The sequence below is a fragment of the Paenibacillus sp. TCA20 genome (genome assembly GCF_000732325.1).
Classification (GTDB): domain Bacteria; phylum Bacillota; class Bacilli; order Paenibacillales; family Paenibacillaceae; genus Paenibacillus; species Paenibacillus urinalis.
In genome coordinates, this window is sequence record NZ_BBIW01000014.1 from 57,672 (window position 1) to 115,342 (window position 57,671).

Here is a 57,671-nt window from a genome sequence, read left to right on the forward strand (position 1 = left end):
ATATCATGAGCTACAGCCGGATCTGATGATACTTGATATTCGAATGCCTGGAATGACAGGTCTTGAAGTGATAGAACTGCTGTTTAAGGAAGGGAAAAAAGGACATTTTCTCATCTTAAGCGGTCATGCGGATTTTGATTATGCCAAGAAGGCAATCAGCTTTGGTGTAGATGGCTATTTGCTTAAGCCAGTCGACGAAGAAGAAATGATGGAAGAACTGGAACGAATCAAGAAAATGCTGGACAAAGAGGAGAAGATCAAGCAGCGGAGCTCAAACGAAGAGCTGTTTTACAGAGAGCATCTCATCGAGTCCATTATCTTTGACGGACAGGTCTGGGAGGATGAGCAGCTGAAGGAATGGGGGCTATATTCTCCAAGCTATCAAGTACTTCTCCTCGAGCTATATGACGATTCCACTTTATTCCTAACCGAAGTGAAACGGGAAGTGGCAGAGATGCTGAATGCTTCACAGCGCGGAGTCGTATTTAATGCAGGAAAATATGTCGGGATATTGCTCCGGGAGCCGGTGTTGTCCAAAGAGGATGCCCGTCGTTTATATGAAGGGATCGTAACGGTACTCAAACGCTACGCTGCCATGATATATATTGCTGCAGGCCGTCCTGTCGAGCGTTCCCGGGAGCTTGAACATTCTTACCGTGAGGCATTAATTACTATAGAGCGGCGATTCTTCGCAAAGGATAGAAGTATATTGCTCGCCTCCGATGTGCATGAGCCGGATGATAAAGCTGAACAAGCAGTTACGATGAATGAACATGAATTGGCTGATAAGCTGTATTATGCACTGGACATTAGAAGTAAGGACCTACTTACGCGGGTATTGTCTGAGATAGAAGAGATCGTAACTAGGAACCGTTTCAGCGAAGGGGACATCAAAAAAGTAACGGCACAAATAGCTGCTTTGGCTCTAAATAAGTTGTCCTTGAATCATGAAGAAGCCAAAAGCATCGCGACGGAGCATACAGCCATGCTGGCGGCGTTATATCGGCTGCCAACGTTATACGATCTATTAGAGACTTTGAATATTCAATTTGTAAAAGTCATTTCCCAGCTGGGCGGCAACAGCAAGGATACCGTAATTAAGCAAATGATCGATTTTATTAAACGGAATCCTGGCAATCACCTCAAGCTCGAAGTGCTTGCCGAAGTCTTCAATTACAATAGCAGCTATCTAGGCAAGCTGTTCAAGAATTACACGGGGGAATCATTTAACGTATTTGTCGACAAAGTTCGCATGGAGCGGGCGAAGGAGCTGCTGTCAGAGGGTCTTAAGGTCCATCAAGTGTCTGCTACCATTGGATATGCGAACGTAGATTATTTTCATAGCAAATTTAAAAAGTATGTTGGTGTATCACCGTCTACTTACCGGGAGCAATCCAGGGATCAAAGCTAGACGGCTCTTTTCATGAAAACAGAAAACGTTTTTGCACAAAATACGGTAGTTCAAACAGCTCATTTGAATACCCTCATTTTTAGACATTTTATATGACCATTCGACGACACATCTCTAATTTTTATATGAAATTATATTAAATCCATTGGGTATTTCTCTTCAAAATGTTGGAGTATCATTAAGTTATCAAACAGAGGAGGGGTCATTTCATGGAAACGCTAACACAGCCCACTTCCACGGATTCCAAGGAGACACCCGCTACGAAAGCGAAGCGGAAAGGGCCTAATAACTTTTGGAAAACCGTGAAAGACCAAAAGTATTTGCTGCTGATGTCTATGCCTTTCGTTGCATGGGTGTTCGTATTCAACTACCTGCCGCTATGGGGATGGACCATGGCATTTCAAGACTTTAAGCCAGCAAGAGGCTTTTTTGAACAGGATTGGGTAGGCTTCAAACATTTCGTCGAGTTGTTCACTGACGATCGATTCTACCTTGTACTCAGAAATACATTGGCCATGAGTTTGATGGGACTAGTTGTCGGTTTCGTATTCCCGATCTTCTTCGCTATCCTACTCAATGAGCTGCGCGGCAAATTTTTCAAGAGAACCGTGCAAACGGTATCATACTTGCCTCACTTTGTATCCTGGGTTGTTGTAGCCGGGATTGTAACGAAAATGCTGTCCACAGACGGCGGTATTATCAATGATATCTTGGTCGCACTAAATATTGTTGATGAGCCGATTCAGTTTATGGCGCAAGGTAACCTATTTTGGTACATTGTAACCGCTTCCGACTTGTGGAAGGAAATGGGATGGAACGCGATCATTTATCTGGCAGCGATTACAGGTATCGATCAGGAGCTGTATGAAGCTTCCCGGGTCGATGGTGCAAGCCGCTGGAGACAAATGTGGCATATCACATTGCCGGGTATCCGTTCTACAATTTCTGTATTGTTCATCATGCAGATCGGTCACTTGATCAGTATTGGATACGAGAAACAATTCTTGCTAGGAAACAGCTTGGTAACGGACTACTCGGAAGTACTCGATCTCTATGCTCTGAATTACGGTTTGCAGATGGGCAGGTACTCATACGGTACGGCAATAGGTATATTCAACTCTGTGGTCAGCGTAATCCTGTTGTTCACTGCAAACGGTCTCTTCAAGAAATTCACTAAAGAGAGCATCATGTAGAAAGGGGGAAGGAAGTGTGTCTAAAGCTAACAAAGCATTTAACGCCACAACTTCTGAGAAGATTTTTGACGTAGCCAACTATGTTGTTATGGGTCTGATTCTTATAGTGACGCTGTATCCGTTCTTAAACGTACTGGCGATCTCACTCAATGAATCATCTGATACGGTTCGCGGCGGAATCTACTTGTGGCCACGTGAATTTACATTGGAGAATTACAAGACGATATTCCAATATGATGGTCTGATCCAAGGTGCTCAGGTATCCCTGGCAAGAACAATTGTCGGAACCGTGCTTGGGCTCGTGAGCTCATCCATGGTAGCGTACACACTCGCTCGCCCTGACTTTAGAGCGAAAAAATTCGTGTCTACGTTCCTGGCACTTACAATGTATTTCTCTGGTGGTTTGATTCCAGGATACATTTTGATGAGAGACCTTAACCTGATCGGTACGTTCTGGATTTACATTTTCCCAGCTCTGATCAGTGCATTTAATGTATTCGTTATTCGTTCCTTTATTGATGGTCTTCCATATGCGCTTCAAGAATCGGCCAAGCTCGATGGAGCCAATGACTTCAAAATCTATTACAAAATTATTCTTCCGCTCTGTAAGCCGGTACTTGCAACGATCGCATTGTTCCTGGCTGTTGGACAGTGGAACTCCTGGTTCGATACTTACTTGTACAATGGTTCGAAGCCGGAGCTCACGACGCTTCAATACGAGCTGATGAAGGTCCTTCAAAGTACGCAGCAAGGCAGCGGGGCAACAGTTAACGCGAATGACATGGCGCAGCAGATGGCCAATATTTCGCCGGAATCCATCCGGATGGCGATCACTATTGTCGTAACTGTTCCGATCCTCGTGGTCTATCCGTTCCTTCAAAAGTACTTCGTTGGCGGTATGACACTGGGTGCTGTTAAAGCTTAATACCATTCAATGTGGATAGATTGAAGTAAAGAAAAGAACAATATGAACTCTATGATCATCGGGATCTTAGCATTCAGTTCGTAAGTGATACCATTCGTGAATCAATTTCATAATTACCTTGAGTCGCTATGAAATTGATTCCGTTTTATCAAAAATTAGAGAAAATAGAGATAGAGATAGAGACAAATAAAACTTGTTGGATTGGATCAAAAAGATATTGCGTAATTCATTGGGGAGGAACTTTGATATGCCTAGCAAAACAACGAAATTTGCAATTGTACCTTTACTTGGAATGTCTCTTCTGGCGGCAGGATGCGGCGGCGGAAGCAACGGCAGTGGTGAATATGAGGATACAAGTAATGATACTTCACCAATTACATTTGATTTCTTTAGTGCAGATGCTTCACCAAACTGGAATCAAATGCAAGATGCGGTGGGTAAGAAAATTACAGAAGCTACAGGGGTAACGCTGAATGGTGAGTTTGCTGTAACCGGTGGAGGACAAGACCGGGTTGCACTTATGGCAGCAAGCGGTGAGTATCCAGACATCATTTCTGCCAAGGGTGAAGTCAATAAGCTTGTTGATGCAGGTGCCTTGATCGACCTGACAGATCTTATTGAGGAATATGCGCCTAACATTAAGGCATTGTATGGAGAGTACTGGGATCGTTTGAAGTATAGCACTGAAGATGAGTCCATTTATGTACTCCCAACCTATGCAGGTGTAGGACAACAGTATTTCGATGCAACAGGTGGATTCAAGCTGCAGCACCGTGTACTTGAAGAGCTGGGATACCCTGAAATCCGTACAACAGAAGATTTCGAGAAAGCTTTGAAGGACTACATGAAGCTTCATCCGACAACAGATGGACAACCTACGATTCCATTGACATTGGATGCAGACGACTGGAGAATTCAAATTACAGTAACAAACCCGGCTTTCTGGGCAACAGGCGCTCATGACGACGGTGAATATTTCATCAATCCAGACACTTTTGAAGCGATGCTGCACGTTAAACGTCCTGAGGAAAAAGAATACTTCCGTTGGCTGAACAAGCTGTATAACGAAGGTTTGATTGATAAAGAAAGCTTTGTACAAAAATCAGATCAATACAAATCCAAAATTGCAAGTGGCCGTGTGCTTGGTCTGATTGACCAAGAGTGGGGTTATGCGGATGCAGAGAACTCTCTCAAAACACAAGGCAAATACGATCAAACATATGCGACTTTCCCTGTAACCATGTCTGAGGACATCTTGGATCATACGTTCCAGGATACAGGATTCCAATCTGGATGGGGAGTAGGTATTTCTACAACGAACCCAGATCCAGTACGTACAATTAAATTCTTCGACTATCTGGCTTCTGAAGAAGGTCAAATTCTTATTAATTGGGGTATCGAAGGCGAGCACTACAACGTAGATGAGAATGGACAACGTGTTATTCCTGAAGAAGTGCTGAGTGAGAAGAACAACAATGCTGGACCATTTACGAAAGAAACGGGGATTAGCTTGTACGGAAATATTGCACCGCACTATGGTGACGGCGTGAAGGATTCTACAGATAACTATTATACAGCTAACTATCCAGAGCAAATCGTCGCTTCCTACTCTGAAGCAGACAAGAAAACGCTCGAGCAATACGGAGCTGAGACTTACAAAGATCTGTTCCCTAAAGAGGATGAGTTCCCTGTAAAACCATGGGGTGCTGCTTATAATATGGCCGTACCATCCGGATCCAGCTACAGCGTAGCGTTCCAGAAATCTCAGGATATTATTAGAAAACGTATCCCAGAAGCGATCTTGACTACACCAGACAAGTTTGATGCTGTGTACGAAACCATGCTGACTGAGCTGGACAAAGCTGGTGTAACTGAAATGGAAGCGGAGTATACTGAGCTGATTAAGCAAAGAGTAGAGCTGTGGAACGGAAGTAACGCAGCAGCAGAATAATCTGCTTAAATAGATGCACAGTTGTTAAGGATAAAGAGACTTTTATAGACCTATAAAAGTCTCTTTATCCTATTTTTATAAAAAATTTACATTATAGCCGATATTCTAATTTTATTTACATATAAAGTAATCGAATATTAATAAAATGAAGGAAGTATTAGCCGAAAACGTTTCATAAGCTGTGCCACTATAGAATAATGGTAGCTTATCGGCACATTTGGGTAGGATGCGTAGTTGAATTGACTAAAGAATGACGTTAAAATTCAAGTTTTTGATATGGATCCACTGAACAAAATTACATACAAATACCGTTCGAAAAAAGTTATTATTAATAGAAAAAAATAGATTGACTTATTGAAGGGAATTTCATACAATGAATATATTGAAAGCACTTACATTACCTAGTTTCGAAAACGTTCTCCTCAACTTAGACCAAACTCAATTATTAAACTTTTTTCCTCACTAGCTACACAATTATTAGCTTCTCAATCCTTTTTCGGTTTTACTTAAGCGCTTTATTTGTAATATTTAATAATTCATGTTATTTCGTTCTTTTTCATTATCGGTATATACAGGGTAACCTGTTATGCATATAAAAGATTTTTTAAGGGGGATTACAGCAAATGAAGCACAAAGCGCCAAAGACAATCGCTATGTTGCTGCTTGCAAGCACAATGTTGTTTACTGCTGCCTGCGGAAATACAAATGAGGGTTCAGGCACAGGATCAGAAGCTACTTCGGACTCAACTGAGCCAATTACATTAACTTTCTTCGGTGCGGATGCAAGTCCGAACTGGAACAAGATGCAGGATGCTGTTGGTCAGAAAATTATTGAAGAAACAGGCGTTACAATTAATGCGGAATATGATATTTCCAGCGGCGGCGGTAATGACAAGATCGCCCTTATGGCAGCGAGTGGAGATTATCCTGACCTGATTTTCCCTAAAGGTAACTTGTCTAAGCTGGTTGACGCAGGTGCAATGATTGACATGACCGATTTGATTGAGGAACATGCACCTAACTTGAAGAAGCTATACGAAGGTCAAATGGACCGACTGAAATACAGCAACGAAGACCCTGCTATTTACGCAATCCCAACGAATGCAGGTGTAGGTCAAACTTACTTTGATGCAGGCGGCGGCTTCAACCTTCAGCACAAAGTCGTTAAAGAGCTTGGATACCCAGAGATTAAGACACTCGAAGATTTCGAAAACGCGCTGCGCGAGTACTACGCGAAGCATCCAACAACCGAAGATGGACAGCCAACCATTCCACTTACACTTAGTGCAGACGGCTGGAGAATCATGATTACGGTTACAAACCCGGCATTTGCCGCAACAGGTGCTCCTGACGATGGCGAATACTACATCAACCCAGAAACTTATGAAGCCATGCTTCATTACAAACGCCCAGAAGAGAAAGAATATTTCCGCTGGTTGAATAAAATGTACAATGAAGGTCTTCTAGATAAAGACAGCTTCATTCAAAAAGATGACCAATACAAAGCAAAAATTGCGAGTGGTCGAGTACTTGGTCTGATTGATCAAGGATGGGCATATGGCGATGCGGAGAACGCTCTGAAATCTGCAGGTAAGTTCGATGAGACATACGGTCATTATCCTGTAAGTCTTGATGAGACTTACAAGCGTGCTGACTTCCAGGATATCGGTCTGGATGCATATGGTATCGGTATTACAGTAAGTAACGAAGAACCTGTACGCACAATCAAGTTCCTTGACTGGCTCGCTTCTGATGAAGCTCAAGTTCTCCTGAACTGGGGAATTGAAGGGGAACATTATGTTGTAGAAGACGGCATTCGTAAGATCCCAGAAGATGTTCAAGATCGTAAGAGCAATGACAATGCAAACTTTACAAAAGAAACAGGAATCAGCTTGTACACTGCATTCAGTGCACACTATGGTGACGGTGTGAAGGATCCTTCCGGCAACTACTACACAACAAACTTCCCTGAGGAGATTGTTAAGAACTACAACGAAGCTGAGAAGGAAACACTGGCTGGATATGGCGTAGACACTTGGAAGGATCTGTTCCCATCCGAAGAGGACTTCCCAGTTAAAGAGTGGGGCGCAGCTTATAATATGCCAGTACCATCTGGAACGGATTACGAAGTAACCTTCCAGAAGACACAAGACATTATTCAGAAACGTATTCCTGAAGCGATTGTATCTACTCCGGATAAATTCGACCAAATCTACGACACTATGCTGCAAGAGCTTGATAAAGCAGGTGCTGTAGAGATGGAACAACAGTATACAGAGTGGGTTAAGGCTCGTGTTGAATTGTGGACAGGGAAAGACCTGTAATCATAATTAAAAAATAATGTAGTACCTCGCGAAGAGGAGATTAGCTCATAATCTCCTCTTCTTTTTTTACTGTAATCAAGAGTTCTATCATTGACCTTCGGGTGAATATGGACTATAATTTTTATGAATATGTGTAAGCACTTTCATTTAAGGAGTTAATTGATAATTTGATCAGTTAGCTTTCATTTTTTGTTGTAATCGAAAACGTTTTAGTAATCTGAATTATTGGGGGAGCTCTAAATGACAATTTTTCAATTTCCTAAAGATTTCAAATGGGGTACGGCTACAGCTGCGTATCAGATCGAGGGAGCGGCTGCAGAAGACGGCAGAGGGCCGTCCATCTGGGATACCTTCGCTAAAACACCAGGTAAAGTATTTAATGGAGATAACGGCGATATCGCGTGCGACAGCTATCATCGTTATGAAGAAGATATTGAACTAATGAAGCAGCTTGGTATTCAGAGCTACCGGTTCTCGGTATCTTGGTCTCGTATTCTTCCAGATGGGGATGGGGAGATCAACCAAGCCGGTCTTGATTATTATCACCGCTTCGTAGACAAATTGCTTGAGAATGGCATTGAACCGTTCTGTACCTTGTATCACTGGGACTTGCCTCAAACCCTTCAAGATGCTGGGGGCTGGGAGAGCAGCAGAACGGTGGATGCTTTTGTGAAGTTCTCAGAGATCATATACCGTGAGTTTAATGGTAAGATCAAGAGCTGGCTTACATTTAATGAGCCATGGTGCATCGCCTTTCTGTCCAATCTGTTGGGTGCACATGCACCAGGCAATCGAGATCTGCAGACCGCGCTGAATGTGGGTCATGGTCTTCTGCTGGCACATGGCAAATCCGTTAAGAAGTTCCGTGAGCTGGGTATAGATGGCAAGATCGGTATCGCTCCAAATATGGAGTGGGCCGTTCCTTACAGCAAGTCTGATGCGGATAAAGCAGCAAGCGAACGCCATATTGCATGGTTTGCGGATTGGTTCCTTGATCCGGTCTTCAAGGGGGAATATCCTCCATTTATGGTTGACTGGTTTGAACAAGCAGGTGCTAAGGTAGACGTTAAACCAGGAGACATGGAGATGATATCTCAGCCGATTGATCACCTTGGAATCAACTACTATACAATGAGTGTTGATCGTTACAATCCGGATGCCGGTGTACTCGGATTTGAACAGGTCGATATGGGACTCGTCCAAACCGATATCGGCTGGCCGGTTGAATCCCGTGGGTTGTATGAAGCACTGCATCATTTGCAGAAGTACGGAAACATCGATATTTACATTACCGAAAATGGCGCATGCATCAATGACGAAGTGGAGAACGGACAGGTAAAAGACTTCCGCCGTATTTCATATTTGCAGCAGCATATCGCACAAATCCACCGCGCTATAACCGATGGCATACAAGTTAAAGGGTACATGGCTTGGTCCATGATGGATAATTTCGAGTGGGCAGAGGGTTATCGCATGAGATTCGGACTTGTTCATGTGGATTATCGCTCACTGGTAAGAACGCCTAAAGAGAGCTTCTACTGGTATCAGAATGTGATCAGAAACAACTGGCTCGAAACGAGACCTGTATAATAAAATAGTGCTGATCTAAGGTTGATTTTTCAGGTTAAACCGCCGCAGTTTTTAACTGTGGCGGTTTTTCTTTTTTCACGGTTTACGAGTCATCCAACATTACATAAGTAGATATGCAAATGAAGGTTAATTTTACTTGAGATAGGATGTACCTGCCAGCAAAACGGTCAGAAAATAAGTCAGAAATGTGAAGTGTCAATGAATAAATTCCAGTTATGGATTGTAAAAATAAGGTTAATGACCTTTAATTTCAAAAATAATGAAAAATTTTTGACTAAATTTTGAACAAATAGTGAACAATTCTTGTTGAAGTGTGATATATTAAATGTAGTAAGCACTTACAAAATTTAGAAGGAGTTGACTTACGATGATTGTGAACAAACCAGCACGTGTCAGCGCTGCCCGAGAGAAGGATGATCGAGCTGTACGCATGGTGTTCATGATGACAGTGATGGCCTGGGTAGCCTTAATTACGGGCGTAGTCATCTGTTTGTTTAATCTGCATGCACTGACGAACAGCAACATGGGAATTATGGTAGGCATAGGCTTTTTGGTGGGTAGTGTCTACATTTACTTTATAGGAAAAGCAATGGGTCTTCTCGATCTCCATAGAAAAGATCAAGAGACCGAAGATCAATAAAGTGAGACATACGAGGGAGAGGGAAATGACTGTTTCAAACAGCTGTATATTTGGTAAAGAGCCTTAGCCGACAAACCCAAATGGTTTGAGTGGCAAAGGCTCTTTTTGTTGCGGAATGCAAGGAAATAGATCATTTGTGAGAAAAAATTCACAAAATTTGTGATCAAATTCGACAAATTTGTTAACACCCGTTTTATTGTCATGAATTTCTGATATCTTTAGGGGGAAGATAATAGCATCGTTTGTAATTGCGCATTAAAGGAGAGGGGATCAAGATGGATAAAAAACCTAGATCGCTTTCCAAAATCATTCTTGCAGTAGTGATTACGCTCGTTACCTTGGGCGTTATGATATGGTCACTGTTTGCAGATGAGAACGGAAAATACGTTGTACTCGATCCAAGTGGACCGATCGGCGAGGCACAAAGGGATTTGATCATAATATCAACCATTTTGTGTGCGATCATCATTGTACCTACATTAATACTCGTCGGTGTTATTGTATGGAAATACCGTGACACACCTGGAAACAAAGCGAAATATTCACCGAACTGGGCGCACAGCACAGTTGCCGAGGCGATATGGTGGGGACTTCCTATTCTAATCATTATCGTACTTGGTGCAGTCACTGTGCGCTATACGTATGCAACAGAGCCTTCGAAACCGCTCGTGTCTGATAAGGAGCCGATTACGATTCAAGTAACCTCCCTGGACTGGAAATGGTTGTTTATGTACCCGGATTCGAATGTAGCGACTGTAAATACACTGACGATTCCTGAAGATACACCAATTCGTTTCGAGCTGACTTCGGATGCACCGATGAACTCGTTCTGGATTCCGGAACTTGGCGGACAAATGTACACGATGTCGGGTATGGCTATGGTGCTTCATCTTCAAGCCGATGACCAGGGAACCTTCATGGGTTCAGGGGCTAACTTCTCTGGAGAGCATTACACAGATATGAAATTTGATGTAAATGCGGTTTCCGAGGAAGACTACAACAACTGGATTAATGAAGTGAAGCTGAACTCTCAGCCGCTTACGGCTGAAGGCTATGATCAGCTCTCTGATCCAAGTGTTGAGGAAGTTCAATATTTCTCAGCATTCCCTGAAGGACTGTTTAACGATATCGTTACTAAATACGTAGTGGATAAAAAAGAATCTGCTGAAACAACGCACGAATAAACATTAGCTCGAAAGGAGGCCCTTCATTCATGTTAAGTGATTTGTGGGAGTTCCTGACGACAGAGTTTTTGGTAACAGGCGATCCCCTTATTTTAGGGGCACAGGTATCTATCGGCCTAGCATCACTTGCGATCGTCGTCGGACTCACTTATTTTAAAAAATGGGGCTGGCTCTGGAAAAACTGGTTGACGACCGTTGACCACAAAAAAATCGGTATCATGTACATCTTGGCCGCGATTCTAATGATGTTCCGCGGTGGCGTGGACGCGCTTATGATGAGATTCCAGCTGGCTTTACCAGGTATGGAATTCTTACATGCGGATCACTATAACCAAGTCTTTACTACGCACGGAACGATCATGATTTTGTTTATGGCAATGCCATTTATGTTCGGTCTGTTTAATGTGGTTGTACCTCTTCAGATCGGGGCGCGAGATGTCGCCTTCCCTTATCTGAATGCTGTCAGCTTCTGGCTGTTCTTCCTAGGTGCAATGCTGTTTAACCTTTCATTCGTAATCGGGGGTTCACCTGCAGCCGGATGGCTCAGTTATCCACCTTTATCAGGGCTTGAATTTAGCCCGGGGGTAGGACAGAACTTCTATATATGGGGGATACAGATATCCGGTATCGGTTCCCTCGCCACAGGGATTAACTTCCTTGTAACGATTATCAAGATGCGTGCTCCAGGTATGACTTGGATGAAAATGCCGATGTTTACCTGGTCCGTATTTGCTACCAACATTATTATTTTGTTTGCATTCCCGATCCTGACGGTTACTTTGTTCTTGCTCTTCATGGATCGTTTCGCAGGAACGCATTTCTTCACGCTGGATCTCGGGGGTAACCCGATGATGTATATCAACCTCATCTGGATGTGGGGTCACCCAGAGGTTTATATCGTTGTCTTGCCAGCTTTCGGTATCTTCTCCGAAATCGTGGCGACTTTCTCTAGAAAGAGATTGTTTGGATATAAATCGATGGTATTTGCAATGCTGATCATCAGCGTACTGTCCTTCTTCACTTGGGTCCATCACTTCTTCACGATGGGATCAGGCGCCGATGTCAATGCATTCTTCGCGATAACGACGATGTTGATTTCGATACCTACGGGTGTCAAGGTCTTCAACTGGCTGTTTACCATGTATCGCGGACGAATTCGTTTTACGCTTCCAATGATGTGGACCATTGCATTCCTGCCGTGCTTTATTATCGGGGGGATGACAGGTGTTATGCTGTCCGTTGCGCCGGCTGACTTCCAGTTTCATAACAGTTACTTCTTGATCGCTCACTTCCACCAGGTTCTGATCGGTGGTGTCGTATTCGGTTACTTTGCTGGTATGTACTACTGGTGGCCGAAGCTGTTCGGATTCAACTTGCCGAACCGCTGGGGACATTGGGCATTCTGGACATGGAACATTGGTTTCTATATCACATTTATGCCGCAATATGCACTTGGACTAATGGGTATGACTCGCCGTCTGTACACGTACGGATGGGATACAGGCTGGGCAACGCTGAACGTGGTATCTTCAGTCGGGGCATTCCTAATGGGTGCCGGCTTCCTGTTCCAGCTCTTGCAAATTGCAGATGGTATTCGAAAATACAAAGAAAACAAGGTCGGAGCGGATCCATGGGATGCTCGTACACTCGAATGGTCTATTCCTTCTCCGGTACCTGAATATAACTTTGCTTTCGTTCCAAAAGTCGATTCTGTCGATCAATTTTGGGAGGATAAACAACGTAAAGCTACGGGCGCTCATCAAACGCAAACAGCTGAGCCATCATATGAGCCAATTCATATGCCGAAAAACACAGGTGTTCCATTCGTGATGTCTGTCTTCTTCTTTATCGCAGGCTTTGGGTTTGTATGGGATTGGTGGTGGATGTATATCCCTGGACTGCTTGGCGTGGTTGCAACTCTGTTTGCACGCTCGTTCCAGTACGACACGGATTACTACATCCCGGCTGAAGAAGTTAGACGTACCGAAGCAGCCTTGAGGGGGTCGGTATAATGGCACACACAGCAGTAAATAATCATCATGATGATCACGGTCACGACCATGGTCATCATGATCCACAGGAACTAAAGACTTTAGGATTCTGGCTATTTCTAATCTCTGACTTGATTCTGTTTTCTGTATTCTTTGCAACCTATATCGTGTTGAAGGATAATACGGCAGGCGGACCAGAAGGGCCGGATCTGTTTAACATGACGATCATTATTATCAACACATTCGTCCTGTTGACGAGCAGCTTCACGAGCGGACTTGCTATTCTTGCAATGAACCGCGGAGATAAGAAGGGACTCACGATCTGGCTGATTGTTACAGCTGTACTGGGTCTGACATTCTTGGGTCTTGAAATTTACGAGTTCACTGAAATGGTTCACCACGGAGCTCTGATTACTACGAGTGCCTTCACCGGTGCCTTCTATACTTTGGTTGGTACTCACGGCGCTCACGTAACGTTTGGTCTGTTCTGGATGTTCGGTCTGCTTCTCCAATTGAAGAAGCGCGGAATTACTCCTGAGATTCGTGGTAAAGTAATGAACTTAAGCTTATTCTGGCACTTTTTGGACGTCGTTTGGATCTTCCTCCTTACGATCGTCTATCTGATGGGGGTGATGTAAGATGGCGGAACAGCATAATCATGCACATGAATCTCATGAGGAGCATGGATCACTTAAATCTTACACCATTGGATATGTCATCTCGATTATCCTGACCATCATTCCGCTTGTTGTCGTTCTGAATGACATGTTCAGTAGAACCGTAAACATGGTTATCATTTTGATCATGGCGGTACTGCAGTTTGGGGTACAGCTCCTATTCTTCATGCACATTCGTGATGGAGAAGCAGGTAAGCCGAAGTGGAACGTTATGGGTCTGATTCTGGGTATCCTGCTCGTGCTTACAATCGTTGTAGGCTCGATCTGGATCATGATGAACAACCAAGTGGCTCACTGATCCTGATAAGAAAACGTGTCTTAGCAAGCTAATCTATAATGAATGAGCACCTTGCCTTTCTAACCATCGAGCAAGGTGCTCTTTTTTGGTCATGCACATGAATAGATCTGGCCTGCCTTTGCAAACCTAATTAGTATTGGTATGATTAGATATGGAGCAACAGAATAAAACAAATAGTGAGGACGATAAAAATGAATCAAACAGCGATTTCTCCTTTGGTTGATCATACACTGCTTAAGGCGGATGCCCGCAAAGAGGATGTTATCAAACTGGCAGAGGAAGCGAAGACTTACGGGTTTGCATCCGTATGTGTCAATCCTGCATTTGTAGCGACTGCTTATGAAGTGCTGAAAGACACACCTGAGGTTAAAGTGTGCACGGTTATCGGTTTTCCTCTAGGCGCAACAACTTCTGCGGTAAAAGCTTACGAAACAACAGATGCTATTAACAATGGAGCTACCGAAGTGGACATGGTGATTAACATCAGTGCGCTTAAAGATGGCAATGATGATTACGTTCGCGAGGACATCGCGGCGGTCGTCAACGCAGCTAAAGGCAAAGCACTGACCAAAGTCATTATTGAGACCTGCCTCTTAACGGATGAAGAGAAGGTACGTGCGTGTGAGCTGGCTGTACAAGCTGGTGCTGACTATGTGAAGACTTCCACGGGCTTCTCTACAGGTGGAGCGACGAAGGAAGATATCGCTCTCATGCGCAAGACGGTGGGGCCTGACGTAGGCGTCAAAGCCTCTGGAGGGGTGCGCAGCAGCGAGGATGCATTAACGATGATTCAAGCGGGAGCTACCCGTATTGGAACTAGCGGCGGCGTTGCGATTGCAAAAGGCGAGCGTTCTGACAGCAGCTACTAATTAATTCAAAATTAGAATGGTAAGCGATCCTAAGTGGGGTCGCTTTTTTTATGTAGTTTTATTTTTTCATTGATAAAGGGTACACAAATCGACTTAAATAAACTAAAATAAACCTATATGAACTTTCTTCCAAATAAACTATGCATACGAAAGGATTGATATCAGATGCAAAACCGTTACGCTGCTCATCCCAATGAAGTGAAGAACTATGATACCAGCCGTCTACGTGAGGAATTTTTGATTGATCACTTATTTGCTAAAGATGAACTTGTTACCGTATATTCTCATGTGGATCGCTATATCGTAGGATCTGCGGTTCCAGAGTCCCAAGATATCAAGCTGGAAGTGAATTTGAAGGATATTGGGACGGACTTTTTCCTGGCTCGTCGTGAAATCGGTATCATTAACATCGGTGGTCATGGAACGGTATCTGCCGATGGGGTACGGTATGAGATTGGAAGTAAGGAATGTCTGTATATCGGCCTAGGTGTGAAGGAAGTGATCTTCCATTCAGGCTCAGGAGAAGCGCCGCAGTTTTATTTTGTATCCACCCCTGCCCATCATGCTTACCCGACGACGAAGGCAACACAGCAGGAAGCTACACCGGCTCACTTAGGCAGTATTCAAACCTCGAATGAAAGAACCATTTATAAATACATTCATGAAGGCGGAATCAAGAGCTGTCAGCTGGTTATGGGGATCACAGAGCTTGATCCGGGCAACATGTGGAATACGATGCCTGCGCATACGCACAATCGCCGTTCTGAAGTGTACTTGTACTTTAATCTTCCGGAGGATGGCGTTGTATTCCATATGATGGGTGAGCCTGAAGAAACGAGACATCTGGTTGTCCGTCAGGGTCAGGCTGTAATTTCGCCGAGCTGGTCGATTCATAGCGGTGTAGGAACGAGCAATTACACGTTCTGCTGGGCTATGGCAGGAGAGAATCAAACCTTTGATGATATGGACGGCGTGAAGATGACGGAGCTGAAATAACAGAGAAAGTTGAATGAAATATGAACTCAATGAAACGACATGAAAAAATAATGGAGCTGCTCATTGCCAAGCAGGAAGTGACAGTGAATGAGTTAAGTGAGCTCCTTGAAGTGACTGGAAAGACCATCAGGGAGGATCTGGACAAGCTGGAGAGCATGGGTCTCCTCGTGCGGGTGCATGGGGGAGCCATGCTGGCCCAGAATGATCAATATGGCATTCTGACCAGTATGGGTGCGCTGGAGAAGCACAATCCCGAGAAGATCGAAATTGCAGAGCGGGCCATGACTTACATTGAGCCGTATGATGTCATTGCCTTGGATGGAGGAAGCACGACACTTGAGATGGCACGACTGCTGGAGAATATTCCGCTGACGGTTATCACCAATGATCTGTTCATCATTTCCGAGCTGACCCGTAAGGATCAGATTCGGCTGGTGGTGCCAGGCGGGTCCAGGGTCAGAAATATGCTGGTTAGTGATGAGACGGAGCAGTTTATATCCAGCTTGAACATCCACAAGGCGTTTATTTCGACGACGGCTCTGCATCCTGAATTCGGTTTTTCTATATACACGGGTGATCTTGTTCCTCTCAAAAAGGCACTGATCCAAACGGCCCAGCATGTCTATGCTGTAGTGGATCATTACAAATTCGGTCGATTTGCGCTGCGTACTTTTGCAGCCTGCCAAGAGGTCGATGTGATTATCAGTGACAAAGCGCTTACGGATGAAATGAAGACTCCATATGAAAGCATGGGAGTAAAGATTGATAATTAGCGGGAGGCATAGAGGAGTATGAACAGTTTTGATCTCAGTGGTAAAGTAGCGCTGGTTACCGGTACCTCCGGTGGGTTAGGTCAAGGCATGGCCATCGGTCTTGCAGAAGCAGGTGCCGATATCATTGCCGTTTCTCATTCCATGCCAACAGAAACGGTGCAGGCGATTGAGCAGCTGGGCCGTAAGGCAGTGGGAATTCAGGCTGATCTGAGCAAAGAAGAAGAGCTTCCATCGATCTTCGAACAGGCACTTCAGTTTCGGGGAAGAATCGATGTCCTTGTCAATAATGCGGGCATTATCCGCCGTACGCCGGCAGCGGATCACGGAGCTTCGGACTGGCATGATGTCATCGACCTTAACCTGAACACTGTATTTTTCTTAAGCCAGCTGGCTGGAAGACATATGATTGAGCGCGGCAGCGGCAAGATTATCAGCATTGCTTCCATGCTGTCTTACCAAGGCGGTATTAATGTACCTGGGTATACAGCGAGCAAGCATGCGGTAGCAGGCTTAACCAAAGCCCTGGCGAACGAGTGGGCAGGCAAAGGAATACAGGTCAATGCGATCGCTCCAGGATACATGGTGACGAGCAACACTCAGCAGATCAGGGACGATGAGAACCGCTACAAGGATATTACAGCTCGGATTCCAGCTGGACGCTGGGGAACGCCGGAGGATCTAAAGGGTCCAGTGGTATTTTTGGCTTCCTCCGCTTCAGATTATTTGAATGGACACGTTCTGAATGTAGACGGAGGCTGGCTCGCTCGTTAATGCTCACTTAAGAAGGAGGTTACGAGAACATGAAACTGGGAGTTTTGGCACATACGTTTGGTAAACAGCCCACTTCAAGTCTGGCAGCTCGCATTGCAGGCAGCGGGTTTACATCGATTCAGCTCGCACTGGCCAAGGCACTGTCGGATATCGATTCTTCAAATGGTAAACTGAGCCCGGGTCTGGCCAATTGGGTAGGGGAGCAATTCCACAAGGAAGGCATACGGATAGCGGTGCTGGGCTGTTATATTAACCCGGTCCATCCGGATGCTGCGGTAAGAAAGTCTGAGCTGGCACGCTTCAAAGAGCATTTGCGTTATGCTCGTGATTTTGGCTGCAGTATCGTAGCCACAGAAACAGGAAGTGTAACCACGTACAAAGAGACTCATCCGACCTCCTACGAGGAGCAGGGATTTCAGGTGCTGCGTGAATCGGTGCTTGAGCTCGCTGAGGAAGCGGATAAATGGGGGGTTCACGTGGCCATCGAGCCTGTGTCTGTCCATACCTTACATACGAGAGAGCATATGCAGCGTTTGTTCGAGGAGGTTCCGTCATCAAGCGTCGGGCTGCTGTTTGACCCATGCAATCTCATCAAGGTAGAGCATGTCGTGGACCAGACGGAATTTTTGCGAGATGTGTTTGATCAGCTGTACGAGCGAATGATTGCCATCCATGCGAAGGATGTTGCTTTTGATGTGAGCGGCAAGAAGTACAATCCTGTACCCGGCGAAGGAATACTGGATTATCCTTTATTTTTTGAGCTTCTCAAAGTCTATAAGCCTCATATCGATATCTCTCTGGAAGGTGTAACCGCGGAGCAGGCAGATGATGCAGCAGCCTATCTACGTCGCTTATGGCATGCGGACAACTAGTTCATTAGCGGATAACAAAGTATTTCCCAATTCATAAAATCTCTTCTCATGTAACAAAATGAGAGGAGATTTTTTTGTGCGTTCCAAACTTTTTCTTGCACCATCTCGTTACAGCATCGAAACCGCGCGGAAATACCATAACGAATGGGGTACAACGAAACATATGATCACGACTCAGAATTTAACCAAATCATATAAAGGACATCTTGCTTTGGATGATGTGACCTTGACCTTCAACGAGGGCATGGTAGGCCTGCTAGGACCCAACGGTGCGGGCAAAACGACTTTTCTAAGAGTTATGGCTACATTACAGAAACCGACATCAGGAAGTGCAAGCATCTTCGGGGTACCGCTGTCACAGCCAGAGGAGGTACGCAGACAGATTGGATATCTTCCGCAGCATTTCAGTGTGTATCCACAGCTTACTGGCAGAGAGTTTCTTGATTATGTAGGTGTGATGAAAGGGATCCACGCTTCAAAGACCCGTCAGGAGGAGATTGAGTGCATACTTGATCAGGTGAATCTTACCGACAAGGCAGACAAGAAGGTACGGACCTATTCAGGCGGAATGAGGCAACGCCTTGGGATTGCGCAGGCACTGTTGGGTTCTCCTAAGATGCTGATCGTTGATGAACCAACCGCTGGTTTAGATCCAGAGGAAAGAGTTCGATTTCGCAATATACTCACCCGGTTCAGCGTTGGGAGAATCGTACTCTTGTCAACGCATATCGTTGCAGATATTGAGAGTAATTGCAGGCAGATCGCCGTACTGTCCAAAGGGCAGCTGGTTTTATCCGGCGAATTATCCGATCTGGCTGATGTTGGTGACGACAAGGTGTGGCAGGCGGTGCTGAACGATGAGGAATTGCGTCACATCGACCCCATGATGATCGTATCGACCCAAAGATTAGAAGAGGGAGTCTCCTGCCGCATCATTAGTGATGATGCTCCGCATCCAGCCGCAATGGCGGTTAAGCCGACACTAGAAGATGGCTACCTTGCTCTGCTTGGGAGAGAACGTCATGCATAAGTGGGCGAAGCAATATGAGATGGAATGCCGTTTATTGTCCCGAAGGGCCATGCTCATGTCTCTGCCAATGGTGTATGCTGCATTTTTTTGGCTGGTGATGTATTTCAACTTTAAAAATCCAATGCAAAATCTGTATTACAGCATAGATCGTATTCAATCGGTCGGGCATACGATGACGCTTGGTGTGGCGATCTTCCTAGGTATAACGCTTGCACGCCGGGATCTGGCAAAATCTGCATATGATTGGGTGAAGAGCTATCCGATATCATCTGGTGTCCAGCTCACAGCGAAGTATGCTGCCATTCTCAGCTACTTGACGATATTCACGATCCTTATTGCCGCAAGTATGCTCATCGCAGGGCAGATCAGTGGTCTGGAGGTGACGATCGTTTGGCCGCGCGTGCAGTATTTCGCTATACAGTACGAAGTGTCCTATGCCGTCACGGCCGCTCTCGGGATGCTGCTTGGTGTCATCATCAGTAACCGGGCTGTGTACTTGATCGGATTCTGTGCCTGGATATTCGGTACCTTTTTCATGGAGATCTTTGTACTGGAGCGCTATGGCTGGCATCTGCTGAAGACATTTCATCTGAGCCAACTGTTCATCGAAAGCGGGAAATGGTATCAGACCTGGAGTGTAGCATTGTTTGCCGATGAGAGGAATGCTTCGAGAGTGTTTGTTCTTATGTTCGCCATGCTCTTACTTGCGGTTTCCATTCTTGTTCTGAATTATAAGCGTCCGGTGCGAAGGACGTCCCATTCCTGGATTGCTGCTGTGTGCATACTTGCGGTGTGCGCTGGGACGTTCATTCCCTACTCGTCCATATGGGCGGAGAAGAATGACCAGATTCAGGCCATACTGCACGATCCTAATGTAAAAATGGAAGGTGAGTCAGGTGGTGAGCATCAGAATATCTTTGCCATTTCCTCATATGACCTCTCCATCACTCAGAAGGAACAGGACATCCTTGAAGGCTTCGCAGTGATGCGGCTGGAAGCAAAGGCAGTGGATAGAGAGGCTGATGCGCTGAAGTTTACACTGAATCGTGCTTTTGCGATCAAAGAGCTTCATATCAATGATGAGCCTGCTTCCTATGATCGCGAAGGGGATTGGATAACAGTTCGTGTCCCAGAATATGCGAACGAGCCGACTGACTATGAGATTGTGATTCGTTACCAAGGAAAGCTTGTAATCCCTTCAAATAGCAATTTTGACGTATACTACTCTTTCAGTTCGGGGGAAAATACGTATCTGGGCGGTATGATCGGCTGGTACCCTATACCGGGCACGCAAAGCATCTATGAATACCGAGTGGGTGCAGCGGAAGAAGATCGAACTTTACTCCTTGCCAATACGCTGCAGGTTGAACCTGTAGATATGCGGGTTACTTTCCGCAATTTTAAGAACGAGATGTATACGACACTGGACAAGATGGAATTAAAGAGCAGGGCAGAAGCAGGGGATCTGGCAGCGTCTGACGAGGATCAGGTATTTGCGGGGCGTGTGACGTCACCTCTGACAGCCATCGGAGCATCGTTTTCGGAGATGACAAGTGAGATCGTGCCTCTTAAAGTGTACTCAACCCCTTTTGCACAGCGCTCTGTACAGCATGTGATGTCCTTGGTGGAAGAACAGTTTGCCTATTTCAAATCATGGCTTCCCAGTCTTCAACCGCAATTCAAGCAGTTGTATATGTATGGTGATCCGCTCTACCTGAGCAGCTTATCTGATATTCACAATGCGAGCTATATTCATAATGATCTTAATTCTTCATATGACGCTTTTACGGCCAGAAATTGGATGAATGCTCTGATGTTTGGTGATCAAGCCGGTGCAGATATGCTCTTGGCTACCCTGAGCGAGCGCAATCAATTAACTGAGACGACTGCTGATATCAGACATCTGATTGGAATGATCTGCTGGTATGTCTATTACCTCGATTACGAGCATGAGCCGCAGCATGAGGCCATGAGTAACTCGATGCTGGCTTACTACTTGATGAGATATGACGCGCTGAGCAGTGACCTTCATCATATGGCAGCTCAAATCATTAGCCAAGTCGATCAAGCCATGCAAGCAGGACAGACTGACCAAGTGAAGCAGGTGCTTCATCATTTTTATAAACAGGATCTCAGTGTGCCGCCGGTGAAGCCGAATGAAGTTGATTTTATTACACCGCAGCAGTGGAATAAGGTCTGGGACCAGGTGATGTCTGATGAGTAATCGCTGTACATCTTGGCTGCGAATGGAGCTGAAGGGGATGCGCAGCGGATCATTCTGGCTGGTTGTCGCAATATATCTGCTGCTGCTCGGGACGATCCTGTTCCGAACCTTTGAGCATGAGGCTGCACCTAATCCAATGCAGTATAACGAGACGTTGTCTTTCTTATTATGCACGATGGTTGCGATGCTCTTCTTTCAGCGTGAATGGGGAGGCGGAAGTATGGAAACCATCGCTTCCTATCCGATGAGTCTGACTGCAATGACGATGAGAAAATGGGGCCTGGCCATCATTCTTATGCTGATTGCCCAAGCAGGCTGGATGACCTTGTATGTACTAAGATTCGGACAGATGACAGCTCTAACGTACCCTTGGGATGGAGGAGAAGCTATAACAGATACAGTTCAAAAGATCGAGCTGTTAATTCAGCCTCTGCCTGCGATGATGTTCATGATCTCCATAACGATCTTCGGGATGGTGCTGAGCCAAAAGCTATACGGTGGTCTGGCGCTAGGCTTTGCCTGGTGGCTGCTTGATACGATTACGACGGGTGCAATATTACGCTATTTTACGTTATATACAACCTATTTGGACATGCGAGAGGTACCTTTTGTGCTGAACCGCTTACTGCTCGTGGGTGTGTCGCTCATCCTGTTAATCGTAAGCTGCTATGTCGTTAATCGCCGACAACGATACACCAAAGATCAGGAGCTGGAGTAATTGTTAGAGACATGGAAGGAGGGATGCTGTGCTTACCGATGAGCAATTGGCACAAAAAATGAGCGAAGGAGATCAGGAGGCGTTTGAATTGTTGGTAGGCAGGTTTCATGGTCCTCTCCTTCTATACGCTGCAAGGCTGCTTGGTGACCGAGAGAAGGCTAAGGATCTGGTTCAGGAAACGTTCATTAAGCTGATTCGCCATCTGCGAGAACAAGACGGTCTTGATCATGTGAAAACCTGGCTATATCGTGTATTGATGAATCTTTGCCGGGATTACTGGAAGAGTGCTGCCGCAGTACGTGAACGAGCAGCAGGAGAGCAGATGCCTGACAAGGAGGACCCTCACATAAATGCGGAGGAACAATATCTCAAGGGAGAGACCGCTGACGAGATCCGAATGCTGCTCGGTGAACTGACAACGCTGCAGCAGCAGGTCATAACTCTGCGTTTCTATGAGGATATGAAGCTGCAGGATATTGCGGAGCTCCTGAATATTCCGCTAAGTACAGCAAAAAGCAGTCTATACGCAGGTCTACGTCGTCTAAAAGTAAAAATATTGGAAAAGCCAGAGCTTTATGCGTCGATGCCGAATCTGATGACGGATACGTTTACAGAAAACGAGGTGTATGCCCATGAATCAAAAAGCTGATACAGGTCTCGAAATGCTGGAAAAGGAGCTTCGTTCTGTGCTCCCGCGTAAGGATGTTGTGCCCCCTTCTCAAGAAGAGACCTTGATGCTTCTCTCTTCGCTGCAAGGAGAGTTTGAGCTTCTTAAAAATAACAAGGCCGACACAGCAGCAATTAGCAGTGACCCGGAAGTCCAACGAATGAATAACCAAAGTGAACAGTCCACTGGCGCTTGGGCAGAGGGTTCTATTCCTAAGCCTTCTCTGCAAAATCTGTTAAAAAGCCAGATGCGCAGAAATCAAGCAGCGATCTTCGGTACGGGGTCAGTTCTGTTTATGCTGCTCGCCGTCCTTATTGATCCCTATCGACCCAATCAACTTTATGGTAATTTAAGCTTGACGATATACTCCATAACGACACCGCTGCTGTTACTGGTCGCGCTGCTGTTTACACTGCGTTCAGGGGACCGGGGGCTAAGATCGGTGGAGAGAATTACGCCCTACCCACTGGCATTGATTGCATACAGCCGGGCTCTCTTGACATTTCTAACGGTGCTTGTGCTTGCACTTCTCAGTAATGGAATCGTGTATCTGAGAACGGCGACAGTGGGTGGCGATGTATCCCACTTCGGACATTTTGTCCTGGTGTGGTTGGGGGTAACACTGCTAACTGGCGGGTCGGCAATGTCACTTCTGTTCTACAGAGGAGTGAAGGCGGCCATGCTCGGTTCTTCTGTCGTCTATCTAATATGGCTGGTGGTTCAGCAGCAGCTGTCCATTACGGAGAGCCCAGGTTCCCCCATCTTGTTATGGATCGACAGCCTCGTATTCGTTGCCGGAGCTGCCTTGATCCTATTTGCACACTACAGAAGCCGGGCACTTATTGCTGGAGTGAGGAAGACATGATTACGCTAAGTCAAATTCGGCAGCAAATGGGCAGCTTTGTATTGGACATTGAATCTTTAACTCTGCATAATGGATTAACGATTCTTGTTGGAGAGAACGGAGCGGGAAAGACGACGCTGCTAGAGCTTCTCGCTACCGTGAGCGAAGTGCAGAATAATGGCGAGATCCGCTATGAAGGCAAGAGGGCAGCAGGCTATGATTTATTACTTGTGCGGAGCAGGATGGGATATGTCCCCTCTTCTATGGAGCTGTACGGGAGTCTGACGGTTTATAATCAGCTGCGTTATTTTGGTGAACTAAAGGGCATTTATGATGATGCAGTGTTTAGAAAGCTGCTGCTGGATTTTGACCTCGAGAAAGCTGCAGCTGTCAAGATTCGAAAACTATCAAGTGGCATTGTCCGCAGAATTCATATTGCGCAAGCGATGCTTACGAATCCACTATTCCTGCTGCTCGATGAGCCTATGAATGGACTTGATGCTGCTTTTCGTAGAAGTATCATTTCATATTTGTCCCAATCGGCTCAGCATCGCACCGTAGTAGCGGCTTCTCATGAGCTGCAGGAATGGGATCGAAGTGCGGATTATGTACTGTGGCTGGATCGGGGCAGGGTTGCTTTCTACGGCTCCACCTATGAATGGACTCAGCGGGTGACAAGTGAAGTGTATGAAGGAGAAGTCAGCGATAAGGAGCTGGCTCAAATCCCTGAGAGCTGTATCATTGCGCGAAGAGCAATACCAGATGGTCATGTGGTTCGGCTGTTCGAGGCAGGTCAGTTGAACTCATCTTTTCATAAAGTAACTCCAGGTATGGAGGATGCTTATTTTATCAGAAAAAGACTACAGTCCCCTCGTAATGATTAAAGCGAGGATTTGTGGTCTCTTTTTTTGGTGTTCGTTGTTAGCAAAATCAAAATAAATAATTATTATAGGAAAAGTAGGGATTGATCTTTTCAAAGTTAACAAATTATGAGAGAATATGGAAAAAAAGCAGCGAGCGTTTGCCCCGCTCAAGAGGAGGAAAACAGAAATATGTCTAATGAACAAAAAGATTACGCATTTGAGACTCTTGCTGTACATGCAGGTCAGAAAATTGATCCAACAACGTTATCGCGGGCTGTTCCTTTGTACCAGACAACTTCGTATGCTTTTCGTGACAGTGAGCATGCGGCCAATCTGTTCTCCCTTCAAGAATTTGGTAACATCTATACTCGGATTACCAACCCGACCACAGACGTATTCGAACAGCGAATGGCTGCGCTTGAGGGCGGGGTAGGGGCGCTCGCTACTGCCTCGGGTCAAGCAGCCATCACTTTTTCTATTCTGAATATTGCTGGTAGCGGCGACGAGATTGTGTCAGCTTCAAGTCTGTACGGAGGCACGTACAATTTATTCTCTACGACGCTCGCCAAGCTTGGGATTACAGTTAAATTCGTTGACTCGCAAGATCCGGCAAACTTTGAATCGGCTATTACAGACAAGACCAAAGCCATATATGCCGAGACGATCGGCAACCCACAAGGTAATGTGTTAGATATAGAAGCGGTAGCTGCAATTGCGCATAACCATGGCATTCCGCTAATTGTAGATAATACGTTTCCCAGTCCATATCTGCTGCGTCCGATTGAGCATGGTGCCGATATCGTTGTCCACTCAGCGACCAAGTTTATCGGCGGGCATGGAACCTCGATTGGCGGTGTGATTGTAGACAGCGGTAAGTTCGACTGGGAGGCAAGCGGGAGGTTTCCAGGATTAACAGAACCAGACCCAAGTTATCACGGGGTTGTATATACCGAGGCTGTTGGGCCGCAAGCCTATATAATTAAGGCCAGAGTCCAGCTGCTAAGGGATCTTGGATCAGCGATCTCACCATTTAATTCATGGCTGCTGCTGCAAGGACTTGAGACCCTTCATTTGAGACTTGAACGGCACAGTGCTAATGCACTTGAAGTGGCAAAATATTTAGAGCAGCACCCGGACGTTCTGTGGGTGAGCTATGCGGGGCTTCCAAGCCACCCGTCTTACAGCCTTGCACAGAAGTATCTGCCTCGAGGTCAGGGAGCCATACTAACTTTCGGAATTAAGGGAGGAGCAGCGGCAGGCAGCAAGCTGATTGAGAATGTTAAACTGTTCTCCCATCTGGCCAATGTAGGGGATTCCAAGTCACTTATCATCCATCCGGCAAGCACAACGCATCAGCAGCTCTCAGAAGAAGAGCAGATCGCGGCAGGCGTTAATCCAGAGCTGCTCCGCTTGTCGATTGGAACCGAGAACATTAAGGATATACTCGCTGACCTGAAGCAGGCCATTGAAGCGAGTCAGCTAGATCTGAGCGCGGCTAATTCATCCTAAATTAGGTTCGTCTTTAAACCCCAAGCCCTTATTGACAGGGTTTGGGGTTCATTGCATTAACCTATTCAGTTTCCGTCAAATGAAAGTTTCAACATTCTTATTTACAATTTCTGTGGGCCAGGTATATAATACAGTAAAAGTTGCGCAAAACAAAAATAATTGTATAAATGCAAAAATGATTATCATTCTCAATGATGTCAACATGCCATTTTTACGAAAAACCATGCTGCTTCGGGCTTCCCGAAGCAGCATGTGTCATTTTAAGGCCATTAACAATGGCTCTCATTCTCAATTAGAAGTAAAGCGATGAAGAAAGGATTGTGAAGAATATGGAGGCTATTCAGCAACGAATAAGTACAGCGGCTCAAGTGGATGAACAAGGGCTATCTCCTCAGCGTCCCGGACGCAAAAGAGGTCCGAATTTTAAGATGATGCTTAAGAACAGGGAGATGCAGGCGGCACTCGGCAGCGGGATGATGATGCTGGCAGCATGGGGGATCTCAGGCAGCTATGAGCTTATTTCTATCGTGCTGTATATAGCAGCTTATACGATAGGAGGATGGGCCAAAGCCAAGGAAGGTGTGGAGACACTCGTCAAAGACCGGGATTTGGACGTGAATCTTCTCATGATTGCTGCAGCCATGGGCGCAGCAGCGATCGGCTATTGGAATGAAGGAGCGATGCTCATCTTTATCTTTGCGCTCAGCGGTGCGCTTGAGAGCTACACGACGGAACGCAGTCATAAAGATATCTCCTCCTTGATTGGGTTGAAGCCAGAGACTGCGCTGCGACTGAAGGATGGGGCAGTAGAGCAGGTTGCAATCGAGCGGCTTCAGCCTGGAGATTTACTGCTGGTTAAACCGGGTGAAATATTGCCTTCTGACGGCAAAGTATACAAGGGCTATTCCGCTGTGAATCAAGCTTCTATTACAGGAGAATCGATTCCAGTGGAGAAGAGTGCAGGAGATCAGGTATATGCCGGCACAATGAACGGCGAAGGGGCTTTATATATTGAAGTGACTCAGCCAGCCGATAATACATTATTCTCGAAGATCATCAAATTGGTAGAGGAGGCGCAATCCGAGGTCCCGGCTTCTCAGCGGTTCATTGAGAAATTTGAAGGGATTTATGCCAAATTAGTTGTCTTGATTACTCTCGTTCTTGTTCTAGCGATGCCGCTGCTGTTTGCCATCCCCTGGGGAGATGCTTTTTATAAGGCGATGGTATTCCTGGTTGTTGCTTCTCCGTGTGCTTTGGTTGCTTCGATCATGCCAGTAATGCTGTCTTCGATCTCAAGCAGTGCGAGAAGAGGGCTATTGTTTAAGGGTGGAGCACACGTAGAGAATATGGCGAAGACGGCGGTGGTGGCCTTTGACAAGACAGGGACCTTGACGAGAGGCGTTCCTGAAGTTACCGATTTGATCGCGGCCTCCGGGTATGACGAGATGACCCTTCTATCTCACGCGGCAGCAGTGGAAAGTCAGTCTACACATCCACTGGCAGAGGCGATTGCAGCAAGGGCGATTGCAGCTGGAGCACAGCGGATCCAGGCTGACGATGTCCAGAATATCACCGGCTGGGGAATCAAGGGCAGAATTGCCGGGCAGTTATGGAAGGTAGGTAAAACAGATGTGCTGGATGAGACCGATGCGGATCCGGCTTGGATACAGCTCAGGTCAGAGCTTGAGCGTGAGGGCAAGACGGTCTCCGTTATTATGCAGGAAGATCACATTGCGGGCCTGATCGCGATGCGGGATACGGTTCGTCCACAAGCAATGAAGGCGGTGAAACTGCTGCAAGAGCTTGGTATCAAGGTAGCCATGCTGACGGGCGATCGTCAGGCTACAGCTGATGTCATTGCGAAGGAAACGGGAGTTGATCTCGTTTATGCCGGTCTGCTTCCAGAGCAAAAAGTAGAGAGAGTTCGCTCCCTGCGTGAGCAATATGGCCATGTCGTCATGGTTGGCGACGGCGTTAATGATGCTCCTGCACTAGCTGCGGCAACGGTAGGTATGGGCATGGGAATGTCGGGCAGCGGAACGGCCATAGAGGTCGCAGATGTGGTGCTGATGAACGATAACATTGAAGAGATCGCGTGGAGTGTGACACAGTCAAGACGTGCCGCAAGAGTAGTGAAGCAGAACATCGTCTTTGCCATTAGCGTGATCACCATTTTGATTGCAGGAAATTTCATTTCTGAGCTGGCACTTCCTCTCGGTGTGATTGGACATGAGGGCAGTACAATTCTCGTGATTCTCAATGGACTTCGATTATTAAGGTGAATGGATCACATAGACACGAGCACCATAATAAAAGCGCCGTTTGCTCCTGCAGGCTTCAAGCCTGGGGCAAACGACGCTTTTTGCTGCTATATAACGTAAGCTTCGTTCTCATAGGATTCATGAAGCCTGTGAGAAAAATTTGCTGTAGGATCGGATCAGAATAACTCGGTGAGTGTAATCATCGTAATCAGTCCCAGGATGAAAGAGATCGTCGCCACTCGCTGGTTGCCGTCTCCATGGCTCTCCGGAATAAGCTCCTTATATACGATGAACATCATGGCTCCGGCTGCGAAGGCAAGGCCATAAGGCACGAGTCCATCAACGACACTACTAAGCGAATAACCGATAATGCTGGTCACAATTTCTACTGCACCCGTTAAAGTGGCAATACCCAGTGCCTTGAACCGGCCGATATTCTGATTAACGAGGAAGAGAGCAACGAGAAACCCCTCCGGCGCATTTTGCAGTCCGATGGACAGCGCAATCAAATTACCTAAGCTGTCATCTCCACTGGCATAGCTGACGCCGACAGACAAGCCTTCAGGCAAGTTGTGCATCGTTATGGCAGCAATGATAAGAAACGCTTTGCCTTCAATATTAAAGGGACGCGATTCTGGATTTTCCAGATCAATATGCGGTATATACATTTCCAGCACCAAGAGAACGATACTGCCCGCAAGGATCCCTATGAACAGAACCAATAGATTAGATTGACCCAGTGCTTCTGGAATAAGACTGTAGAGTGAAGCTGAGGTCATAATTCCGGCCGCATAGGCCAGCAAAATGTCCCGGAGCCGGTGTGTGACCTTGCGCATAAACAAGATCGGGATGGCTCCAAGCCCTGTAGACAGAGCGGATATAACACTTCCTATTAATGCTTCAACCATATCTTTTTTTACTCCCTCCTCTAATGCAGCACATCTATAATTCAGGTGACATCAACCGACAAATGAGCATTGACATCGACTTTGAAATTGCTCATAATGATGACTAGATTAGAATTATTATAAATTATGTATTCCATTTCCGTAAAGTTGACGATTTCTTGAACAGGTGGAGTCATTCAATACATTATTCATGATCCTTTTTCTGGTGACAACTCTTTTTTGAGTTTATGTTGTGTTACAGGTTCTAATACATATTGTATGTTTGCTTGACACCAGTTCATTCAAAGTATGTATATTGCAGCAATTTGCGGATAGCAGCGGGAGGTTATTTAAATGTATAAATCAGTCATTATCGGTACAGGCCCTGCGGGTCTGACAGCAGCGATTTATCTCGCTCGTGCCAATCTAAGTCCACTTGTCATTGAAGGCCCGGAACCGGGTGGTCAATTGACCACGACGACTGAAGTAGAGAATTTCCCTGGCTTCCCAGAAGGAATTATGGGACCAGAGCTTATGGATAATATGCGTAAACAAGCCGAGCGTTTCGGTGCTGAATTCCGCACAGGTTGGGTGAACAGCATTGATATGGCTCAGCGTCCTTTCAAGATTCAAGTTGAGGGGCAGGGTGAGATCGTGTCCGAAACCGTTATCTTGTCTACAGGAGCATCTGCCAAGTATCTTGGAATTCCTGGGGAGCAGGAGAACGTGGGTTATGGTGTCAGCACTTGCGCGACATGCGACGGCTTCTTCTTCCGTGGTAAAGAAATCGTAGTGATCGGCGGCGGTGATTCCGCTCTGGAAGAAGCGAACTTCCTGACTCGCTTCGCTTCCAAAGTAACACTGGTACACCGTCGTGAAGAGCTTCGTGCTTCGAAGATCATGCAGGACCGTGCCCGCAGCAACGAGAAGATCGAGTGGGCGCTTAACCGTACACCGGTTGAGATTGTTGCTGGTGAAGGCGGAGTTAAGGGCGTTAAGGTGCTTAACAATGCTACTGGAGAAGAAGAGATGATTGAAGTAAGCGGCGTATTCGTAGCGATTGGTCACAATCCGAACACGGGCTTCTTGAACGGCCAAGTAACGATTGACTCCAATGGTTATATTGTTGTGAATCCTGGAACGAGCGAAACGAACGTTCCTGGCGTATTCGCTTGCGGTGACGTACAAGATACACGTTATAGACAAGCCATTACAGCAGCAGGCAGCGGATGCAAAGCAGCGATTGATGCTGAGAAATTCATCGAAAGCCTGGAGCATAGCGCAGTTGCTAACTAATAGAGCTTTAGCTTAACTTATTAATTTAAAATTTCTTCTTACGAGGTGAATATGATGGATAAAGCAATAGTATATACTTCTACCAACTGTCCGCATTGCCGTCAGGTGAAGAGCTATCTCACAGAGAACGGCATTGAGTATGAAGAGCGCAATATCGAACAGAGCGACGAATTTGCACAGCAAGTATGGGATATGGGGCTTCGTGCAGTACCTGTAACCGTGCTTGGCGAGCACCGTATCGTTGGCATGAACAAATTGCAGTTCCACAAGGCACTTAATCCGCAAGGATAAGATATGAAGTCGTAGCATAACCGCACCCTGTGTAGTAGTTGTTCCCTCACCTAATAGAGAACAGAGGCATCGATAAGATGGATTTGTTCTCGGTTACAAGAGAGTAAGGGACACAGCCGCTGAGGGGTGCGGTTTTTCTTTTTGCTGTAAGATGGGTAGTATAGTGTTGTGAATAACATTAGAAAGATGCAACGAAAATGGGGCGATGTCGGATTGAAAAGAGAATCCTATGGATATAGAAGATGGGTTAACTACATTTTAATACTGCTGGCAGTTGTGCTGCTCACCTCTTGCAATGCAGGGGATTCAGGTACTTCCTTACCAGAGCTGCCCGGCTCGAATCGCGGACCTGACGAAGAAGGAGCGAACTCCGGCTCCGATGCACCATCCGATTCAGATGCTGGCAGCGAATCGGAATCGGATGCAGAGGAGGGCCAAACATCCATACCACCGAAGCATGACGATCAAGATCTATTGCCTGAGCAGGAGGCGGCCATGGAGCAGCTCGCTAACCTGTCAATCGAGGACAAGATCGGACAAATGATTATATCCGGTTTTCCTGGGACAGAGCTGGATACAGAAGCAGAAGATTTAATTCGTAAGGGACAGCTGGGCGGTGTCATCTTGTTTGGCCCGAATATCCATGATCAGAAGCAGCTTCAATCCTTGATCAATGAAGTCAAGAAGAGCAATGGAGAGGGACAGCTGCCCTTGTTCATTTCTGTGGATGAGGAAGGGGGACGCGTCTCAAGGCTTCCTGAAGGGAAAACAGAATTTCCATCGAACCGACAGATAGGGAAGTATAACAATGCGGATTTATCTGCCCAGATCGGAAGTGTCATTGGGACAGAGCTCGGAGCGTTCGGTTTTAATCTCAATTTTGCTCCGGTGCTCGATATTTTCAGCAATCCGGAGAATACCGTGATAGGAAACCGTTCGTTTGGAGATTCGGCAGAAACGGTCTCCGAGCTCGGTATTGCTACTATGAAAGGGATGCAGGAAGCCGGCGTCATTGCGGCTGTGAAGCATTTTCCAGGACATGGAGATACGAAGGTCGATTCGCATATTGGCCTGCCCGTTGTTCAGAAGACGAAGGAAGAGCTTGCTGAGCTGGAGCTGGTACCTTTTCAGGCAGCGATAGAAGATGGGGCAGACATGATGATGGCTGCGCACATCCAATACCCTCAGATTGATGCTTCACTCCGGCCTGCTTCCTTGTCAGAGGTCATGCTCAGTGCTCTGCTCCGTGAGGAGATGGGATATGATGGGGTTGTCATTACCGATGATCTTGAAATGGGTGCAATTCAGCAAAATTACGGATCCGGTGAGGCAGCACTGATGGCAATTCAGGCAGGAGCCGACGTCGTACTGTTCGGTCATACACCAGCCAAAGCGGAGAAGGCGTATAACACGCTTTTACAGGCTGTGCGGAAGGGAGAGCTCTCGGCTGAAGATATTGATCGGAAGGTGCTCCGGATTCTAACTCTTAAATACAAATACGAACTAACGAATGAGCCGGTGGAGGAATCGGCATTGCAGGTCGTGGGATCAAGTGAACATCAGCAGATTGCGGATCAGCTGAAAAAATAAAACCAGTATAAACTAAGGCATCATACGTGAAAATACCCTGCGGACTAGACTCTATGTTAGAGTCATAGCCCACAGGGTACAATTAAACGTGCTGATGCCTATTACTGCTGTTTTAAAAGAAATACCACATAAACCACTGGAATATGCCGTAGACGGCTACTCCGGATACGATATACCACAAGGCTTGTTTCTTCCTGCCTTGAAACAATCTGAGGATACCTAGACTAGCCAAAGGTGCGATTATAATTAGGAACAGTAAAACAGCAATAAACATCGCGGCTGAAATATCTGATGTATCCACATAAGTCACACGAATTCTCTCCATTTCGTACGTAAGGTATACACACAAAGGTAAGACTCTGCTGTGATAAATGACACACAATTAGATTCATTATACCTTGAAATAGAGGGCATGCGACGATAAAATGGGACAATTTTTTGTCTGAATTAGTAAATATTTAACAGTTCAATGAATTACACTGCTATAAATCATCTGGTGTACACTTATGCACTCACTCGAATGTGACCTAGAAATTGGGAGATTGCTCCATATGCGGAACCGATCAGGGTTGATTTGCTGCCGAGCTGTGCGAAGCTGATCTGCAGACTGCGCATGTGATACGGCAGTGTCCTCTCTGCGACGACTTGCTGAAGCGAGTCTTCCATATATTCTCTAGCCTCGGACAGCGGTCCTCCCACAATAATTCGTTCCGGGTTAAAGCTGTTGACGATATTCGTAATGCCGATGCCCAGTCGATGCCCGATGCTTCGATACAGCTCAAGCACAGCAGAATCCCCCTGTTCGGCATAAGCTACCAGCTCGGCTGTTGTCCCTGCTGGAATCTGAAGATTTGGGTCGCTATACGCCTTCTCTGAGGCATAGAGCTCCCAGCAGCCTCGATTACCGCAGGTGCATTGTTTTCCTTCTGCATCAATGGACATATGTCCTGTCTCACCTGCATATCCCCAAGCTCCTTTATACAGCCCGCCGTCAATCATGATCCCCGAGCCAATCCCTGAGCCTGCACTAATATAGATGAGATGACGCATTCCCTTACCTGCTCCAAAGTGAAGCTCGCCGGAAGCACCGGCATTCGCTTCATTGTCTATCGTTACAGGAAGCCCGAGCTCTTCCTCCAGCATGCTCGCCAGCGGCACCGTGTTCCAGCCAAGGTTCGGTGCGAAGAGGATCGTACCCTCCTCGTCTACCATTCCTGGCACGCCAACCCCTATGCCTATGACCCCATGCGGCGATAAGGGAGCCTCGGTCTGCAGTTGTTTGGTCATTGTGATGATCCTGGCAGTGACGGATGGAATATCGTGATCGGTAAGAGGAAGAGAGGTTTCATGCACGATATTTCCCGCAAGATCGGTTAGTACACCGCGAAGCTTCGCAACAGTCAGCTCAATGCCGACCGCATAACCTGCCGTATTATTAAACAGCAGCATGAGCGGTTTGCGTCCGCCGCTGGATTGGCCTGGACCGAGCTCGGTGACGAGATGATTCTCAATTAACTCCGTAACCAGATTGGAAACAGTTGCCTTATTCAGTCCGGTGAGCTCCGATACTCTTGCTCTTGAGAGCGGGGCGTGCTCCCGGATCGTGCTCAGAATAATGGACTTATTTATTTTCTTGACCAGAGCCTGATCTCCGGTAATCGCCATGGATAAAGCACATCCCTTGTGATGATATAAAGACTATTGTAACGAAAATCATTTCAAAAAACAAACTTTGTTTAACCAATAGACAAAGTATTTCGAGTGTGATAGTATAACGGTGTAAACGATTTCGCGAAACAGTTTTAAACTAATTTTGAGGAGGGCTTTGTAACATGGCCTATTTTGAATCCGTTAATAAAATTGCTTATGAAGGTAAAGATTCCAAGAATCCTTTTGCATTTAAATTCTATAATCCTGAAGAAGTCGTAGCCGGCAAATCAATGGAAGAGCATTTCCGTTTCGGTATGGCTTACTGGCACACACTTACAGCTGGCGGTTCTGACCCGTTCGGTACAGATACGGCAGTTCGCTCTTATGATAAATATTCCGGTATGGATCTGGCTAAAGTCCGCGTAGAGGCTGCTTTTGAATTCATGGAGAAAATGAACCTTCCATACTTCTGCTTCCATGACGTGGATATTGCTCCAGAAGGAAGCTCACTTCGTGAGTTCTACAGCAACATCGATACGATTGTTGACCTGATTGAAGAGCAAATGAAAGCGACAGGCAAGAAGCTGCTCTGGAACACAGCAAACATGTTTACCAACCCTCGCTTCATGCACGGTGCTGCTTCGACTTGCAACGCAGACGTATATGCTCATGCAGCAGCTCAAATCAAGAAGGGTCTTGAAGTAGGTAAACGCCTTGGCGCTGATAACTATGTATTCTGGGGCGGTCGTGAAGGTTATGACACTCTCTTGAACACGGACATGCAGCTGGAGCAGGACAACATCGCCCGCATGTTCCATATGGCTGTTGATTATGCCAAAGAAATCGGCTTTGACGCTCAATTCCTGATCGAGCCTAAACCAAAAGAGCCGACAAAACATCAATATGACTTTGATGCAGCTACATCCATCGCGTTCTTGCAGAAGTACGGCTTGGACAAGCACTTCAAGCTGAATCTTGAAGCGAACCATGCAACACTTGCTGGTCATACATTTGACCACGAAATCCGCGTTGCCCGCATCAACGGCATGCTCGGATCCCTCGATGCGAACCAAGGCGATCTGCTGATCGGATGGGATACAGATGAATTCCCTGTAGATATCTATGATGCAACACTGACAATGTACGAAGTTCTGAAGAACGGCGGCCTTGGCAAAGGCGGCGTAAACTTTGATGCCAAAGTTCGTCGTGCTTCCTTCGAAGCAGAAGATCTGTTCCTCGCTCACATCGCAGGTATGGATACTTATGCGAAAGGTCTTAAGGTTGCAGCTAAACTGATCGAAGATCGCGTATTCGATGATTTCATCGAGAAACGCTACTCCAGCTTCAAAGAAGGCGTCGGTGCTGAGGTTGTTGAAGGCAAAGCAACACTTGCTTCCCTGGCTGAGTATGCACTGAACAATGAAACACCTCGCAAGAATGAATCCGGCCGTCAAGAGCTGCTCAAAGCAACTCTTAACCAATACATCTTGGCTGACTAATCGTCCCGCCGGTTTAAGCAATACAAGCATGATTTAAGAGCCAATAGGACGTTTTATGAGAAGCCTTTCGGATCGTCCCCGGCCTTTGGCGTAAGCGAAAGGCATGGGGACGATTCTTTTTTTTACAAGAAGAGGAGGAGAATAAGATGAGTTATGTCATTGGTGTAGATTTGGGAACCAGCGCGGTAAAGACGGTTCTGGTCGATCGCAGCGGGCATGTATTATATGAAGCATCGGAGGCTTATCCGCTGTATCAGCCCAAGGCTGGTTATAGTGAGCAGAATCCCGAGGATTGGGTACAGCAAACGATAGTATCCTTACGTAAATTGATGGAGATATCCGGTATTAATCCGGCTGAAGTGGAAGGTCTCAGCTTCTCGGGGCAAATGCACGGGCTCGTGCTTGTGGATGCAGAAGGAAGCGTCCTTCGCCCGGCTATTCTGTGGAATGATACACGTACGACTGCTCAGTGCCGTAAGATTGAAAATACACTGGGTCAGGATTTGCTGTCCATTGCACGCAATCGTGCGCTCGAAGGCTTTACACTGCCGAAAATTTTGTGGGTGCAGGAGAATGAGCCTGAAATACTGGATCAAGCAGCGCTGTTCCTGCTGCCTAAGGATTATGTACGCTACCGGTTGACCGGCGATTATGCGATGGATTATTCGGATGCAGCCGGAACGCTGCTCTTGGATCCTGCTGCGAAGTCCTGGAGCGAACAGATCACGAATGCATTCTCCTTACCGCTCTCCCTATGCCCGAAATTAGTGGAGTCCTTTGATCTGGTGGGCACCTTGCTGCCAGAAGTTGCGGAGGACGCTGGACTTACCCCTCAAACCAAAGTATTTGCCGGCGGAGCTGACAATGCTTGCGGTGCCATTGGTGCAGGGATTCTGAGTGAAGGGAAAACGATGAGCAGTATTGGAACATCCGGAGTCGTTCTATCCTATGAAGAACGCAAGAACCTCGATTTTGAAGGGAAGGTCCACTTCTTTAATCACTCCGAGAAGGATGCCTACTATATTATGGGCGTTACCTTGGCAGCGGGTTATAGCCTGACTTGGTTTAAGGATACCTTTGCCAAAGACCTGTCATTTGATCTGCTGCTGCAAGGCATTGACCAAGTTCCAGCGGGAAGCGGCGGATTGTTGTTTACGCCATACATTGTGGGTGAGCGTACTCCGCATCCTGATGCAAATATCCGCGGCAGCTTTATCGGTATGGATGCAAGCCATACGCTTCAGCATTTTGGACGTTCGGTCCTTGAGGGAATTACCTTCTCTCTTCGTGAGTCGATTGATATTATCCGCGGTGCCGGCAAGACGATCAGTGAGGTCATCTCCATTGGAGGCGGCGCCAAGAATGAGACCTGGCTGCAAATGCAGGCGGACATCTTCAATGCGAAGATTATCAAGCTCGAAAGTGAACAGGGGCCTGCCATGGGTGCTGCAATTCTCGCAGCATATGGCTGCGGTTGGTTTGATTCGCTGCAGGAGGTTGCCGCCGCATTTATTCGTCCGGCCAAAACCTATGATCCGAATCCGGAAACAGCGGCATCCTATGACAAACTGTTTGCACTGTACCAGGAAGTATATGGCCAAACTCGTGAGTTGAATGAGAAGCTTGCGGAGTATAGATCGTAAATTTTTGAATATGCTGAGAACAAGCCATCTGTCTTTTTATAAGACGGGTGGTTTTTTTGTATGGTAAAACGGAATTGTATTGTTCGACGAAAGCTCAGGCTCATCTTGAAGCTCGAAGGACCTCCTTCGCGTATCCTTCGGATCCTAGTTATATCGGCAGAAATTCACGAATAAATTGGAGATGGAGGCTGCTGACTGTCTTAGGACAAATATAGGCAGTTCGGCTGGGTAGGAGGAAAACATGGCAGAATCAGTGAGTGGCAAAATTACGTTGTCCATGATCGTGAAAAATGAGGTAGGCAGGTACCTGGAACGCGCTTTGATCAAGCACCGTCCCTGGATCGATCAAGCGATCATCATTGATGATGGAAGCACGGATGGAACACCCGAATTATGTGAAGAGCTGCTTCAGGGGGTAGAGCATGTTCTCATCCGTAATAAGCAGTCTCATTTCTCCGATGAAGTGTCCCTTCGCAAGCAGCAGTGGGAAGCAGCAGCCCAGGCAGGAGCCGATTGGATTCTTAATCTGGACGCTGATGAAATATTTGAGGATGAATGGGACGAGGATTTGCACGCATTGACGACAGGACCTCATGAAGCAGTTTATTTTCGATTATTTGATATGTGGAGCGAAACGCATTACCGAGAAGACCTGTATTGGCGTGCCCACCAGATCTATCGGCCTTTCCTGGTCAAATTTAACTCCCATCAGACGTATAAATGGAAAGAAACTCCCCAGCACTGTGGAAGATTCCCGCTGAACATCTTCGAGTTCCCCTACATATGCCACCAAGCTCGTATTCAGCATTTTGGCTGGGCCAGACGGGAAGACCGATTGCATAAATATGTCCGGTACAGACAGCTGGACCCAGAGGCGAAATATGGATGGAAGGAGCAGTATGAATCTATTCTGGATACGGCCCCTTCCTTAATACCATGGAGATCCCATTAAAAGGAGGACGAGGGCACTATGACAGCTCTGCAGCGTATCCTGATCGCAAGTCCAGTGCGTCAATCACCAGATGTGTTAAAGGCCTTTCTACAATCGTTGTCTTCACTCTCCATCCGGGAGGAAGAGATCGAGGTAAGCTATGTATTTGTTGATGATAATGAGGCTCAGGCCTCGTCTAAGCAGCTGAGAGCTTTTGTACGAAAGCATGGAGGAAGAGTAGTAAAGGCTGCGGTAATCGAAAAGCCAAAAAAAACATGGATCAAACGGAGCCGAGCGGGAACCAGATCTGGAGCAGAAAATGCAGCAAACGCAGAAAATGCAGAAAATCCAGAAAATCCAGCAGATACAGAAGAAGCTCTGAAGATGTCTATAGCAGATCCATCACCGACAGAAGACCCGAACTCTAATCCGGTTTACACCCGAAATGAATACGGCCATTATTGGCCTGAAGAATATATATGGCGGGTAGCAGCCTTGAAGGATTGGATCCTATCCTATGCAATAGAAGAAGGCTATGATGCTCTGTTTTTGCTGGATTCCGATCTGGTGCTTCATCCGTCCACGTTGACACAGCTCTTGAACGGGGAGGAGGAAATCGTGGCAAACCTCTTCTGGACCCGCTGGCAGCCGGGAACGATCGAGATGCCGCAGGTATGGCTGAGAGACGAATATACATTATATGAAGAGAGACGGAATGAGCAGCTTACGGAAGAAGAGAAGCAGAGACGAAGTGCGGAATTTATGAGGAAGCTGCGCAAGAAAGGAAGATACGAGGTAGGAGGGCTTGGGGCCTGTACTTTGATTCGCAGATCTGCGCTTGAGAAGGGGGTTCGTTTTGCCCGGATCGATAACCTTACCCTTTGGGGCGAGGATCGTCACTTCTGTGTGAGAGCCCAGGCGCTGGGGATCCGGCTGTACGTGGATACACATTACCCTGCTTATCATATTTATCGGGATTCGGATTTGGACGGAGTCACAGCCTTTCTTCAATCAGCTTTTAAGCATACGATAGAGGGAACAGAGGCAAGCAAGCACATCCTCATTAGTCTGTGCATGATTGTGAAGAACGAGGAAAAATCGCTGGCACGGTGTCTCGATTCAGTGCGGGAGATTGCGGATGAAATCGTCATTGTGGATACGGGTTCAACAGATCGTACTCGTGAAATTGCGAAGGAATATGATTGCCGAATTGTAGATTATGAGTGGAAGGATCATTTTGCCGATGCCCGAAACTTTGCCTTCAGCCAGGCTGAAGGAGAATATATTTTATGGCTTGATGCGGATGATGTGTTTGAGGAGAAGGACCGGCAGCAGCTGCTGGATTGGAGGGAACGGCTTGATTCGTCCATTGACGGGCTGTCGATGGAATATCATCTGGCCTTTGATGGATCGGGCAATGTAAGCCATAAGCTGAGAAGAAATCGGCTGGTTCGAAGGGATAAGGGCTTTGAGTGGCATGGTGCTGTGCACGAATATTTGGCTGTCTCGGGCAACATTATTCATACGAACATTGCAGTAACACACAAGAAAGACAAAGAATATACAGACCGTAATTTACGGATATACAAAAGACTAGAAGAACGGGGAGAGATATTTACTGCAAGGGATCAGTATTATTATGCGAATGAGCTTCGAGATCATGGTTTAAATGAGGAAGCCGTTCAATGGTATACGAGGTTCCTCGATTCGGGTCACGGCTGGATTGAAGATAATTTGTCCGCGTGCTTGAAACTGGCCGAATGTATGGGAAGGCTTGGGATGAAGGAGCAGGAGCTTGCAGCCTTGTTCAGATCATTTACCTATGCGATCCCGCGCGCAGAAGTATGCTGCAGGATAGGCACCTGGTTTGCGGAGCGTACGGAGTGGGATACAGCCATTCATTGGTTTGAGACAGCTGTAGCGCTGAAGCGGCCGCAAGATCCGTTAGCGAACATTGATGAGCCATCATGGACATGGATTCCGCATCTGCAGCTCTGTGTCTGCTATGACCGTCTTGGTAACCATGGGCAGGCCAATTACCATAATGAGCTGGCTCTCAGGTATCATCCCACGCATCCAAGCATGCTCTATAATCAGCAGTATTTGAAAGAAAAATTGCAGAATGGGGTTTTGCGTTAGAAAAAGATGTGATAGAGTGAGATAAGTTGTATGTTACAGTGAAGATGATGAGATCGTACCTATAAAGCCATGTATAAGGAAGAAGGGCTGCTGTTCAGCCTTTTTTCTTTTTAGCTGGCTTTTATTTTTTGCAAGGAACGTTCTATAGCTCGAAAAGTTTGAATTTTAATTTTGGGTAAATCAGGAATTTCATAGTTTGTATTATGATATAATGGCACAGATTGGAAAAAAGAAAGGAGCGTTAGAGGATTGAAGCAAAATGAGAATAAAAATAAAAAATCACCCTCAATGAAGAGAGTGGCCGCAGCGCTTGCTGCTGTGATGCTGGGTGTACATACACAAGGAGTCATTCAGGAAGTATCGGCTGCCCAAGTATCCGTTGGCGAAGAGACGGCATTGAGTATAACAGACAGCACCATTCCCAAGGGAGCAAAAATCTCTTCTGAAACAGCTCATAAAAACATCCTTAAACTATTTCCCAAGCTATCCAAGGCAACGCTTACTTCGGTTCAATTGGGATCGAATGGGTCGTACCCTCCTGCAGAAGAGAAGGTATGGGATCTCTCTTATAGCATAACTAGAGGGAATTCTACTTCGAGCTTCAGCGCTTCCGTATCCAGCCAGACGGGTGAGGTATTGTCAGCACATCTACCTGAGTATCTCATTCAGAGAGGAGATTCCGAAGAGCACATATCAGAAGAGGAGGCAGCCGAGATCAGTGCTGCATTCCTGCATGAAGCTATACCTGATCTCAAGGAAGGAGAGTACTCATCTCTTGAAAATATGGATCAGGGAATGAATCCTCTATTTGGACGAACAGAATATCCATTCTCCTATCAATTGAAAGTAAATGGCCTGCCTGCTGTCGGCAACATCGTTTATATCAGTGTAAACGACAGCGGAGAGGTTACCAGTTACACTCGAATGACTGGACATAGCAATTATCCTTCTCCGGTTCCTAAGGTGACGAAGGAGGAAGCTAAGAAACGCTTTGAAGAAAGTCTTGACCTTCAGCTGGCTTATGTTCCCGTAAATTATGCTTATAACAATGGCAGCAAAGAGTACTATTTGGCATATGTGCCTTCTAACACGGGGGAAGTTGTTGTCGATGCGATAACGGGTAAGGCTGTCGATGTGTATGCCTCTGGAGAATCGGATATATCTATATTAGATGAATCGCTGCCTAAGAAAGATGTGAGCTTTGAGCCTGCAGCGAAGCCGCCAGCCCGCGATGAGGTGGTTGCCCTTCTTAAGAATAAATTTCCTTCATTGAAAGAGTATACGGCGATAGATGTAAGTCTTAACCGAAGTTCGCAGCGCGGTGCTGTGAAGAAAGTGTGGCATGTAAGATTTTCGCATCAAAAGGGTAATGAAGTAAGCGACATTAGCACTCAAGTTGACGCAGAAACAGGCCAAGTGATCGACTATTCTGAATGGTATCATAGCAGCACTGATAACGGGGACGCGTCGATTAAAGAGATTTCAAAGCAAGCGGCCAAAGACCAAGCTGCCGAACTGGTATTATCCCTCGTTCCTAATGCAGTGACCGAGCTTCGATTAAGCCAGATGATCTCGATGGAAGATGGGTATAACTTTGTTTATAGCCGATATTTGAATGGTCTTCGGGTCATAGGGGATAACGTGAATATATCGATGACCAAGTCCGGTCAGGTGAATACATTTTATACAAGCTTAAGTGCGGAAATTGTTCAGCTGCCAGAGGTGAAGGAGGCCAGCATTAGTCAAGAAGAGGCACAAGCAGCCTATTTGGACTCGACTGAAATGGTGCTTAGCTACCAAGAATCTAATCCATACTATATTACAAGCGAAGAGATCCCTCCGGTAAAGCTGGTATACATGCCATCCCAGGGAGCAGCTCAGCTGTACTCCTCAAAGGTGATTGACGGCACAACAGGCAAGCTTCGTGAAATGTATTCGTCTGGTGCAAATCATACCAACGCCCTGGTAGTTGATATTGCCGGACATGAGTCGGAAGAAGTTATGCAGCGGATGATTACCCACGGGGTGCTCGTTCCTGATATTGAAGGTAAGATTGAGCCGGAGCGAAACATCACGAAGGGCGACTGGTATACGTATTTGGCACGGGCTCTAGATCCACATGTGCAGATGAGCAGTTATTATTCAAGCAATTCAGCGAAGCTGTTTGCTGATATTGATATGGACAGTCCATACTATTTCATTCTCAACCGACTGATCGAGCAGGGATGGGTTGAAGCAGACCCAGAGATCGCCTTTGCCCCTAACCATTCGATCACAAGAGGTCAGTTGTCTGAATTAATTATCAGCATGCTTCAATACGACAAGCTGGCTAAGTTCTATCAGCAGGGTAATGATTTGCCGAGTGTGGCAGATGCTGCACAGATTGATAATAAAGGCGCTGCTTCCTTGGCAATCAGGCTGGGGATCCTTCCTCTTATTGAAGGCAGATTCCTTCCGGATCGTCCCGTGACCGTGTCCGAGGCGGCTGAGGTGATCAACCGGCTTGCTGAGCTCCAGGATAAACTGGATTATTTTACGAGTGATAAATGGGCGTATCGTTATTATTAAATTTTTTAATACAGCAAGGAACTAAATGGAGACAAAGTGAATATGTATAAGAATAGGCTTCCCTGATAAGGGAAGCTTTTTTCGAGTCTCATCGACAAAACTAGAACATGGAGCAGAAGCTTGTTTATGCTACAATATTTCTGCCGGACATGAGTTGATTACCGGAAGGGAGGCAGGATGATCAATGAGAAAACGCAGATTTGGATTATTTATTGTCATGTTGCTAGGTATCGTGCTTATAGGAGCCATTCCCCGGTCAGTTCATTTGCATACGTTGTACGCCGCATCTAATGAAAACGCAATCACATCCGAAGAATTACATGAAGTACTCACGAGTGCCATGGTAAGCAGGACAGATCAATTTCAATTTACCTATAAAGGTAAAGTAAAAGTGTTAAAAGCTACATTACAGGAAGCCATAGAAAAGGCGATGCGAAGTGATTCTTACATTCAGTACACACTCAAGAGCTACGCCTATCATTACAAGGGCACCAACGCTTCAGCAGAAGTAAACATCGAGTTTAAATATAGAGAATCTCTAGAGCAGACGGCTTATGTCAATTCTCGAGTGGACCAAATACTGGCCGACATCATTAAGCCAGGCATGAACGATCATGAGAAGGTGGAGGCAATTCACAACTATGTCGTTTTGAATCTGGCCTATGATGAAACCATGCAAAAATATACAGCTTACGATGGACTTGCGACAGGAAGCACGGTGTGTCAAGGCTACTCGCTTCTTACTTATCGGATGCTTACCGAAGCAGGTATTACGAATCGAATCATTGAAGGGCAGGCTGGTGGTCAGCTGCACGCTTGGAACCTGCTGCTCTTGGACGGAGTCTGGTATCACATGGACACGACCTGGGACGATCCAACGCCGGATCAACCGGGCAAAGTCAGTTATAACTACTATTTGCTGACGGATGAAGAGATGGGGCAGGATCATACGTGGGAGGCGCAGTATCCTACCGCTGTAACGCCTTATCGCGAAGCCATTCATGTACTGATGCTTCAGAATGACGATAAATATCCTGCTTATAAGCATCTCTACGAAACGCTGAATTACGGTCTGTACAATGAGGACGAGATCATTCAAACATCAGCAGAGCTGAGAGAACGGGTTCAATCCAAAATAGACGAGGGCGCCCATTCTGTTATATTCCGTTATGATGGAGAAGAGAATGAATTGTTTCGAGAACTTAAGGAGCTGTACAGCCTCGGAATTAAGTCCATCTCCTATTATGTATCTGATTTTGAGGAGACCGGTGATCTAAAGGTGAAGGTAAACTGGAAGCAGTAGGAAGCGATGATGAGCAAGGCGATCCCCCCTTTTTCAAACGGGAAAGTCTGATCTGACATTAGAACAGCGAATAAAAAAAAGCCTAATCTTGCTGCTGCAGCAAGATTAGGCTTTCTTCGATAGATTCAAGAGGTAACTAGGATGGATCTGTACTAAAATCGCAATCCTTCAGCGGGATCACCTTTGTTTTATGCTTCCACTTGTAGCCGAGCCAAATCGCGAGGAACAATGGAATCGTAAAGTATGTGGCTACGAAGTCGAGCCAGGTTACATCGCTAAGATCAAGGGTAAGCGCCTGACCAAGAATAACGATCATACAGAGTACAAAGGCAAAGAGTGGGCCAAACGGGAACCATTTTGCTCTGAAAGGCAAGTCCTTTAAATCTCTCCCTTGAGCGACATAGGCTTTTCTGAAACGGTAATGGCTGATGGAAATACCGAGCCAAGTAATAAATCCGCACATGCCAGATGCGTTAAGCAGCCAGGTATATACCACACCATCTCCAAACATGGAAGCCAGGAAGGCGAGCATGCCGATGACTGCAGTGAGCAGCAGGGAGTACACAGGAATTCCTCGTTTATTCAGCTTTCCAAAAATACGCGGTGCTTTGCCGTCCTTCGCCAGTGCGTACAGCACACGGCTTGAAGCGAACATCCCTGAGTTACCGGCAGATAGTACAGAAGTTAGGATGACCGCGTTCATCACGGAAGCCGCGAAGGCGAATCCTGCTTTCTCAAATACGAGCGTAAACGGGCTGACGCTGATCGTTTCCAGATCCGAGTTCAATAGGTTTGGATCGGAATAAGGAATGATGAGACCAATAACCAGAATCGTCAGGATATAGAAGATCAGAATCCGCCAGAAAATTTGCCGAATGGCACGCGGTACGCTCTTACGCGGATTTTCACTCTCACCGGCAGCGACCCCGACAAGCTCTGTTCCCTGAAAAGAGAATCCGGCTGCCATGAATACACCGAGAAGTGCAAAGAATCCGCCGTGCAGTGGGGCATCCCCTACGGTAAAGTTCTCAAAGCCGGTCGCTTCTCCGCCCAGGATCCCGAAGATCATCATGACACCGACAATGAGGAATACGATGACAAGTACAATTTTGATAAGTGCAAACCAGTATTCGGATTCCCCATAACCTTTAACGGACAAGACATTAAGTCCGATGAGCAAGAGGAGGAATACTAAACTCCACAGTGCTGAGTTGCTGTCCGGGAACCAATATTTCAAAATAATCGTGGCTGCTGATAGTTCAGCTGCAATCGTAATCGCCCAGTTGTACCAGAAATTCCACCCAAGGGCAAACCCAAGGGACGGATCTACGAATCTTGTAGCATAAGTGCTGAATGAACCGGAGTCTGGCATGAAGGTAGCAAGCTCTCCAAGGCTGGTCATTAGGAAGTAAACCATGATGCCAACCGCAGCATAAGCGATGAGTGCACCGCCTGGGCCAGAGTTCGCAATCGCGCCGCCGCTGGCGAGGAACAATCCAGTACCGATCGAGCCGCCGAGAGCGATCATTGTCATATGTCTTGTTTTAAGCCCTTTGTTCAAGCCAGGGCCTGTCGTTTCTTGATGCTGCATTCTTTTAATACACTCCTTCTATTTGGTCTTACGTATGCATCTATTCCATAAATCTCAGGGTATTATGAAATGATTCGTATGCCGGGAAAGAATAAAAAAAGACCGCTGGTTTGTATACCCGCGGTCCCTATTTTTAACTTCCGCACCATACTTTAAACGTTAAGATAGCTCAACATAGCTTACGCTATGACAGTTCTGCTCCTTTCGGATCTAGCAGCCCCAACCTGGAGTACGTTTCATAGAGCAGTACTCAAACAGATTTCGGCGGGTACGCCTTTCAACACGGAATCCAAACGGCAGCTCTTATGCCTCTTCCGGTTTACTAATCGTAACCGCGACCTCTACCTCACCTGTGTATGATGAGGTGTATCTTATATTCAATTTGCTGTAAAACAGACTTCAGTATAAAGCAAGATCTGCCCAGAAGGCAATGGTACAATCTTCCTTATTGTGTGAGGATTTGATGAAGATTAATCCCGCTTGCGTCCGGCCATCTGCTGCCATACCGTACCAGCTGCCTGCTCTCCGGATTCAATCCGTTCCAGTGCCATTTTTGCCTGGAGGCTGACTTCAAATTCGGGATCATCTGCTGCAATTTCAAGCACTTCTCTGGCATCCTCTGTACCTACTTCATATAAGAAACGGGCTGCACGCCAGCGAACAAGCTTGCTGGTGTCCTTGAGCGCAGCCATCATGACCGGCGTGGCTGCCGGATCCCCGATATCGGACAATGTATCACCCGCAGTCCGTCGTACAGCAGGTGATTTATCCTGCATTGCTTCATATAATAGCTCCTGAGCCTCCGGTGTCTTCAGATCACCCAAGTAGACAACTGCCAGACGGCGTGTTTGCATCTTCTCATCCTTCAGGGCCGTATGAATCAGGTCTATCCGCTCTGGTGTAGGCTCCATCTGATCAAGCGCCGCATAACGAACGCGCCAGTCGTCATTTTGCAGTGCTGTCCGAATCTCCTCGTCCGTTAAATCTCTGCGCTGTTCAACAAACTCTTCTTGCTTGGTGCCGTGAGCGATGGCTTGCTCAATTACTTTTTGAAGTCGTTCCGGAGGAAAGGCTGCTTCGAGCTCCTGCTCAACCTCGCGGGCAATATCAGCCAATTCGCCGTAACGAACACCATAGTCGGTCAGCTTGCGTTCCTTGATTAGTGTCGCGGAGGCAACCTCCGTTACAGCCTTTACAAACCGGTCAGATAGAGAGATACGTTCCTCCTGTGCACCTGCTTTGACTCGGATTTGCATGGGGACTCCACGGAAAAATTGCACGAATACCTGAGCTTCCCCGAAGTGTTCCCCGTCGGCTGCCTCACCCTCAGCCCATTGCAGCTGCGCACCTTCCTGACCCAGCTTATCCTGAACTTCCCCAAGAATGGCAGACCAGTCTGCATTACCTTTGCGATCCAGTGCGACGAAGCCGGCAGTATGGAACACGCTTTTGACCCCTGGAATGTGAAGCATTTGGCGGATAAAGGCAGGAGCAGAACGCTCGTTATCTAATGTATAGGTTCGGCGAATGCCTGCTTCAAGCTGTTCGTCGAGATGCAGCATCATCGTATTTGGACTCGGTGTAGGTTCAATGGATGTGATTTTCATAATATCTCGTAGACCTCCGTTCATGTTCTTTGTTTATTGTAGCCAAATATTTCATTCCTATTTTGTATGAAATTCTAAGTGTACAATATTATTGTAACGGATTAAACCAACGGGTTCATCATTTTGACGGCTCTTTCTTTGTTTATTGGGAATTTCCGCGTTATTTATGCTATAATATGTTGCCATACGGGTAGAAAAAGGCTTTCACCCTGTCCATCATAGACAGTTGTGCGAGGATTTTGTATCAAGGCTTGGAATGAACGGATGCAAAATGCTGATGCAGGCCAATTATGAACAATTTAATTTATATATAAAGGATGGTATGTTGAATGATCAGTACAAGCGGCATAACGCTCCGCTACGGTAAACGCCCATTATTTGAAGATGTGAACATCAAGTTTACCCCAGGGAACTGCTACGGCCTTATCGGGGCTAATGGAGCAGGGAAATCAACTTTTTTGAAAATTTTGTCCGGTGAAATTGAAGCAAACCAAGGTGAAGTGCACATGACACCAGGTGAGCGGATGGCCGTTCTGAAACAGAACCATTATGAATACGATGAGTATCCGGTACTTGAGACAGTTATTATGGGCCACACTCGTTTGTATGAAATTATGAAGGAAAAAGACGCGCTCTATACCAAATCTGACTTTACCGAAGAGGATGGTCTGCGTGCAGGTGAGCTCGAAGGCGAATTCGCGGAGCTGAACGGCTGGGACGCGGAACCGGATGCAGCAGCGCTTCTGATTGGTCTTGGCATTCCTCGTGACATGCACGAGCAAAAAATGGCCGAACTGAGCGGCAATGAGAAGGTACGTGTTCTCTTGGCGCAAGCTTTGTTCGGAAACCCGAACAATTTGCTACTCGATGAGCCTACCAACTATCTGGATCTGGAATCCATCCAATGGCTGGAGAACTTCTTGATGGATTATGAAGGTACAGTTATCGTGGTATCCCATGACCGTCACTTCCTGAACAAAGTATGTACGCATATTGCAGATATTGATTTTGGCAAAATTCAGCTGTATGTAGGTAACTATGATTTCTGGTATGAATCCAGTCAGCTGGCGCTTGCCCTGCAGCGTGATGCGAATAAGAAAAAAGAAGAGAAGATGAAAGAACTTCAAGCGTTCATTCAGCGCTTCTCTGCCAATGCATCCAAGTCCAAACAGGCGACTTCCCGTAAGAAGCAGCTTGAAAAAATTCAGTTGGACGATATTCGTCCATCGAATCGGAAATATCCGTTCATCAACTTTAAGCCTGAGCGTGAAGCAGGTAAACAGCTTCTGACGATTGATCGTCTGAGCAAATCTGTTGAGGGCGAGCAAGTCCTTAACGATCTCAGCATCGTGGTGAACAAGGGTGATAAGATTGCCTTTGTTGGACCTAACGGATTGCCGAAATCAACCCTGTTTGAAGTGCTGATGGGTGAAACAGAAGCTGATTCCGGGGAATATACTTGGGGTGTTACGACCTCGCAGGCGTACTTCCCGAAAGACAACTCCAAATATTTTGAAGGTGTCGATATGAACCTGGTTGAATGGCTGCGCCAGTATTCCAAGGATCAAGAAGAAACTTTCCTGCGTGGATTCCTTGGACGTATGCTGTTCTCTGGAGAAGAAGCACTCAAGAAAGCAAGCGTGCTGTCAGGTGGAGAAAAAGTCCGCTGTATGCTTGCCAAGATGATGCTGAACGGTGCGAATGTGCTTATTCTGGATGAGCCTACGAACCACTTGGATCTCGAATCCATCACGGCACTGAACAATGGTCTGATTGATACGGATGCAACGATTCTGTTCACATCCCATGACCATCAGTTCATTCAAACCATCGCGAACCGTATTATTGAAATTACGCCAACAGGTGTGATTGATCGTCAAATGAGCTATGATGAATACCTTGAGAATGATGAAGTGAAGCAGCTGCGTGCTAAAATGTATCCAGTAGAAGCTTAACATCATAAAAAAAGTCCGTATTCCATGGATTGAATTGTTACCAATTCATCCGGAATACGGACTTTTTAGGTTTTGCCGCCAACAGTTTAGGAATTGGAGGATAACCAATATTAAGACCCGCCAGTACGACGACGCTGATTATTCGGCTTTTTGTTGTTTTGGCTGACTAATTTCTTCGTTCCATTATTTTGGAAGCCGCCGCCGCGATTCCCGTTGTTTTGCTCTTTTTTCTGGGCGAGCTTTTGCTTGACTGCATCAGCCAGACTAATTTTACGAGGCTCGTTATTTTCGCTCATGAGATACATACCTCCTCTTTCGTAATCACTACCCGGTTGAAATGTAGAGTATACATACTTAACATTTCACTACCCGGTTGAAATGTAGGGTATACATACGTAACATTTCACTACCCGGTTGAAATGTAGAGTATACATACGTAACATTTCACTACCCGGTTGAAATGTAGAGTAAACATACGTAACATTTCACTACCCGGTTGAAATGTAGAGTAAACATACGTAACATTTCACTACCCGGTTGAAATGTAGAGTAAACATACTTAACATTTCAACCTAATTTTATCCGTTTTTAAATCTCCAAACAAGGGCAAGAATAGATTAGAGTATAATCTAGAATATCAACCGGTTTTTCCCCCATACAAAAAAGTTTGTTTAGACTCATAGCGATGCCGCCAAGCAACACTGTTTCATCTTGTCTACAGCAATGTGACCCGGCAACATTGTTTCTATAGACCCACACGGTACCCATTTGGTAACATGGTAAAACGATTGTTCAAGCTTGCACGTGCCTATGAAATATATTTGTGTGCTTCAAAAAAGGAGTGTCGTTTCGGTTGAATGCTTATGATGATATAAAAAAAGGGGAGCGCGGGGCATGGATCAGCATCGCTGCCTATCTCGTTCTGTCAGCCTTTAAGCTTATTTGCGGTTTTGCTTTTAATTCAAGTGCTCTAAAAGCAGACGGCTTTAATAATCTGACAGACATTGTTGCTTCGATAGCCGTCCTTATCGGGCTGAGGATTTCACGGAAGCCGCCTGATTCAGATCATGCGTACGGCCATTTCCGGGCGGAAACGGTGGCAGCACTGGTGGCTTCATTTATTATGGCGATGGTCGGGATTCAGGTGCTCATTGATGCGGGAACTTCACTTTTTGAAGGAACGAAGGAGATCCCTGATATTTGGTCAGCTCTCGTTGCAGGAGTGGCCGCCGTAGTTATGATTGGAGTATATTTGTATAATCGCAAATTAGCCCGCCAGATCAGAAGTCAGGCGTTAATGGCTGCAGCCAAAGATAATCTCTCTGATGCATTCGTCAGTGTGGGGGCTGCTATTGGTATAATTGGAGCCCAGTTCGGTTTGCCTTGGATGGATACCGTTGCTGCATTTATTGTAGGTCTTCTCATTTGTAAGACAGCCTGGGATATCTTTAGAGAATCGACACATAGTCTAACCGACGGTTTTGATGAGGATCAGCTGCATGATTTGCGAACTACGGTCGCCAAAACGCCTGGGGTACAGGGCATCAAGGATGTCAAAGCAAGGCTGTACGGCAGTCATGTCATGGTCGATGTCGTTGTTGAGGTGGCAAGGGATCTAAGTATTGTCGAAGGGCATCACATCAGTGATACGATTGAAGAGAACATGCGGAGACATCACAATATAATGCATGTGCATGTGCATGTGGAGCCGGAAGAAACGCGGATCTAGCTGAATAGCGACGAATAAAAACACAAAAAAGGTGTTCCTCTCGTTATCGATTGTACAAGAGGGACACCTTTTATCATTTCATCTATATTTTACTGTGTTACATTCCTGTATTGACCCATGCAATACCTTTCCAAGTATAAATTTCTACCCAAGTTTCGCCTGTAGTTTGGTTCATAACTTCGTTTCCGGTAACAGATACGAATTGAGGGCTGAGAGCACCTGTTGCTTTGCCGTTAGGAGCATCATAGAAGTAAGTGATTTTTGTAATCTCCAGTGGCTTAAGCGGGATATCGATTCCATCTCCAGGCTCTACAATCGGTTCTCCATAAACAACGTCGGACACGGATCCGTCTGTTGTGGAAGTTCCATCAACGCTTACAGAAATAGGAGTCGGGGACTCTGTTTCTGTAGTTGGGGTAACTTCTTGTGCGCTGGCTGCTGCCGCCATGGAAGCTGTTACAAAAAGTGCTGCGGTAATACTGATCATTTTTTTCATTTGGATATCCTCCTAGTGTTGTTATGTAGTTCTTACATGCTTTATCAATAACCAAGCAAATAAGGATATGAAACACAAATTATAACAATTATTTCTTTATTTATCCAAGGTACATGTGCCCGGTTTCTAAACTGATGGTTTTGGACTAATTTTCTTGGGAAAGTAGCACAAAAAAACCTTACCTGACAAAGTGTTGTAATAAGGTTGGAGCTAACCAACCATCCTACACTTCTGTCACCGTAAGGTTTTTTTATGTCGATCGTCTGATGCTATTCTAGCAGCATTGTGTCATTTTACATCTAAGCTTCCATGGATGCTTTATCGCGATCGGCTTCTTCCTGTGAAGAGAGAAATAACGAACAATACCAGGAATACGAAGAACAATACTTTGGCAATGGATGCAGCTGCTTCAACAATACCGAAGAATCCGAAGATACCGGCTACAACCGCTACAATGAGAAAAATTAGTGACCATTTCAACATGGTAATCATCCTTTCCGTTTTTGTCAGAGGTGCGTTTCGCTTAGTGCTTGTCGTCACCTCGTTCGTAGTTGTCATTAACCCCGAAGAATTAAGACGAAACAAAAAGGGGGACTAGAAGATATTGTCTCAAAATTCCCTACAAATAATACGCGGATAAATAGAATTTTACCTCTCTGCTGTTTGTTTCGACAAAGGGGAGGCAGGGTAACTATGAAATAACAAAACAACAAAACAAATTGCGAAAGCGAGGTCATCCAATATGATAGAAGTAAGTGTTCTCATTATAGCGATAGCATTTGCCGTGCTTGTCGTTTTCCTCATCAAAACATTAAAGACAGTTCAGGTCTCCCTTGATAATGTATCCAAGACGCTTCAGGAGGTTCGAGGTACAATCGACGAACTGGGTTATGAAGTGAAGCAGACCGTTAGACATGCCAACGATATTACAGCCGACGTTGAGCATAAGATGAAGCAGATTGATCCTGTTGTGACATCGGTCAAAAACCTGGGAGAGATTTTAACAGAGGTTACTGCTGCTGCGAAGCAAGTATCCTCAACGCTCATGAACAAATTCCAGAAGAAAAAAGAAGGATCGGTGGATACATCAGTAAGCAGAGCAGCTGATTCCAGCTACACGAAATCACTGCCTGCACCTGGCATGACAACACCGACTTTAGCACATCATGACAACCATTCTTCACGCAAGTGGATGAATTATGTAGATATTGCAGCAGACACATGGAGCAGATTCCGCAAATAAGAAGCCAACTAGAAACATGGAGAAGAAGAAAGGGTGAGGCTAATGTTACGTATGCTCGTATTGATGCTTGCTTTAACAGCTCCTCTTTCCGTTCAACCCGTGGCAATGCAAGGGGAGTCCGTAGCATCTGCTGCAGTACAGCCTGCAGCAGATCGGACTACCTTAAGATCAGACCAGAAGATTACTTTTGATACAGTGAATGACATCTCTTTATATGACACAGCTGAAGATCTCGTTGATCAATACGGGCAGCCCGTAAGTATTGAGCATAATCGACTGCTTGGCAGCAAGGAATATATTTACGAGGATATGCTGGTTGGTATAAATAATGGCGTTGTAAACTATGTTCAAGTAGATAACAAAGCCAGCTATTTAAAGGTGAATAATGAATATATGGAGATGACTCCAAGCAGTATCAGAGCCACTCTAGGAGAGCCTGATTTTGTAGCGCAAGATGGAGAGGTATATGTTAGAGATCATCATGCTGTGAAAGTGTATATGAATCCGGATAACGGCAAATTGCAGTATGTGGAATTTTTTGACGAATATTCATTTTGAATGAATTAATAAGGGAATCAATTTCATAAATCATTTTAGGAATTTATTCAAGTTTATTTAAATACTTGTTTCATTTCAGAGTATAAGGGTTAATGTTCAATATGTGAAAATCTCAAAGGAGCGTGGATACCATGAGTACTACCAATGCAAAGAGCTATGCTAAAGTGGTTGAGAATGGAATTCAAGCGGTTGAGGCGGTAAAAGAGCTTCGTGAAGCTGGATATACTACAGATCAAATATTCGTCTTGGCGCATGACCAAGATCGAACGGATCGTATTGCAGATAAAGCTAATGCCAAAGAGATCGGAATTAAGGAGGAAGGGATGTTTGATTCTCTAGCCAACCTGTTCCGCTCACGAGGGGACGAGCTTCGTGCAAAGATTGTAACGATGGGTTATACCGAAGCGGAAGCTGATTATTATGAGAAAGAACTGGATAAAGGAAAAGTACTCGTTATTGCTAGACGGGGTGAATGATATTTTTAAGTTTAAACATATGGAAATAACATATTTATAGAGCCAAGGAATGGGACTAAAAGTCCCATTCCTTCTGTGCGTTCAATAGAGAAATCTATGAAAAATGGGTGAAGAAGCTTTAAATGACAACCTTAGATGTGTGCGTTATTTTATAATAAAAGGGATGCAAACCAAGGGTGTAAGGCATTTGACTTTTATTGGGACTGCTCTAGGTTACAAATCAGTGTATAATCATTGTTAGTGGAATTTGCAGTACGAATAGCGCATTTGGCTTCTGACAGAAGGAGAGAGCTATGAGAATATTAATTGTTGATGATAATCCTACCAATGTCATTATTATTCGTGAAATCTTAAAGAAAGAAAATTATCGAGATATTATTACGGCAAGCTCCGCTTTTGATATGTTTGATGTGCTTGGCATTAAGCTGGGTGCAGATGTGGATGGGAATGCAAATGAGCCTGAGGCCTCTGATATAGACCTTATTCTGCTGGATATGATGATGCCGGAGATGGATGGGATTGAGGCTTGCGGTGTTGTGCAGAAGTACCCGCACCTCAAAGATATTCCTATTATTATGGTCACCGCTGTAGGAGATTCCAAGAAGTTGGCAGAAGCGCTTGATGTCGGTGCAATGGACTATGTGACCAAACCTATTAATAAGGTCGAGCTGATGGCTCGTATTCGTCTCGCCCTTCGATTGAAGCAGGAGAAGGATTGGAGAAAAGAAAGAGATAAGCGCATTCAAGATGAGCTCAAACTTGCGGGTCTGGTACAAAATGCGGTGTTAAGTCCGGCTATAGAGGATGATCATTTTCATGTTCATGCCTTGTATCAGCCTTCTGCAGAACTGGCTGGGGATTTATACGCCTGGTATCCGCTTGGCAAAGGAAGATACGGTGTGATCCTGCTTGATATGATGGGGCACGGCATTTCTTCTTCTTTATTTTGCATGTTTATCGCATCGGTATTAAAGGATGCGGTTACTACCTACGTTCAGCCTGACCGGGTTGTCCAAGAGCTGAATCGTAGATTTAATCAGCTGTACCTCGAGGAACAACTGGTGCAATATTATTTTACAGCCATTTATCTTGTGGTGGACACGAATGAAAAGCGTATTGATTACGTAAATGCAGGCCATCCGCCTGCCCTGCTGTTCGAGGATGACGGAACCGTACACACACTTGATGTGGTTACACATCCGGTAGGACTATTCGAGCAAATGGATGCGAAGACAGAAACGATATATTACAAGGGTGACAGCCATATTGCGATGTTTACAGACGGGCTTCTGGAAGTATTCGAAGGTGAGACAGAGGAGCAATTCGCTTATCTAACGCAGAATTTATCTAGAAATCATACTTGGGATGAGACGGAAATGCGCCGGATCTTTCTGGATGACAGCATTCCGAAGGAACATGAAGATGATATTTGCTTAGTATGGATTACACTAAAAGGAGAATGACAGTATGAAGATACGCACTCGACTGCTTATAGGCTTCAGTGCATTAATGGCAATATTGCTTGTACTAACCATTGTCAGTTATAACACCACCAGCTCGATGCGAACGGAAATTGATGAACTGTACAATGACCGTTATATGAAGACCCGATATACTTCTGGAGTGCGTGCAGATGTAAATAATATAGCCACCCAGATTGCGACAGCCATAACGAATCCGAATACAAATTCAGCAGAAACGCTCAGTCAACGGATCGAGGATCTTAAGTCAAATGCTGCGACACAGCTTGAAGAGGTTACCGAGCGAGCGACTGAGGCTGAAGAACGCCGCTTGGTTGACCAGGTTGTCGTCAATTTAAGAGAATATACGAGCTACACGGATCGTCTTCTGGCCCTGCTGGAATCAGGCGAATATGCAGCGGCTACCAACCTTCGGACAAACACGGGAACGGCTGCCCAGCAAGGGGTATTAGATGTACTGACAGAACTCAATAATTATCAGGATCTACTAATTGATGATCAGATCCAGGAAGCGAATAACGAGATGAACCGCTCTGTCCAGTGGCTCACTGTGCTGCTGGTAACCGGATTGCTGGTCGCCTTGGGGGTTATCTTATGGGTGATTCCAAGCATAACGAAGGGTCTGAATACAGTTTCGATGATGATCCAAAGCTTCGGCAAGGGAAGATTCCGGACGATCAAACGGATTCAGGTCAAGTCCAAGGACGAAATTGGACAGATTGCGCATGTGTTTAAAGACATAGCCAAAGATTTAGAAGAGAAACAGCAGATTGAACAGGATTACCTAAGAGCACAAGAGGATCAGAGCTGGTTGAATGCCAATATGGCCCGAATTACGGAGATGCTGCGGGGTATTAATTCAACCCATGAAGTGGCACAGCTGTTCATTAGTGAATTTGCGCCTATTCTTACGGCGAAATATGGGGCTGTATATCTTCATGATGAGAACAAGCACCCTGAAGAGCTCAGACGCTATGGAGCGTACGCTTTTGATGACAGCAATACAGAATGCAGCCGAACCTTTAAGATTGGAGAAGGGTTAATCGGTCAGAGTGCGCTGGATAAAAAAGTGGTTGAGCTTACCGAAGCGCCTGATGGGTATTTGTCCATTGGATCTAGCCTTGGCTCTGCGAAACCGGCCAACATTCTGATCCAGCCCGTACTATTTGAAGATGAAGTATTAGGTGTAGTAGAAATCGCATCCTTCGAATCGTTCTCGAGTCTGCAAAAAGCGTTGTTTGAGCAGCTTATTAATAATATGGGTATTATTATTAATAATATTAATAGACGTATGCGTGTTGAAGAGCTGCTTCGTGAGTCTCAGACACTTACAGAGGAACTTCAGGTACAATCTGAAGAATTGCAGACCCAACAGGAGGAGCTTCGTCGTTCGAATGAGAACCTGGGCGAACAGGCTGAGGAACTCAAGCGTTCTGAAGAACTGCTTCAACGCCAGCAGGAAGAGCTGGAGCATTTCAACACCGAATTACTTGCGAAGACGAGAGCTCTCGAAGAGCAGGTACAGCAGGTGGAAGAGAAGAATGAACAGATTGAGGAGACGAAGCGGCAGCTGGAGCAGCAAGCCATGCAGCTCTCGATCACTTCGAAATATAAATCCGAGTTCTTGGCGAACATGTCTCATGAGCTTCGGACTCCGCTGAACAGCTTGCTTATTCTATCGCAGCTTCTTACGGAGAACAAAGAAGGTAATCTGTCGGATAAACAGAAGGAATATGCACAAACCATCTATATGTCCGGTGCTGACCTCTTGAAAATGATCGATGAAATTCTGGACCTGTCCAAAGTCGAGTCTGGAAAGATGGATATTAATCATGAAAAAGTCAGCCTGCAGGATCTGCGCAACTTCGTTCAGCAGAATTTTGCGCCGGTTGCACTTAGCAAGGATTTGAAGCTGGCATTTGAAGTCAAGGATGAGCTGCCAGAGAGCTTCATATCGGATGGGCATCGGGTGAAGCAGGTGCTGCGGAACCTCTTATCCAATGCATTCAAATTTACTTCAGAGGGCTCAATTACGGTCAGCATGAGACAAGCGGACGATTCAGAGCTGCCTCATTATATTGATATGGATGTACCTTTCCTGGCTATTTCAGTGAATGATACAGGCATTGGCATTGCTCCTGACAAAAAAGATCTGAT

General features: G+C 45.9%; 47 protein-coding genes and 1 riboswitch (2 of these 48 cut by a window edge). Of the genes, 40 read left to right on the forward strand and 7 right to left on the reverse strand.

From position 1 onward, the window contains the following. The 24 genes from TCA2_RS21725 to TCA2_RS21840 form a co-directional block, all read left to right on the forward strand. Positions 1-1,411, forward strand: the 3' portion of a protein-coding gene (locus tag TCA2_RS21725; RefSeq protein ID WP_047913698.1) for a response regulator transcription factor. It extends 128 nt beyond the left edge of the window; only the last 1,411 of its 1,539 coding nucleotides appear in the window; the start codon falls outside the window, past its left edge; it ends in the stop codon at positions 1,409-1,411. A gap of 209 nt (positions 1,412-1,620) precedes the next feature. Further along, a complete protein-coding gene (locus TCA2_RS21730; RefSeq protein WP_047913699.1) occupies positions 1,621-2,604 on the forward strand; it encodes a sugar ABC transporter permease in 984 nt (327 codons plus the stop codon). Positions 2,605-2,620: 16 nt separating this feature from the next. After that, positions 2,621-3,529, forward strand: coding sequence for a carbohydrate ABC transporter permease (locus TCA2_RS21735; RefSeq protein WP_047913700.1), 909 nt, complete (start codon positions 2,621-2,623; stop codon positions 3,527-3,529). Between the two features lie 247 nt (positions 3,530-3,776). Further along, complete coding sequence (locus TCA2_RS21740) at positions 3,777-5,480, forward strand: ABC transporter substrate-binding protein (RefSeq protein ID WP_047913701.1); 1,704 nt, start codon at positions 3,777-3,779, stop codon at positions 5,478-5,480. A 623-nt stretch (positions 5,481-6,103) separates the two neighbouring features. Continuing rightward, positions 6,104-7,804 (forward strand): ABC transporter substrate-binding protein, encoded by a 1,701-nt coding sequence (locus TCA2_RS21745; RefSeq protein WP_047913702.1) that lies wholly within the window; start codon positions 6,104-6,106, stop codon positions 7,802-7,804. 240 nt (positions 7,805-8,044) lie between these two features. After that, a complete protein-coding gene (locus TCA2_RS21750) occupies positions 8,045-9,394 on the forward strand; it encodes a GH1 family beta-glucosidase (protein WP_047913703.1) in 1,350 nt (449 codons plus the stop codon). A 367-nt stretch (positions 9,395-9,761) separates the two neighbouring features. Beyond that, positions 9,762-10,034: a hypothetical protein gene (locus TCA2_RS21755; protein WP_047913704.1), complete on the forward strand. Its 273-nt coding sequence runs from the start codon at positions 9,762-9,764 to the stop codon at positions 10,032-10,034. Positions 10,035-10,309: 275 nt separating this feature from the next. Next, positions 10,310-11,218, forward strand: coding sequence for a COX aromatic rich motif-containing protein (locus TCA2_RS21760; RefSeq protein WP_047913705.1), 909 nt, complete (start codon positions 10,310-10,312; stop codon positions 11,216-11,218). A 29-nt stretch (positions 11,219-11,247) separates the two neighbouring features. Further along, a complete protein-coding gene (locus TCA2_RS21765; protein ID WP_047913706.1) occupies positions 11,248-13,230 on the forward strand; it encodes a cbb3-type cytochrome c oxidase subunit I in 1,983 nt (660 codons plus the stop codon). Next, positions 13,230-13,847, forward strand: coding sequence for a cytochrome (ubi)quinol oxidase subunit III (locus TCA2_RS21770; protein ID WP_047913707.1), 618 nt, complete (start codon positions 13,230-13,232; stop codon positions 13,845-13,847). Before TCA2_RS21765 ends, TCA2_RS21770 begins: the two co-directional genes overlap by 1 nt. A 1-nt stretch (position 13,848) precedes the next feature. Next, positions 13,849-14,184 (forward strand): cytochrome o ubiquinol oxidase subunit IV, encoded by a 336-nt coding sequence (cyoD, locus tag TCA2_RS21775; protein WP_047913708.1) that lies wholly within the window; start codon positions 13,849-13,851, stop codon positions 14,182-14,184. Positions 14,185-14,375: 191 nt separating this feature from the next. Then, the gene (gene deoC / locus TCA2_RS21780; protein ID WP_047913709.1) at positions 14,376-15,053 is read left to right on the forward strand and encodes a deoxyribose-phosphate aldolase; all 678 of its coding nucleotides are present in this window, start codon (positions 14,376-14,378) and stop codon (positions 15,051-15,053) included. Positions 15,054-15,218: 165 nt separating this feature from the next. Beyond that, positions 15,219-16,049: a 5-dehydro-4-deoxy-D-glucuronate isomerase gene (kduI, locus tag TCA2_RS21785; RefSeq protein ID WP_047913710.1), complete on the forward strand. Its 831-nt coding sequence runs from the start codon at positions 15,219-15,221 to the stop codon at positions 16,047-16,049. Positions 16,050-16,069: 20 nt separating this feature from the next. Continuing rightward, the gene (locus tag TCA2_RS21790) at positions 16,070-16,822 is read left to right on the forward strand and encodes a DeoR/GlpR family DNA-binding transcription regulator (RefSeq protein ID WP_047913711.1); all 753 of its coding nucleotides are present in this window, start codon (positions 16,070-16,072) and stop codon (positions 16,820-16,822) included. An 18-nt stretch (positions 16,823-16,840) separates the two neighbouring features. Beyond that, positions 16,841-17,593: a 2-dehydro-3-deoxy-D-gluconate 5-dehydrogenase KduD gene (kduD, locus tag TCA2_RS21795; protein ID WP_047913712.1), complete on the forward strand. Its 753-nt coding sequence runs from the start codon at positions 16,841-16,843 to the stop codon at positions 17,591-17,593. 29 nt (positions 17,594-17,622) lie between these two features. Beyond that, entirely contained in the window at positions 17,623-18,465 is an 843-nt protein-coding gene (locus tag TCA2_RS21800) for a sugar phosphate isomerase/epimerase (RefSeq protein ID WP_047913713.1), read from the forward strand. A gap of 76 nt (positions 18,466-18,541) precedes the next feature. Beyond that, positions 18,542-19,495: an ABC transporter ATP-binding protein gene (locus TCA2_RS21805; RefSeq protein WP_338000038.1), complete on the forward strand. Its 954-nt coding sequence runs from the start codon at positions 18,542-18,544 to the stop codon at positions 19,493-19,495. Further along, positions 19,488-21,719 (forward strand): hypothetical protein, encoded by a 2,232-nt coding sequence (locus TCA2_RS21810; protein ID WP_047913714.1) that lies wholly within the window; start codon positions 19,488-19,490, stop codon positions 21,717-21,719. The genes TCA2_RS21805 and TCA2_RS21810 overlap by 8 nt, the downstream gene beginning before the upstream one ends. Beyond that, positions 21,712-22,437, forward strand: a complete 726-nt coding sequence (locus tag TCA2_RS21815) for a hypothetical protein (RefSeq protein ID WP_047913715.1) — start codon at positions 21,712-21,714, stop codon at positions 22,435-22,437. Before TCA2_RS21810 ends, TCA2_RS21815 begins: the two co-directional genes overlap by 8 nt. A gap of 28 nt (positions 22,438-22,465) precedes the next feature. Next, positions 22,466-23,086 carry an RNA polymerase sigma factor gene (locus TCA2_RS21820; RefSeq protein WP_052512260.1) on the forward strand — a complete coding sequence of 207 codons (621 nt, stop codon included), beginning with the start codon at positions 22,466-22,468 and terminating at the stop codon, positions 23,084-23,086. Then, the gene (locus tag TCA2_RS27345; RefSeq protein WP_047913716.1) at positions 23,070-23,969 is read left to right on the forward strand and encodes a hypothetical protein; all 900 of its coding nucleotides are present in this window, start codon (positions 23,070-23,072) and stop codon (positions 23,967-23,969) included. The genes TCA2_RS21820 and TCA2_RS27345 overlap by 17 nt, the downstream gene beginning before the upstream one ends. Further along, the gene (locus TCA2_RS21830; protein ID WP_047913717.1) at positions 23,966-24,832 is read left to right on the forward strand and encodes an ATP-binding cassette domain-containing protein; all 867 of its coding nucleotides are present in this window, start codon (positions 23,966-23,968) and stop codon (positions 24,830-24,832) included. The genes TCA2_RS27345 and TCA2_RS21830 overlap by 4 nt, the downstream gene beginning before the upstream one ends. A gap of 105 nt (positions 24,833-24,937) precedes the next feature. Beyond that, complete coding sequence (locus tag TCA2_RS21835) at positions 24,938-26,320, forward strand: homocysteine synthase (protein WP_274520946.1); 1,383 nt, start codon at positions 24,938-24,940, stop codon at positions 26,318-26,320. Between the two features lie 329 nt (positions 26,321-26,649). After that, positions 26,650-28,602 carry a heavy metal translocating P-type ATPase gene (locus tag TCA2_RS21840; protein ID WP_047913719.1) on the forward strand — a complete coding sequence of 651 codons (1,953 nt, stop codon included), beginning with the start codon at positions 26,650-26,652 and terminating at the stop codon, positions 28,600-28,602. A 155-nt stretch (positions 28,603-28,757) separates the two neighbouring features. On the opposite strand, the gene TCA2_RS21845 is transcribed toward TCA2_RS21840, so the two are convergent. Next, entirely contained in the window at positions 28,758-29,489 is a 732-nt protein-coding gene (locus TCA2_RS21845) for a ZIP family metal transporter (protein ID WP_047913720.1), read from the reverse strand. Positions 29,490-29,822: 333 nt separating this feature from the next. Here TCA2_RS21845 and trxB point away from each other — a divergent pair, with 333 nt between their 5' ends. The 3 genes from trxB to nagZ all read left to right on the forward strand — a co-directional run bounded on the left by trxB (position 29,823) and on the right by nagZ (position 32,645). Further along, a complete protein-coding gene (gene trxB / locus TCA2_RS21850) occupies positions 29,823-30,764 on the forward strand; it encodes a thioredoxin-disulfide reductase (RefSeq protein WP_047913721.1) in 942 nt (313 codons plus the stop codon). A gap of 54 nt (positions 30,765-30,818) precedes the next feature. Further along, positions 30,819-31,055: a glutaredoxin family protein gene (locus tag TCA2_RS21855; RefSeq protein ID WP_047913722.1), complete on the forward strand. Its 237-nt coding sequence runs from the start codon at positions 30,819-30,821 to the stop codon at positions 31,053-31,055. Between the two features lie 168 nt (positions 31,056-31,223). Further along, positions 31,224-32,645: a beta-N-acetylhexosaminidase gene (gene nagZ / locus TCA2_RS21860; protein WP_193746104.1), complete on the forward strand. Its 1,422-nt coding sequence runs from the start codon at positions 31,224-31,226 to the stop codon at positions 32,643-32,645. 504 nt (positions 32,646-33,149) lie between these two features. Here the strand turns inward: nagZ and TCA2_RS21870 are convergent. Then, positions 33,150-34,310 (reverse strand): ROK family transcriptional regulator, encoded by a 1,161-nt coding sequence (locus TCA2_RS21870; protein ID WP_047913724.1) that lies wholly within the window; start codon positions 34,308-34,310, stop codon positions 33,150-33,152. A gap of 167 nt (positions 34,311-34,477) precedes the next feature. Here TCA2_RS21870 and xylA point away from each other — a divergent pair, with 167 nt between their 5' ends. From xylA to TCA2_RS21900, 6 genes are all read left to right on the forward strand, one after another. Beyond that, entirely contained in the window at positions 34,478-35,794 is a 1,317-nt protein-coding gene (xylA, locus tag TCA2_RS21875) for a xylose isomerase (protein ID WP_047913725.1), read from the forward strand. Positions 35,795-35,940: 146 nt separating this feature from the next. Continuing rightward, on the forward strand, positions 35,941-37,437 hold the full coding sequence (xylB, locus tag TCA2_RS21880; RefSeq protein WP_047913726.1) for a xylulokinase: 1,497 nt from the start codon (positions 35,941-35,943) through the stop codon (positions 37,435-37,437). Between the two features lie 241 nt (positions 37,438-37,678). Further along, a complete protein-coding gene (locus TCA2_RS21885; protein ID WP_047913727.1) occupies positions 37,679-38,389 on the forward strand; it encodes a glycosyltransferase in 711 nt (236 codons plus the stop codon). Positions 38,390-38,407: 18 nt separating this feature from the next. After that, complete coding sequence (locus TCA2_RS28090) at positions 38,408-40,507, forward strand: glycosyltransferase (RefSeq protein WP_047913728.1); 2,100 nt, start codon at positions 38,408-38,410, stop codon at positions 40,505-40,507. Positions 40,508-40,756: 249 nt separating this feature from the next. Then, positions 40,757-43,075, forward strand: coding sequence for a YcdB/YcdC domain-containing protein (locus TCA2_RS21895; protein ID WP_047913729.1), 2,319 nt, complete (start codon positions 40,757-40,759; stop codon positions 43,073-43,075). A gap of 184 nt (positions 43,076-43,259) precedes the next feature. Further along, a complete protein-coding gene (locus TCA2_RS21900) occupies positions 43,260-44,378 on the forward strand; it encodes a transglutaminase domain-containing protein (protein WP_047913730.1) in 1,119 nt (372 codons plus the stop codon). A 136-nt stretch (positions 44,379-44,514) separates the two neighbouring features. On the opposite strand, the gene TCA2_RS21905 is transcribed toward TCA2_RS21900, so the two are convergent. Further along, positions 44,515-45,969: an amino acid permease gene (locus TCA2_RS21905; protein WP_047913731.1), complete on the reverse strand. Its 1,455-nt coding sequence runs from the start codon at positions 45,967-45,969 to the stop codon at positions 44,515-44,517. 157 nt (positions 45,970-46,126) lie between these two features. Beyond that, positions 46,127-46,321: riboswitch (Lysine riboswitch) on the reverse strand. A gap of 118 nt (positions 46,322-46,439) precedes the next feature. Then, positions 46,440-47,576 (reverse strand): virulence factor, encoded by a 1,137-nt coding sequence (locus TCA2_RS21910; RefSeq protein WP_047913732.1) that lies wholly within the window; start codon positions 47,574-47,576, stop codon positions 46,440-46,442. A gap of 329 nt (positions 47,577-47,905) precedes the next feature. On the opposite strand from TCA2_RS21910, the gene TCA2_RS21915 reads away from it, so the two are divergent. Beyond that, the gene (locus TCA2_RS21915; protein WP_047913733.1) at positions 47,906-49,531 is read left to right on the forward strand and encodes an ABC-F family ATP-binding cassette domain-containing protein; all 1,626 of its coding nucleotides are present in this window, start codon (positions 47,906-47,908) and stop codon (positions 49,529-49,531) included. A gap of 110 nt (positions 49,532-49,641) precedes the next feature. Here TCA2_RS21915 and TCA2_RS21920 read toward each other — a convergent pair whose 3' ends face one another. Continuing rightward, on the reverse strand, positions 49,642-49,827 hold the full coding sequence (locus TCA2_RS21920) for a hypothetical protein (RefSeq protein ID WP_047913734.1): 186 nt from the start codon (positions 49,825-49,827) through the stop codon (positions 49,642-49,644). 557 nt (positions 49,828-50,384) lie between these two features. Between TCA2_RS21920 and TCA2_RS21925 the strand changes: the two genes are divergently transcribed. Continuing rightward, a complete protein-coding gene (locus TCA2_RS21925) occupies positions 50,385-51,260 on the forward strand; it encodes a cation diffusion facilitator family transporter (RefSeq protein ID WP_047913735.1) in 876 nt (291 codons plus the stop codon). 97 nt (positions 51,261-51,357) lie between these two features. On the opposite strand, the gene TCA2_RS21930 is transcribed toward TCA2_RS21925, so the two are convergent. Both TCA2_RS21930 and TCA2_RS26780 read right to left on the reverse strand, forming a co-directional pair. Continuing rightward, a complete protein-coding gene (locus TCA2_RS21930) occupies positions 51,358-51,756 on the reverse strand; it encodes a hypothetical protein (RefSeq protein WP_047913736.1) in 399 nt (132 codons plus the stop codon). 318 nt (positions 51,757-52,074) lie between these two features. Beyond that, the gene (locus TCA2_RS26780) at positions 52,075-52,239 is read right to left on the reverse strand and encodes a DUF1328 domain-containing protein (RefSeq protein ID WP_047913737.1); all 165 of its coding nucleotides are present in this window, start codon (positions 52,237-52,239) and stop codon (positions 52,075-52,077) included. Between the two features lie 259 nt (positions 52,240-52,498). Between TCA2_RS26780 and TCA2_RS21940 the strand changes: the two genes are divergently transcribed. The 5 genes from TCA2_RS21940 to TCA2_RS21960 all read left to right on the forward strand — a co-directional run. Beyond that, positions 52,499-52,999, forward strand: coding sequence for a DUF948 domain-containing protein (locus tag TCA2_RS21940; protein WP_047913738.1), 501 nt, complete (start codon positions 52,499-52,501; stop codon positions 52,997-52,999). Positions 53,000-53,041: 42 nt separating this feature from the next. Next, a complete protein-coding gene (locus TCA2_RS21945) occupies positions 53,042-53,557 on the forward strand; it encodes a hypothetical protein (RefSeq protein ID WP_052512262.1) in 516 nt (171 codons plus the stop codon). Between the two features lie 131 nt (positions 53,558-53,688). After that, complete coding sequence (locus tag TCA2_RS21950) at positions 53,689-54,033, forward strand: general stress protein (RefSeq protein ID WP_047913739.1); 345 nt, start codon at positions 53,689-53,691, stop codon at positions 54,031-54,033. Between the two features lie 293 nt (positions 54,034-54,326). After that, entirely contained in the window at positions 54,327-55,496 is a 1,170-nt protein-coding gene (locus TCA2_RS21955; protein ID WP_047913740.1) for a PP2C family protein-serine/threonine phosphatase, read from the forward strand. Between the two features lie 4 nt (positions 55,497-55,500). After that, positions 55,501-57,671: the 5' portion of a response regulator gene (locus TCA2_RS21960; RefSeq protein ID WP_047913741.1), read on the forward strand. 1,540 nt of this gene lie beyond the right edge of the window; 2,171 of the gene's 3,711 nt are visible here — the first part of the coding sequence; the start codon lies at positions 55,501-55,503; its stop codon lies beyond the right edge, outside the window.

What these genes read in the sequence shown, in the direction of transcription:
- TCA2_RS21730 (WP_047913699.1), top strand. Translation starts at nt 1,621, where the DNA reads ATGGAAACGCTAACACAGCCCACTTCCACGGATTCCAAGGAGACACCC.
- TCA2_RS21740 (WP_047913701.1), top strand. Translation starts at nt 3,777, where the DNA reads ATGCCTAGCAAAACAACGAAATTTGCAATTGTACCTTTACTTGGAATG.
- TCA2_RS21745 (WP_047913702.1), top strand. Translation starts at nt 6,104, where the DNA reads ATGAAGCACAAAGCGCCAAAGACAATCGCTATGTTGCTGCTTGCAAGC.
- TCA2_RS21750 (WP_047913703.1), top strand. Translation starts at nt 8,045, where the DNA reads ATGACAATTTTTCAATTTCCTAAAGATTTCAAATGGGGTACGGCTACA.
- TCA2_RS21755 (WP_047913704.1), top strand. Translation starts at nt 9,762, where the DNA reads ATGATTGTGAACAAACCAGCACGTGTCAGCGCTGCCCGAGAGAAGGAT.
- TCA2_RS21760 (WP_047913705.1), top strand. Translation starts at nt 10,310, where the DNA reads ATGGATAAAAAACCTAGATCGCTTTCCAAAATCATTCTTGCAGTAGTG.
- TCA2_RS21765 (WP_047913706.1), top strand. Translation starts at nt 11,248, where the DNA reads ATGTTAAGTGATTTGTGGGAGTTCCTGACGACAGAGTTTTTGGTAACA.
- TCA2_RS21770 (WP_047913707.1), top strand. Translation starts at nt 13,230, where the DNA reads ATGGCACACACAGCAGTAAATAATCATCATGATGATCACGGTCACGAC.
- cyoD (WP_047913708.1), top strand. Translation starts at nt 13,849, where the DNA reads ATGGCGGAACAGCATAATCATGCACATGAATCTCATGAGGAGCATGGA.
- deoC (WP_047913709.1), top strand. Translation starts at nt 14,376, where the DNA reads ATGAATCAAACAGCGATTTCTCCTTTGGTTGATCATACACTGCTTAAG.
- kduI (WP_047913710.1), top strand. Translation starts at nt 15,219, where the DNA reads ATGCAAAACCGTTACGCTGCTCATCCCAATGAAGTGAAGAACTATGAT.
- TCA2_RS21790 (WP_047913711.1), top strand. Translation starts at nt 16,070, where the DNA reads ATGAACTCAATGAAACGACATGAAAAAATAATGGAGCTGCTCATTGCC.
- kduD (WP_047913712.1), top strand. Translation starts at nt 16,841, where the DNA reads ATGAACAGTTTTGATCTCAGTGGTAAAGTAGCGCTGGTTACCGGTACC.
- TCA2_RS21800 (WP_047913713.1), top strand. Translation starts at nt 17,623, where the DNA reads ATGAAACTGGGAGTTTTGGCACATACGTTTGGTAAACAGCCCACTTCA.
- TCA2_RS21810 (WP_047913714.1), top strand. Translation starts at nt 19,488, where the DNA reads ATGCATAAGTGGGCGAAGCAATATGAGATGGAATGCCGTTTATTGTCC.
- TCA2_RS21815 (WP_047913715.1), top strand. Translation starts at nt 21,712, where the DNA reads ATGAGTAATCGCTGTACATCTTGGCTGCGAATGGAGCTGAAGGGGATG.
- TCA2_RS27345 (WP_047913716.1), top strand. Translation starts at nt 23,070, where the DNA reads ATGAATCAAAAAGCTGATACAGGTCTCGAAATGCTGGAAAAGGAGCTT.
- TCA2_RS21830 (WP_047913717.1), top strand. Translation starts at nt 23,966, where the DNA reads ATGATTACGCTAAGTCAAATTCGGCAGCAAATGGGCAGCTTTGTATTG.
- TCA2_RS21835 (WP_274520946.1), top strand. Translation starts at nt 24,938, where the DNA reads ATGAGAGAATATGGAAAAAAAGCAGCGAGCGTTTGCCCCGCTCAAGAG.
- TCA2_RS21840 (WP_047913719.1), top strand. Translation starts at nt 26,650, where the DNA reads ATGGAGGCTATTCAGCAACGAATAAGTACAGCGGCTCAAGTGGATGAA.
- TCA2_RS21845 (WP_047913720.1), bottom strand. Translation starts at nt 29,489, where the DNA reads ATGGTTGAAGCATTAATAGGAAGTGTTATATCCGCTCTGTCTACAGGG.
- trxB (WP_047913721.1), top strand. Translation starts at nt 29,823, where the DNA reads ATGTATAAATCAGTCATTATCGGTACAGGCCCTGCGGGTCTGACAGCA.
- TCA2_RS21855 (WP_047913722.1), top strand. Translation starts at nt 30,819, where the DNA reads ATGGATAAAGCAATAGTATATACTTCTACCAACTGTCCGCATTGCCGT.
- TCA2_RS21870 (WP_047913724.1), bottom strand. Translation starts at nt 34,310, where the DNA reads ATGGCGATTACCGGAGATCAGGCTCTGGTCAAGAAAATAAATAAGTCC.
- xylA (WP_047913725.1), top strand. Translation starts at nt 34,478, where the DNA reads ATGGCCTATTTTGAATCCGTTAATAAAATTGCTTATGAAGGTAAAGAT.
- xylB (WP_047913726.1), top strand. Translation starts at nt 35,941, where the DNA reads ATGAGTTATGTCATTGGTGTAGATTTGGGAACCAGCGCGGTAAAGACG.
- TCA2_RS21885 (WP_047913727.1), top strand. Translation starts at nt 37,679, where the DNA reads ATGGCAGAATCAGTGAGTGGCAAAATTACGTTGTCCATGATCGTGAAA.
- TCA2_RS28090 (WP_047913728.1), top strand. Translation starts at nt 38,408, where the DNA reads ATGACAGCTCTGCAGCGTATCCTGATCGCAAGTCCAGTGCGTCAATCA.
- TCA2_RS21900 (WP_047913730.1), top strand. Translation starts at nt 43,260, where the DNA reads ATGAGAAAACGCAGATTTGGATTATTTATTGTCATGTTGCTAGGTATC.
- TCA2_RS21905 (WP_047913731.1), bottom strand. Translation starts at nt 45,969, where the DNA reads ATGCAGCATCAAGAAACGACAGGCCCTGGCTTGAACAAAGGGCTTAAA.
- TCA2_RS21910 (WP_047913732.1), bottom strand. Translation starts at nt 47,576, where the DNA reads ATGAAAATCACATCCATTGAACCTACACCGAGTCCAAATACGATGATG.
- TCA2_RS21915 (WP_047913733.1), top strand. Translation starts at nt 47,906, where the DNA reads ATGATCAGTACAAGCGGCATAACGCTCCGCTACGGTAAACGCCCATTA.
- TCA2_RS21920 (WP_047913734.1), bottom strand. Translation starts at nt 49,827, where the DNA reads ATGAGCGAAAATAACGAGCCTCGTAAAATTAGTCTGGCTGATGCAGTC.
- TCA2_RS21930 (WP_047913736.1), bottom strand. Translation starts at nt 51,756, where the DNA reads ATGAAAAAAATGATCAGTATTACCGCAGCACTTTTTGTAACAGCTTCC.
- TCA2_RS26780 (WP_047913737.1), bottom strand. Translation starts at nt 52,239, where the DNA reads ATGTTGAAATGGTCACTAATTTTTCTCATTGTAGCGGTTGTAGCCGGT.
- TCA2_RS21940 (WP_047913738.1), top strand. Translation starts at nt 52,499, where the DNA reads ATGATAGAAGTAAGTGTTCTCATTATAGCGATAGCATTTGCCGTGCTT.
- TCA2_RS21945 (WP_052512262.1), top strand. Translation starts at nt 53,042, where the DNA reads ATGTTACGTATGCTCGTATTGATGCTTGCTTTAACAGCTCCTCTTTCC.
- TCA2_RS21950 (WP_047913739.1), top strand. Translation starts at nt 53,689, where the DNA reads ATGAGTACTACCAATGCAAAGAGCTATGCTAAAGTGGTTGAGAATGGA.
- TCA2_RS21955 (WP_047913740.1), top strand. Translation starts at nt 54,327, where the DNA reads ATGAGAATATTAATTGTTGATGATAATCCTACCAATGTCATTATTATT.